The organism is Cellulomonas avistercoris, from assembly GCF_014836445.1.
Lineage (GTDB): Bacteria > Actinomycetota > Actinomycetes > Actinomycetales > Cellulomonadaceae > Cellulomonas > Cellulomonas avistercoris.
In genome coordinates this window covers 1-47,516 of the sequence record NZ_JACSQV010000009.1, presented here as the reverse complement: position 1 = coordinate 47,516, position 47,516 = coordinate 1, and the positions used below count along the sequence as shown (strand labels likewise).

The following is a 47,516-nucleotide window of genomic DNA, read 5'->3' as shown; positions in this document are numbered from 1 at the left end:
CCCGCCGCGGGGGGGGGGGGCGGGGGGGGGGGCGGGGGGGCCGCGGCCCCGCCCCCCGACGCCCCGTTCGACCCGGCGGAGCTGCCCGCGGGCCTGGGTGACCTCTTCAAGGGCCGCTGACCCGCGTGATCACGCACCTGCGCGGCACGGTCGTCCTCGGCGACGACCAGGAGGTCGGCGAGGCCTGGATCGTCGGGGACCGGCTCACGCTCGAGCAGCCCGTCTCGCCGGCTGAGGCCGTGCTCGAGGGCTGGGTGCTGCCGGGGCTCGTCGACGTGCACTGCCACATCGGGCTCGCCGCCGACGGTGCGGTGGACCCCGCGACGGCCGAGGCCCAGGCCCGGGCCGACCGGGACTCCGGCGTGCTGCTCGTGCGGGACGCCGGGTCGCCCGCCGACACCCGCTGGGTCGACGGCCGCGCCGACCTGCCGCGGCTGCTGCGCGCCGGTCACCACCTCGCGCTCACCAAGCGCTACCTGCGCCACTACGGCCGCGAGCTCACCGACCCGTCGCAGCTGCCGCAGGCCGTGCGCGAGGAGGCCGCGCGGGGCGACGGCTGGGTCAAGCTCGTCGCCGACTGGATCGACCGTGACCTCGGGGCGGACGGGGACCTGCGCCCGCTGTGGCCGGCCGACGTCCTGGCCGAGGCCGTCGCCGTCGCGCACGCCGCGGGTGCGCGCGTCACCGCGCACACCTTCAGCCACGAGGCGATCGACGACCTGCTCGACGCCGGCGTGGACGGCCTCGAGCACGCGACCGGTGCCACGCCCGAGCAGATCGCCCGCATCGCGGCCGCGGGCGTCCCGGTGACCGCGACGCTCCTGCAGGTCGGGCAGTTCGAGGCCATCGCGGCGCAGGGCGAGGCCCGCTACCCGCGCTTCGCCGCGCGCATGCGCGCGATGCACGCCCGCCGGTACGACCACGTGCGCGACCTGCACGACGCGGGCGTCCCCGTGCTCGTGGGGACCGACGCCGGCGGGACGATCGCACACGGCCACGTCGCGGACGAGGCGGCCGAGATGGTCCGCGCCGGGATCCCCGCGCACGACGTGGTGGCCGCCGCCTCGTGGCGTGCCCGCGCCTGGCTGGGCGTGCCCGGCATCGCCGAGGGCGAGAGCGCGGACGTCGTCGTGTACGGCACCGACCCGCGCGTCGACGTCGGCGCGCTGGCCGGTCCGAGGGCCGTCGTGCTGCGGGGCGTCCGGGTCCGCTGACGCACCTGCGCCCGGCCGTTTGGGCGAGCACGCCGCGTCTGGCAGAATGGTCGGCTGTACTCGGTCCGCGCAGCCCCTCTACCTGCTCGGTGCCCGTGTCCTCCGGCCGGACCGGCGCGCCCACCCCCACGGGTCGCACCGCCTGGCCACCCCAGCAGACATCAGGAGAACACCACCTCGTGGCAACGAAGATCCGTCTCAAGCGCCTGGGCAAGATCCGCGCGCCGTACTACCGCATCGTCGTCGCCGACTCGCGCACCAAGCGCGACGGTCGTGTGATCGAGGAGATCGGCAAGTACCACCCGACCGAGGAGCCGTCCCTCATCGAGATCACCTCGGAGCGGGCGCAGTACTGGCTGGGCGTCGGCGCCCAGCCGACCGAGCAGGTGCAGGTGCTGCTCAAGATCACCGGTGACTGGCAGAAGTTCAAGGGCCTCCCCGGCACCGAGGGCACCCTGCGTGTCAAGGAGCCCAAGGTCGACCCGAAGGCCGCCGTCGAGGCTGCCGCGCTGGACGCCGAGAAGGTCAAGGCGAAGGCGTCGGAGAAGAAGGCTGCCGCCGCGCAGGAGCCCGCCGAGCAGGCTGCTCCCGCCGAGGACGAGCAGGCCTGATGCTCGCCGACGCGCTCGAGCACCTGGTGCGCGGCATCGTCGACCACCCGGACGACGTGCACGTGCGCTCGTCGTCGCTGCGCCGGGGGGAGATGCTCGAGGTGCGTGTGCACCCCGAGGACCTCGGGCGCGTCATCGGGCGTGGCGGCCGGACCGCTCGCGCGCTGCGCACGGTGGTCGGGGCGCTGTCGCCCGACGGTGCCGTGCGCGTCGACGTGGTCGACGTCGACCGGCGCTGACCGCAGACACCGACGGCCCGGTCCCTCGACGCGGGCCCGGGCCGTCGTCGTCCCCGACACGTCGGGGGAGGGAGTGACATGCTGCTGACCGTCGCCCGGATCGGGCGTCCCCACGGTTTGCGCGGGGAGGTCGCGCTGGACGTGCGCACCGATGCGCCGCAGGAGCGTCTGGTCGTGGGCGCCCGCTTCGCCACCGAGCCCGCGGCCGCCGGGCCCCTCGTGGTCGCGCAGGTGCGCGACGCGCAGGGCCGGTGGTACGCCACGTTCGAGCAGGCGTCCGACCGCGAGGGCGCCGAGGCGCTGCGCGGCGTCGCGCTGGTGGTCGAGTCCGACGACGAGCCGCACGACGACGACGGCTGGTACCCGCACGAGCTGGTCGGCCTACGTGCCGAGCACGTCGCCGACGGGCGGCTCCTGGGGGAGGTCGTGGGCCTCGAGCACCTGCCGGCGCACGACGTGCTCGTCCTGCGCGAGCCCGACGGCGCGCGGACGCTCGTGCCGTTCGTCGAGGCCATCGTGCCCGTCGTCGACGTCGCGGGCTCGCGTGTCGTGCTGGACCCGCCCGGTGGGCTCCTCGCCGCCGACGCCGAGAACCTCGTGGTCAGCGACGAGACCCGCGGCACGACGCCCGACGAGGTCTGACGTGCGCATCGACGTCGTCACGATCTTCCCGGAGTACCTCGCACCGCTCGAGCTGTCGCTGGTCGGCAAGGCCCGCACGTCGGGTCTGCTGGACCTGCGGGTCCACGACCTGCGCACGTGGACCGACGACCGCCACCGCACGGTCGACGACACGCCCTTCGGGGGCGGCGCCGGCATGGTCATGCGACCGGACGTCTGGGGCCGGGCGCTCGACGACGTGCTGACGCCCGAGGCGCACCTGCTCGTCCCGTCGCCCGCCGGCGCGCCCTTCACGCAGCGCACCGCCGAGACGTGGGCCACCGAGCAGCACCTGGTCCTCGCGTGCGGACGGTACGAGGGGATCGACTCCCGCGTCGTGGAGCACTACGCCGCGCGCACCCGCGTCACCGAGGTGTCGCTCGGTGACTACGTCCTGAACGGCGGCGAGGTCGCGGCGCTGGTCGTCGTCGAGGCCGTCGCCCGTCTCCTGCCCGGCGTCGTGGGCAACCCCGCGTCGCTCGTGGAGGAGTCCCACGGCGCGGCCGGCCTCCTCGAGTACCCGGTCTACACGAAGCCTCCCTCGTGGCAGGGGCACGACGTCCCCGAGGTCCTGCTCTCCGGGCACCACGCCCGCATCGCCCGCTGGCGGCGCGACGAGGCGCTGCGCCGGACCGCCGCGCGCCGCCCCGACCTCCTCGAGGCGCTCGACGCGGGGGAGTGGGACCGGCACGACCTCGAGGTCCTCGCCGCGTGCGGGTGGCGGCTCGTGGACGGTCGGCTGCGCGCGGAGCCGGGCGCCGACGCGGGACCCGTCGAGGGCTGAGGTCCGCCGGTCGGATTGGGTCGGGTGAGGGCCGCTGTGGCAGACTGTCTCCTCGGTGTGCGTCCGCCGCCTCTCTGCCGCAGGGGAGAGCGCTCGTGACGCGTGGACCGGACCGGCATCCGCCGGGGCCCCGGTCCGGACCGACAGACCCGAACCACGGGCTCGTGCCCTGCCCCGGCAGCGCGTGCGCCCGTCGATCACGTACCTGACCTGCGGCAGGGCGGGGAAGCGACACGACATGCAGACGCTCGACGCTATCGACGCAGCATCGCTGCGGCAGGACCACCCGGACTTCCGCCCCGGTGACACCCTCAAGGTCAACGTGAAGGTCGTCGAGGGCAACCGCTCGCGCATCCAGGCCTTCCAGGGTGTCGTCATCGCCCGCCAGGGTGCCGGCGTGCGCGAGACCTTCACGATCCGCAAGATCAGCTTCGCCGTCGGCGTCGAGCGGACCTTCCCGCTGCACACGCCGTCGATCGACACGATCGAGGTCGTCACCCGCGGTGACGTGCGCCGCGCGAAGCTGTACTACCTGCGCTCGCTGCGCGGCAAGAAGGCGAAGATCAAGGAGAAGCGCGAGAACGCTCCGGCCAAGAAGCGCTGACCAGCGCTTCCCGGTCCTGGGCGCGCGCGCCCACGGCACGTCGCGACGGGCGGTCACCCTCGGGTGGCCGCCCGTCGTCGTCCCCGGGCGGCGGCACGGCGGGCGTCCAGGTGACGTCCTGGCAGGTCTCGCGACGTGGCCGAGGGACCCGTCCGGCGCGGGTCCGTGCCAGAGTGTGTCGGTGACCGAGTTCCGATCCGACGCCACGGGGCCGCTGTCGTCGTCGAGCCGTCCCGCCGACACGCCCCCGACCGCCGCGCGCCCCCTGTGGACGCCCACGGGCGCCCACGGTGGCGGTGCGGGTCAGGACTGGTCGTCCCGCTCGCGGGACGAGGCGGCCGGGGGGGACGACGCGGCCACGCCGCACCGCGACCGCGACGCCGTGCGCCGGCGTCCCGCCACGGCGTGGTCGTGGGTGCGCGAGACCGCGATCATCCTCGTCAGCGCGCTGGTCCTGTCGCTCGTCGTCAAGACGTTCCTCGTGCAGGCGTTCTTCATCCCGTCGCAGTCGATGGAGATGACGCTCGTGAAGAACGACCGGATCCTGGTCAGCAAGCTCACGCCCGGCCCGTTCGACCTCGAGCGCGGCGACGTCGTGGTGTTCAAGGACCCGGGCGGGTGGCTCCCGCCCGCGATCGAGGCTCCGCGAGGGCCCGTGGCCGAGGCCGTCAACGAGGGCCTGACGTTCATCGGCCTGCTGCCGCAGGACGCCGGGGAGCACCTCGTCAAGCGCGTCATCGGGCTGCCCGGCGACCACGTCGCGTGCGTCGGCCCGGGGGAGCCCATCACCGTCAACGGCGTCCCGATCGACGAGCCGTACCTGGCGCCCGGCTCGCAGCCGAGCGAGAAGGAGTTCGACATCGTCGTCCCGCCGAACTCGCTGTGGGTCATGGGCGACAACCGGCAGCAGTCGGCGGACTCGCGGTTCAACATGGGCAAGGCCGGCGGCGGGTCCGTGCCCGTCGACAACGTCGTCGGTGTCGCGTTCGTGACCGTGTGGCCGGTCGACCGGTTCACGCTGCTGCGCAACCCGTCCGCGACGTTCGCCGACGTGCCCGACGCGGGATGACGACGGCGGGTACCGAGACCGCCGCCCGGGCGTCCGGGCGGACGGTGCGTCGTGCCCCGCGGCCCGCTCCGCACCTGCGCCACGAGCGCGCGCTGCTGCGCACCGGGCTGCGCTACGTCGCCGGCATGGACGAGGTGGGGCGCGGGTCGCTGGCCGGTCCCGTCTCCGTGGGCGTCGTGGTCGTCGACGTCGCGACACGGTCGGCCCCGCGCGGCGTCGCGGACTCCAAGCTGCTGAGCCCCGCCGCGCGCCAGGCGCTGCTGCCCTCGCTCGGCCGCTGGGGCGTCGCGCGCGCCGTGGGGCACGCCTCGCCCGACGAGATCGACGAGCGCGGCATCATCGCGGCGCTGCGCCTGGCGGGGACACGTGCGCTGCGCGAGGTCCTCACGGTCGTCGAGCACGTCGACGCGGTCGTCCTCGACGGGTCGCACGACTGGCTCACCCCGCCGCAGCCCGACCTGTTCGGCACGCAGGACGAGCTGTTCGACCCGCCGCGCGACGTGCCCGTCCCGGTCGTGCACCTCAGGGTCAAGGCCGACCGGTCGTGCGCGAGCGTCGCGGCCGCCAGCGTGCTGGCCAAGTGCGAGCGCGACGCGCTCATGGTGCGACACGCCGCGCTGCACCCCGAGTACCGCTGGGAGGACAACAAGGGCTATGCGGCGCCCGAGCACGTCGCCGCCCTCCGGGAGCACGGCCCGAGCCCTCTGCACCGCCGGTCCTGGCGGCTCCCGACCCTGCAGGAGCCACCGGTCCCGAGCAGCGGGCACGGCTGGGCGACGGACCCCCTGCTGCCGGACCCGGGACCGCACGGACCGTCGTGACGGCGCGATGGGGGATGATGGTCGCGTGAGCGCCGAGGACCTGGAGAACTACGAGACCGACATGGAGCTCGCGCTCTACCGCGAGTACCGCGACGTGGTCGGGCTCTTCTCGTACGTCGTCGAGACCGAGCGACGGTTCTACCTCGCGAACCACGTGGACCTGCAGGTCCGGTCCGCCGCGGGCGAGGTCTACTTCGAGCTCTCGCTCGTCGACGCCTGGGTGTGGGACGTGTACCGCTCGGCGCGGTTCGTGAAGTCGGTCCGGGTCGTGACGTTCAAGGACGTCAACGTCGAGGAGCTCGCCAAGGCGGAGCTGGACCTCGGCTCGGGGACCGGCTTCACCGGCTGACGGCTGCGCGGACGCCACCGCGGACGCCCACCGCGGTCCGGTCCGCGGCGGTGCTCGAGCCGCCCCCAGCCCCCTCCCGCGCACCGCCCGTCCACCGGTCCGGCGCCGCACCGCCCGCTGCCCGACGCCTCCGGGCAGGGTCGGTGCCGGAGGTGGTCGACGTGCGGGCGAAGGACGCGGTCGGACGGTACGGGGAGGACGTGGCGACGGCATTCGTCACGCAGGCGGGATGGACGGTGCTCGCCCGCAACTGGCGGTGCCCGGAGGGCGAGCTCGACATCGTCGCGCTCGACGGGGACGAGGTCGTCGCGATCGAGGTGAAGACGCGGCGCTCGACCGCCTACGGACACCCGGCCGAGGCGGTCACGCACCGCAAGCTCGCGCGGGTGCGCCGGCTCACCGCGCGGTGGCTGAGCGAGCACGACGTCCGGGCCCGGTCGGTCCGGGTCGACGTCATCGCCGTGCTCGTGCAGCGGCAGGGTGCGGCGCGCGTCGAGCACCTCGTCGGGGTGGTCTGAGTGCTCGGGCGCACCCGCGCCGTCGCGCTCGTCGGGCTCGTCGGGCACCTCGTGGACGTCGAGTCGCACCTCGCGCCGTCGCTGCCGGCGTTCACGCTGGTCGGGCTGCCCGACGCGTCGCTGGCCGAGGCGCGTGACCGCGTTCGGGCTGCGGTGACGTCGTCCGGGCTGGCCTGGCCGACGCGCCGCATCACGGTCAACCTCTCACCGGCGACCCTGCCGAAGACCGGTTCCTCGTTCGACCTGGCGGTCGCCGTCGCCACGCTGGCGGGCGCGGGGCTCGTGGACGTGGCGTCCGTGGCGGGCTGGGTCCACCTGGGCGAGCTGGGGCTCGACGGGCGCCTGCGCCCGGTGCGGGGGGTGCTGCCGTCCGTCGCGGCGGCGGTCGCCGCCGGGCACCCGCGGGTCGTCGTGCCGCGTGGCAACGTCGCCGAGGCGCGGCTGGTGCCGGGCGCGCAGGTGCTGGCCGCCGACAGCCTCGCGCAGGTCGCGGTGCACCACGGGGCCGACATCGAGGTGCCGGACGTCGAGCCGGTGCGGGACGTCGTGTCCACGGTGGCGGTGCGCAGCGACCCCGACCTGTCCGACGTGCTGGGGCAGGACGAGGCGCGCTACGGGCTGGAGGTCGCCGCAGCGGGCGGCCACCACCTCCTGATGGTGGGGCCACCCGGTGCCGGCAAGACGATGCTCGCGGCGCGGCTGCCCGGGCTCCTGCCGGACCTCGACGAGGCCGATGCGGTCGAGGTGACCGCGGTGCACTCGGTGGCGGGCACGTTCGACCCGGGGGGCGGGCTGGTGCGTCGACCTCCGTTCGAGGACCCGCACCACACGGCGACGCCCGCGAGCATCGTCGGTGGCGGGTCCGGGCTGCCGCGGCCGGGGGCGGCGTCCCGCGCGCACCGGGGCGTGCTGTTCCTCGACGAGGCTCCCGAGTTCACCTCGGCCGTGCTGCAGACGCTGCGGCAGCCGCTCGAGCACGGTGAGCTGGTGCTGCACCGTGCCGCCGGCACGGCGCGCTACCCGGCGCGCTTCCAGCTCGTCCTCGCCGCCAACCCGTGCCCGTGCGGGCACGCGGTCGGCAAGGGGCTGGCGTGCACGTGCCGTCCGGAGCAGCGACGGCGGTACTTCGGCAAGCTGTCGGGTCCGCTGCTCGACCGCGTCGACCTGCAGCTCGAGGTGCCGGCGGCCCGCGCGGGGGACGTGCCCGGCGAGTGCACCGCGACGGTCGCCGGTCGTGTCGTCGCGGCGCGCGCGGCCCAGCGTGAGCGCTGGCACGGCACGGGGTGGCGCAGCAACGCCGAGGTGCCGGGCCGCGCCCTGCACGCGCGGCTCGGCGCCGACCGGCCGCTGGTGGCCGACCTGGAGCGCGCGGTGGACCGCGGCACCCTGAGCCTGCGGGGCGCCGACCGGGTGCTGCGGGTCGCGTGGACGGTCGCCGACCTCGCGGGCCGTGCCGCCCCGCACCGTCACGACGTCGCGCACGCCCTCGTGCTGCGGACCCGGGGGCACGGGGCATGAGCGCGACCCACCCTCCGGGGCAGCGCGGCGACAGCGACGGTCGCGAGGGCGACCGGCACGCCAGGGCGGTGTGGAGCGCCCTGGCGGAGCCCGGCGACGCCGTGGCCGGGGCGCTGGTCCAGGCGTGCGGCGCGTCCGCGTCGCTGGCCTGGACGGCCGACGCCGTGGCGACCGGGCGCGTCGACTGGTCACGGCTCGAGGAGACGGCCGGCGAGCTCGACGGGGCGCTGCGGCGGCGGGTCGAGACGGCGGTCCGGCGGTGGGCGCCCCGGTGGCGGTCGCTCGACCCCGAGCGGGACCGTGCCGCCGCGTCCCGCTGCGGGGCGCGGCTCGTCGTCCCCGGCGACCCCGCGTGGCCGCGCGGCCTCGACGACCTGGGCGCTCTGGCGCCCTTCGCGCTGTGGGTCCGCGGCGGACCGCCGACGGCCGCCAGGTCCGTGGCGCTCGTCGGTGCGCGAGCCAGCACGACCTACGGCGAGCGCGTGACGGTCGATCTCGCGGTCGAGCTCGCGCGCCGGGGCTGGGTCGTGGTCTCCGGGGGTGCCTACGGCATCGACGCGGCGGCGCACCGGGGTGCCCTGCTGGGCGGGGGAATGACCCACGTGGTGCTCGCCGGCGGCGTGGACCGCGCGTACCCGGTCGGCAACGCGTCGCTCCTCGAGGAGGTGGTGCGCACAGGCGGGAGCCTGGTCAGCGAGGTGCCGCCCGGGTCCACACCCAGCCGGGGACGCTTCCTGCAGCGCAACCGGCTGATCGCGGCTGTCTCGCACGCGACCGTCGTGGTCGAGGCGGCGTGGCGGTCGGGTGCGGCGAGCACGGCGCACCACGCGGCCCGCCTGCTGCGCCCGGTCGGTGCGGTGCCCGGCCCCGTCACGTCGGCCGCGTCGGCGGGGTGCCACCGGCTGCTGCGCGACGGGGTCGCCGTGTGCGTCACCGACGCCGACGAGGTGGCCGAGCTGGCCGGCACCGTGGGTGCGGACCTCGCACCACCACCCCGTCCGGAGGTCACCCGGGCGACCGACGGGCTCGAGCCGCCGGCGCGCCGCGTGCACGACGCCCTGTCACGGCGGACCGCACGCGACGTCGAGCAGGTCGCCGCGCGTGCCGGCGCGACCCTCGCCGAGGCGCGTGCGATGCTCGGTCTCCTCGAGCTCGAAGGCCTCGCGCGACGCGTTGCCGCCGGCTGGGTGGTCACCGACGGACATGAGTAGCGAAGGGGTGAAAAAAAGCGGCTTTCGTGGGAATCCACTCCGGAGGAACGGACATTGTCCACCAATCCGTGCAGTGCATTCGGGCCCGGTGCTGAACGAGCCTTGTCGATCCGGGTGGTGCACGTCACCTTAGGGAGATGCACATGGCGGAGATCACCACAGGGGCGCCCCACCGGGCCCTTCTGTGCAGCGATTTCGCCCTTCACCTGCGCGCCCAGCGCGGCGTCTCGGAGCACACCGTCCGCGCCTATCTCGGCGACGTGGACCACCTGCTGAACCACGCGGTGCGCCACGGCGTCACCCGCGTGGACGAGATCGACATCGCCGTTCTGCGAGGCTGGCTCGCCGCGATGGCGAACGCCGACCTGAGCCGCGCGACGCTCGCCCGCCGGGCGGCGGCCGCCCGGACGTTCTTCAAGTGGGCCACCCACACGAGCCGTGTCGCCACGGACCCGACCCTGCGTCTGGGCACCGCGCGCGCCGCGGGCTCGCTCCCGACGGTCCTGGCCGTCGAGCCCGTCACGCGGCTGCTCGACGCGGCGCGCGATCGCGCCGCCGACGGCGATCCCGTCCACGTGCGCGACTGGGCGGCCGTCGAGCTCCTGTATGCGACCGGTGTGCGCGTCGGTGAGCTCTGCAGCGCCGACGTCGACGACCTGGACCTGGACGAGCTGACCCTGCGGGTCGTCGGCAAGGGCGACAAGCAGCGTGTCGTGCCCTTCGGGCGGCCGGCGTCGCGCGCCGTGCGTACGTGGTTGCAGACCGGGCGTCCGCGCCTGGCGCGCGACGGTGCGCGCGGTGCCCTCCTGCTGGGTCGGCGCGGTGGCCGCATCGACCAGCGGCAGGTGCGCACGGTGGTCCACGAGCTGGCCACGCTCGTCGGTGTCGACGACGTCGCACCCCACGCGCTGCGGCACACGGCCGCGACGCACCTGCTCGAGGGAGGGTCGGACCTGCGCACGGTGCAGGAGATCCTCGGCCACGCGAGCCTGTCGACGACGCAGCGCTACACCCACGTCTCGGCCGAGCGTCTGCGCTCGGCCTTCGAGCTCGCCCACCCGCGGGCCTGACGACCATGACCACCACCCGGGGCGGGGCCCCTTCCCCTCGCCTGACCACCGGCAGCACCAGCACAGATACGGAGCCGACGATGACGGCACTGCACGAAGCCCTCGCCGGTCCTGGCGCTCCCAGCGCGCTGCGTGGCTACCGTCCCGGGACCGCCCCCGCCGGCGTCATCCCGCAGCAGCGGACGGCACCGGCCGACGAGCCGGCGCTCACGGCTGCCGCACCTGCCGACGAGGTCGTCGCGACGCGCTCACCGGTCGACGCCGCCTGGGACCGCTTCACGACGACGCACTGCGCCGAGGCGCGCGAGCTGCTGATCCTCAACTACGTGCCCCTCGTCATGGCGGTCGCGGGGCGGATCGGCATGCGCCTGCCGTCGACCGTCGAGCACGCCGACCTGGTCTCCTACGGGATGTTCGGCCTCATCGACGCGATCGAGAAGTACCGCACCGACCGTGCGGTGAAGTTCGAGTCGTACGCGTCGTCGCGGATCCGCGGCGCGATCATCGACGAGCTGCGGGCGATGGACTGGGTGCCGCGCTCCGTGCGCACCAAGGCCCGTGCGGTGGACCGCGCCTACGGCGAGCTGGAGTCGTCGTTGCACCGTGCGCCGACCGAGGCCGAGGTCGCGCAGCGGCTCGAGCTGCCCGTCGGCGAGCTCCGTGCCGTGTACTCCCAGCTCGCGTCCGTCAACATCGCGGCGCTCGACGAGCTGCTCGCCGGGAGCGACGACCGCCCGGGTGCGGCGACGCTCGCCGACACCCTGGGCGACCGCCGCGCCGACGACCCGGCCGGGTCGGTCGAGGCGCAGGAGACGAAGTACCTGCTCTCGCGCGCGATCGAGTGCCTGGGGGAGCGCGAGCGCCTCGTCGTCGTCCTCTACTACTACGAGAGCATGACGCTCGCGGAGATCGGTCGGGTCCTGGGCGTCACCGAGTCGCGCATCTCGCAGATCCACACGGCGGCCATGGGTCGCCTGCGCACGCGGCTGCGGGACGCCGAGCACGCCTGACCCGCTCTGCAGAGACCTGCGGAGGCTCACGGGAGCGGGAGCAGCACGACCGGTCCGCGGCCGGGGAGCAGCGCCCAGGGGTCGACGTAGGTGTCACCCTCACGCACGCCCCAGTGGAGCGCGGGGACCCCGAGCGCCCCGTCGTGCACCGGCCCGTCGACCGTGCCCAGCGGGTCCCCTGCGACCACACGGGTGCCGGCGCCGACCGGGTCTCCCACGGGTTCGAGGCTGCTGCGACGCCCGTCGTCGTGCAGGACCGACACGACGCCGCGTCCGGCGACCGCGCCCGCGAACGTCACCACGCCGGCCGCGGGCGCCCTCACCGTCGCCCCGGGGGTCGTGACGAGGTCGACGCCGCGGTGCCCGGCGAGCCACGGCCGCGGCGGCGGGTCGAACCCGCGCAGCAGCTGCACGGGCTCGTCCAGGGGTGGGCGGTAGGCGACGGCGGCCGCGACGTCCGGGAGCGCAGGGCTCGTTCCCGGCCACGTCAAGCCCGTCCCGAGCGCGAGCGCGGCACCCAGCACGAGGCCCCGGCGCAGGGCGCCCGGTACGGCGGCGGCAGAGCGGGTGGGGGAGCGCACCGGCCCATCGTGCGAGGCCGCGCCCAGCCGTGGGGCCGAGGGGCGGCCGACTGGGGAGGGACGGTCGGCGGCGGGCGCCTGGGGTCGGGTCGCCGCGCCGGGGTGGCGTGGTGGCGCCCCCGCGTGCCGCGTCCCCGTGCGTTCCGGGCCCTCGCACCGGTGGGCTAGACTGCTCACACGACCGGCCTCTGCCGATCGAATTCGCGTGCCACGACCCCGGTCGTCGTCGTCGATGCTGCGCGTCCCGCGCTCCGCCCTCGGGTGGGCAGGGACCGCGCGGACCGGACGGTGACGGCGGGACATCGTCCGCTGTGGTCCGGGCCCTGTGCCCGGTGCGGGCGCTGTGTGGCACCAGGGGCACGACCACCGGTCGTGCCGACAACCGAGATCGCGGCCCCTCGCGGGTCCGCAGGAGTGCGCGCGCCTCGCGGTGCGCGCCGGAAGGACGTGCCATGGCCGTCGTGACCATGCGCCAGCTGCTCGAGAGCGGTGTCCACTTCGGGCACCAGACCCGGCGCTGGAACCCCAAGATGAAGCGCTTCATCTTCACCGAGCGCAACGGCATCTACATCGTCGACCTGCAGCAGTCGCTGTCCTACATCGACCGCGCGTACGAGTTCGTCTCCCAGACCGTCGCGCACGGTGGGTCGATCCTGTTCGTCGGCACGAAGAAGCAGGCGCAGGAGCCGGTCGCGGAGCAGGCCGCCCGCGTCGGGATGCCCTACGTCAACCAGCGCTGGCTGGGTGGCATGCTCACCAACTTCTCGACCGTGCACAAGCGTCTGCAGCGCCTCAAGGAGCTGGAGCAGGTCGACTTCGACGACGTCGCGGGCTCCTCGCTGACGAAGAAGGAGCTGCTCGTCCTGCGTCGCGAGAAGGACAAGCTCACCAAGACGCTCGGCGGCATCCGTGACATGGCCAAGGTCCCCTCGGCCGTGTGGATCGTCGACACGAACAAGGAGCACCTCGCCGTCAACGAGGCGCGCAAGCTCGGCATCCCGGTCGTCGCGATCCTCGACACCAACTGCGACCCCGACGTCGTCGACTACCCGATCCCGGGCAACGACGACGCGATCCGCGCCGTCCAGCTGCTCACCCGCGTGATCGCCGACGCGGTCGCCGACGGCACGCTCAAGCGCCACTCGGGCGGCAACGCCGCAGCGCAGGGCGGCGAGGCCGCCGCCGAGCCGCTCGCCGAGTGGGAGCGCGAGCTCCTCGCCGGTGCCGAGGCCGGTCTGCAGGACCCGGCGCTCGCGCCGGCAGCCGTCGAGGCCGCCGCCGAGCAGGCCGGTGACGCCGAGGTCGCTCCCGGGACCGCCGGTCCCGACGAGACCGCCGTGGTCCCCGGCCAGGACGCCGCTCCGGCCGTCGAGGCCGCCGCCGCGGCCGAGGCACGCGAGGAGGCAGCCGTCGAGGCTGCCGAGCCCGCCGCCGAGGAGGCCCCGGTCGTCGAGGCCCCCGCCGAGGCCGAGGGCACCGAGCAGGCCTGACGCCCTGCGCCCGCGCGGGCGCCCGGCTCGACCCACGGGTGCGGCGCGGCGACGCGCCGCACCCGGCATGCCGAGGACGTCGGCATGACGAGAACTCGAGGACGGACACCACTGATGGCGAACTACTCGCTGGCAGACATCAAGGCGCTGCGCGAGCGGACCGGCGCGGGCATGATGGACGTGAAGAAGGCGCTCGAGGAGGCCGACGGCGACGCCGACAAGGCCCTCGAGATCATCCGCGTCAAGGGCCTCAAGGGCGTCGGCAAGCGCGAGGGTCGCGCGGCCTCCGACGGCCTGGTCGCGGCGCACGTCGGCCCCACCGCCGACGGTGAGGGTCAGACGGGCGTGCTCGTCGAGATCAACTCCGAGACGGACTTCGTCGCGAAGAACCAGACCTTCATCTCGCTCGCGGAGCGGGTCCTGGCCGCCGCCGTCGCCTCTGGCGCGGCCGACGCCGACGCGCTCCTCGCCGCCGAGTCGGACGGCACGCCCGTGCAGACGGTCGTCGACGAGACGGCCGCGACGCTGGGCGAGAAGGTCGTCGTGCGCCGCGTGGCCCGCCTCGCGGGTGAGCACGTCGAGGTCTACCTGCACAAGGTCAACAAGGACCTCCCGCCGCAGGTCGGCGTCCTGATCGCGACCGACCAGGCCGGTGCCGCGGTCGCCCGCGACATCGCGACGCACGTCGCCGCCTTCTCGCCGTCGTACCTGTCGCGCGACGAGGTCCCGGCGGACGTCGTGGAGAACGAGCGCCGCATCGCCGAGGAGACGGCCCGCAACGAGGGCAAGCCCGAGGGCGCGCTGCCGAAGATCGTCGAGGGTCGCCTCAACGGGTTCTTCAAGGACGCCGTCCTGCTGGACCAGGCCTTCGCGAAGGACAACAAGAAGTCGGTCGCCCAGGTGCTCGCCGAGGTCGGCGGCACCGTCACGGGCTTCGTGCGCTACCGCGTCGGAGCCTGACCGCGTGACGACGACGGTGGCCCCGGCCCGCGAGGGTCGGGGCCACCGCCGCACCGGGAGTCCGCGGTCCGCCGGACGACCCGCAGCCATCCAGCGGCCACGCGCCACGCGGCGCACGAGCGAGGTGGAGAACACGTGAGCCAGCAGCCGTCGCCGCAGGTGTCGCACAGGGGCACGCCGGACGGGGCACGACGCGTCCTGCTCAAGCTCTCCGGCGAGAGCTTCGGCGGAGGCGCCGTCGGCCTGGCGATCCCCGTGGTCCGTCGGATCGCGAAGGAGATCGGTGCGGCGGTCGACAGCGGCGTCCAGGTCGCGATCGTCGTCGGCGGTGGGAACTTCTTCCGTGGCGTCGAGCTCCAGGTCAGCGGCATGGACCGCGCCCGGGCCGACTACATGGGGATGCTCGGCACGGTGATGAACTGCCTCGCGCTGCAGGACTTCCTCGAGCAGGCCGGCGTCAGCACGCGCGTGCAGACCGCCATCGCGATGGGTCAGGTCGCCGAGCCGTACATCCCGCTGCGCGCGATCCGTCACCTCGAGAAGGGCCGCGTCGTCATCTTCGGCGCCGGCGCGGGCATGCCCTACTTCTCGACCGACACGGTCGCCGTCCAGCGTGCCCTCGAGACGCACTGCCACGAGGTGCTCATGGCGAAGAACGGCGTGGACGGCGTCTACACCGCGGACCCGCGTCTCGACCCCGACGCCCGCAAGCTCGACCACCTGACGTACACCGAGGCGATCGTCGGCGAGCTCGGCGTGATGGACACGTCGGCCCTGAGCCTGTGCCGCGACAACGACGTGCCGATGCGCGTCTTCGGCCTCGAGGAGACCGGCAACGTCACGCGGGCGCTCGAGGGTGAGAAGATCGGGACGCTCGTCACCGCGAGCTGAGCACCGCGCAGGCGGCCCCGCCGCCCGCACGCCCATGTCCACGACCCAGACGAAGGAGCACCGGTGATCGACGACACACTTCTCGAGGCCGAGGAGAAGATGGACAAGGCCGTGGGCGTCGCGAAGGAGGACTTCTCCGCGATCCGCACGGGACGTGCGAACGCCGCGATGTTCGCGAAGGTGTTCGTCGACTACTACGGTGCGCCGACGCCCCTGCAGCAGCTGGCCTCGTTCAACGTCGTCGAGGCCCGCACGATCCTCGTCTCGCCGTTCGACAAGTCGTCGACCACGGCGATCGAGAAGGCGCTGCGCGACTCCGACCTGGGGGTCAACCCCACGAACGACGGCAACGTCGTGCGCGTCGTGCTCCCGGCCCTGACGGCCGAGCGTCGCAAGGACTTCGTCAAGCTCGCCAAGACCAAGGCCGAGGACGCCCGCATCTCGGTGCGCTCCGTGCGCCGCCGGGCCAAGGAGGAGCTCGACCGCATCGCCAAGGACGGCGAGGCGGGCGAGGACGAGGTCGCACGCGCAGAGAAGGAGCTCGAGGCGCTGACGAAGAAGCACGTCGAGCTCGTCGACCAGCTGCTCGCCTCCAAGGAGAGCGAGCTCCTCGAGGTCTGATGACGCAGCTCGCCGCACCCCGCAAGACCGGCGCGGGCCGGGACCTCCCGGCCGCGGTGACGGTCGGCGTCGTGCTGCTCGGAGTCGTCGGCGCCTCGCTCTTCATCCGCAAGGAGGCGTTCGCCGCCTTCGCCGTGCTGGCCGTGGCGGCCGCGATGTGGGAGCTCGCGCAGGCATTCGGCCGGCGGGCGATCCACCTGCCCCTCGTGCCGCTGATCGTCGGCTCGGCGGGGATCCTGGTGTCCGCGTACGTCGCGGGGACCGAGGCGCTGTTCGTCGCGTTCCTGCTGACCGTGGGCGGTGCCGTCGTGTGGCGCGTCCTGGACGGCAGCGGCGAGGCGGCGCTGCGCGACGCGTCGGCGGCCACCTTCGCGGCCGCCTACCTGCCGTTCCTCGGCGGGTTCGTCATGCTGCTGCTGGCCGAGCCGGACGGGCCCGCGCGCGTCGCGCTCTTCGTGCTCCTGGCGGTCGCGTGCGACACCGGCGGCTACGTCGTCGGGACGCTGCTCGGGCGCCATCCGCTCGCGCCCTCCGTCAGCCCCAAGAAGTCCTGGGAAGGGCTGTTCGGCTCCCTCGTGCTCACGAGCGTCGTCGGTGTCGTCGGCGTCCAGACGGTGTTCCAGGGCGAACCCCTCGTGGGTGCGCTGCTCGGCGTGGGCGTCGTCGTGAGCGCCACGCTCGGCGACCTCGCCGAGTCCATGATCAAGCGGGACCTCGAGCTCAAGGACATGGGCCGCCTGCTGCCCGGCCACGGCGGCGTGCTCGACCGTCTCGACTCGCTCCTGCTGACGGCTCCGACCGTGTGGGTGCTGCTCACCGTCCTGCAGCCGCCCGCAGGCTGACCGCCCCTCACCACCAGAAGGAGGGCGCCGACCGTGAACGCCACCCCCGTACGTCTCCAGCTCACCGCGACCTCGCGCGGTGCGCGCGGCAAGCCGCCGCGCCACTTCGTCGACCTGACGCCCGACGAGCGCGTCGAGGCCGTCACGGCGCTCGGCGAGAAGCCGTTCCGCGCCAAGCAGCTCGCGACGCACTACTTCACGCACCTGACGGCCGACGCCGAGGCGATGACCGACCTGCCGAAGGCGAGCCGGGACGTGCTCGTCGCCGACCTGTTCCCCGAGCTGCTCACCACGAGCCGCACGCTGACGGCCGACCACGGCACGACGGTCAAGACGCTGTACCACCTGTTCGACGGCGCCAAGGTCGAGTCGGTGCTCATGCGCTACGCGAACCGCACCACGCTGTGCGTGTCGTCCCAGGCGGGCTGCGGCCTGGCCTGCTCGTTCTGCGCGACCGGGAAGATGGGTCTGCTGCGCAACCTCTCGACGGCGGAGATCGTCGAGCAGGTGCGCCAGGCTGCGCGGGCGCTGTCGGCCGGTGAGGTCCCCGGGGGCGCGACGCGGCTGAGCAACGTCGTCTTCATGGGCATGGGCGAGCCGCTCGCCAACTACAAGTCCGTCATGGCGACCGTGCGCCGCCTCGTCGCGCCGGCGCCGGACGGCCTGGGGCTGTCCGCGCGCAACGTCACGGTCTCGACCGTGGGGCTCGTCCCGGCGATGGACAAGCTCGCCGGCGAGGGGATCCCGGTGACGCTCGCGCTGTCGCTGCACGCACCCGACGACGAGCTGCGCAGCGAGCTCGTCCCGGTGAACACCCGCTGGAGCGTCGACGAGGCGCTCGACTCCGCCCGCCGGTACTTCGACGCCACCGGTCGTCGGGTGTCCATCGAGTACGCGCTGATCCGGGACGTCAACGACCACGCGTGGCGCGCGGACCTGCTGGGGGAGAAGCTCCTCGCGCGCGGCGGCGCCGGGTGGGTGCACTGCAACCCGATCCCGCTGAACCCGACACCGGGTTCGCGCTGGACGGCGAGCGATCCGCAGGTCGAGCGCGAGTTCGTGGCACGCTTGCGCGCGCACGGCATCCCGACCACGATCCGGGACACCCGGGGCAGCGACATCGACGGCGCCTGCGGCCAGCTCGCGGCGGAGGAGGACGAGTGAGCGACGGCATGTTCCGCACGGTGTCCGGGCTCCGGCGTGGGTACGACCCCGACGAGGTCGACGAGTTCTTCTCGCACGCACGCTCCGTCTACGAGCAGGGACCCGCGACCGCGATCTCCGGTGCGGACGTGCGCCAGGTGGCGTTCGACCTCGTGCGCGGGGGCTACGTGACGGCCGCGGTGGACGCCGCGCTCGACCGGCTCGAGGCCGCGTTCGTCGCGCGGCACCGCGCGCAGTTCGTCACCGAGCGCGGCCAGGAGGCGTGGATGGCGCACCTCGGCGCGCAGGCCCGCACGCTCTACGGGCGCCTCGGCCGCCCCGACGGCGACCGTTTCGCGCCGCCCGAGGGGCGCAAGCCCGGCTACGAGCCCGCCGACGTGGACGAGCTGTGCCACCGGCTCGTCGCCTACTTCGACACGGGCGCGCCGCTGACGGCGGGCGAGGTGCGTGCCACCACGTTCCGGCGCCGCAACGGCCGCAACGGCTACGCGGAGGGCCCGGTCGACGCGTTCGTCGCGCGCGCGGTCGAGGTCCTGCTCGGCGTCGAGTGAGCACGTGGGGCACGGACCACCGGAGCCGGCCGTGAGCCGGTCGGTCGTCGTGCTCGGGTCGACCGGCTCGATCGGCACGCAGGCGCTGGAGATCATGGCGACGCGGCCGGACAGCTTCACGGTCGCGGGCCTGTCGGCGGGCGGCGGGAACGTCGAGCTGCTCGTGGCACAGGCCCGGGCGCACGCGGTCCCCGTGGTGGCGGTCGCCGATCCCGCGGTCGCGGCGATCGTGCGCGACGCGCTGCCGGGCACCCGCGTGCTGGACGGACCGGACGCCTCCGCGGAGCTCGCGGCGTCGGGTGCCGACGTCGTGCTGAACGGGATCACCGGCTCGGTGGGCCTGCTCCCGACGCTCGCCGCGCTGCGCGCGGGCAGCACGCTGGCGCTCGCCAACAAGGAGTCGCTGGTGGTCGGCGGTGCGCTCGTGCACGCCGCGGCGGTCCGGCCCGGGCAGATCGTGCCCGTCGACTCCGAGCACTCGGCGATCGCGCAGGCGCTGCGATCGGGCCACGACCACGAGGTCCAGCGGCTGGTGCTGACCGCGTCGGGAGGTCCCTTCCGCGGCTGGTCGGCCGAGCAGGTGCGCGCGGCCACGCCGCAGCAGGCGCTGGCGCACCCGACGTGGTCGATGGGGCCGGTCGTCACGGTCAACTCCGCCAGCCTCATGAACAAGGGCCTCGAGCTCATCGAGGCCCATCTCCTGTTCGGCATCCCGGTCGAGCGGATCGCCGTCGTCGTGCACCCGCAGTCGGTCGTGCACTCGATGGTCGAGTTCGTCGACGGCTCGACGATCGCGCAGGCGTCGCCGCCGGACATGCGGCTGCCGATCGCGCTGGGCCTGGCCTGGCCGGACCGCGTGCCCGGTGCGGCGCGTGCGTGCGACTGGTCGACCGCGACGTCGTGGACCTTCGAGCCGCTCGACGAGGACGTGTTCCCCGCCGTGGCCCTGGCGCGCACGGCGGCCGCGGCCTCGGCGACGCACCCGGCCGTCTACAACGCGGCCAACGAGGAGTGCGTCGGGGCGTTCCTGGCGGGTCGGATCGGCTTCGGGCAGATCGTCGCGACGGTGGACCGCGTGCTGGCGGAGCACGTCGGCACGCCGCCCGACGCCCTCACGCTCGAGGCGGTCCTCGACGCCGAGACGTGGGCGCGCGCACGCGCGCACGAGGTGCTCGCAGCCGGCTGACCGCACGCTGCCGACGCCACCGGGTGCCTCGCCGTCCGCGCGGTCACCCGCCGAGCAGGGGCGCCAGCGCATCGGCCGCGCGGCTGCTGCGACCCGTGCGTCGCTCGGTGCGGTCCGACCACGCGGCGGCCCACCGGGCGGCGGTGATCCCGGCCCAGCGCAGGGGCTCGGGCTCCCACGCGGGTGAGCGGTGCCCGACCCACGGCAGCCGGGTCAGCGGGGTGTCCGCACCGGTCACGAGGTCCGCCAGGGTCCGACCGGCGAGGTTCGACGCGGCGACCCCGTCGCCCACGTAGCCGCCCGCCCAGCCGATCCCGGTGTCGGGGTCGAACCCGACCGACGGGTGCCAGTCGCGCGGGACGGCCAGCGGCCCACCCCATGTGTGGGTCACCTCGAACCCTGCCACCGCGGGGAAGAGGTCGACCAGCGCGCGGCGCAGGTGCTCGTGCACGTGCGGCACCCGGTCGTAGGCGGGCTCGATGCGCGACCCCGCGTGGTACGGCGCCCCGCGTCCCCCGAACGCGAGGCGGTCGTCGGCGGTGCGCTGCCCGTAGACGACGAGGTGACGCGCGTCGGCGAACGTCTGGCCGCGGTCGAGACCGATCCGGTCCCACACGTCCGCGGGCAGCGGCTCGGTGGCGATCATGAGGGAGTACACCGGCGCGACGGCGCGCCGGGTGGGCGCCTGCTGCGCCGTCCACGCCTCGGTGGCCCGCACGACCCACCGGCAGCGGGCGGTGCCGCGGTCGGTCACGACGGCGCGGGGCGAGATGCGCCGCACGGTCGTGCCCTCGGCGATGCGCGCGCCCCGCTGCTCGACGACGCCCGCCAGGCCCCGGACCAGCCGGGCCGGCTGGACGCTCGCGCAGTCGGGCGTCCACGAACCGGCGAGCACACCCGACGCGCGCACGTGGGCCGCCACCCCGTCGGCGTCGAGCAGGTGCTCCTCGTCGCCCCACCGGCCCGCCTCGGCCACGTGCGCGGCCACCCGGTCCACCTGCGGCGACGTGCGTGCGAGCGTCACCGTGCCGCCGAAGCGGAAGTCGCAGTCGATCTGCTCGGCCGCCGTGACGCCGCCGACCTCGACGACCGTGTCGCGCAGCGCGGCGCGCATGGCGTGCGCCGCGTCCGGCCCGTGGCGGCGCGCGAGCGCGTCGGGCCCGACAGGGAACAGCGCCGAGCACCAGCCGCCGTTGCGGCCGCTGGCGCCGAAGCCCACCACCTCGGCGTCGAGCACGAGCACGTCGAGGGACGGGTCGGCCTCGAGCAGGTAGTACGCGGTCCACAGTCCGCTGTAGCCGCCCCCCACCACCACGACGTCGGCGGTGGTGTCGCCGTCCAGCGGCGGACGGGCGCGGGCGGCGTCGGGGTCGTCCGCCACGACCTGCTCCCACCACAGGGACACGTCCGCGATCGTCACAGCCGCGCCCAGGCGTCGGTCAGCACCCCGCGCAGGATCTGCTCGATCTCGTCGAACTGCGCCGGCCCGCACGTGAGCGGCGGTGCGAGCTGCACCACCGGGTCGCCGCGGTCGTCGGCGCGGCAGTACAGGCCGGCCTCGTACAGCGCGGGCGTCAGGAAGCCCCGCAGGAGCCGCTCGGACTCCTCGTCGTCGAACGTCTCGCGCGTCGTGGCGTCCTTGACCAGCTCGATCCCGTAGAAGTAGCCCTCGCCGCGGACGTCGCCGACGATCGGCAGGTCGAGCAGGCGCTCGAGCGTCGAGCGCAGGACGGGCGCGTTCGTGCGCACGTGGTCGAGGACGCCTTCGGACTCGAACAGGTCGAGGTTCGCCATGGCGACCGCCGCGGACACGGGGTGCCCGCCGAAGGTGTAGCCGTGCGCGAAGCTCGTCGTGCCGGTCGCGAACGGCTCGAACACGCGGTCGGACACGAGGCACGCGCCGATGGGGGAGTAGCCCGAGGTCATGCCCTTGGCGCACGTGATCATGTCGGGCACGTAGCCGACGTCGTCGCACGCGAACATCGACCCGATGCGCCCGAAGGCGCAGATCACCTCGTCGGAGACGAGCAGCACGTCGTGCTCGTCGCAGATCTCGCGGACGCGCTCGAAGTACCCCGGCGGGGGAGGGAAGCACCCGCCCGCGTTCTGCACGGGCTCGAGGAACACGGCGGCGACCGTGTCCGGCCCCTCGAACTCGATGGCCTCGCCGATGCGGTCGGCCGCCCAGCGACCGAACGCCTTGGGGTCGTCGCGCAGGTGCTCGGGAGCGCGGTACGCGTTCGTGTTCGGCACCTTGTGCGCGCCGGGGACCAGCGGCTCGAACGGTGCCTTGAGCTCGGGCAGTCCCGTGATCGACAGCGCGCCCTGCGTCGTCCCGTGGTAAGCCACGGCGCGCGAGACCACCTTGTGCTTGCCGGGGCGGCCCCGGAGCCTCCAGTACTGCTTCGCGAGCTTCCAGGCCGTCTCGACGGCCTCGCCGCCGCCCGTCGTGAAGAAGACCCGGTTGAGGTCGCCCGGTGCGTAGGACGCCAGCCGCTCCGCCAGGTCGATCGCCTGCGGGTGGGCGTACGACCAGATCGGGAAGAACGCCAGCTCGCGGGCCTGCGCCGCGGCCGCCAGGGCGAGCTCCTCGCGCCCGTGCCCGAGCTGGACCACGAAGAGCCCCGACAGGCCGTCGATCAGCCGGTGGCCGTCGGCGTCCCAGAGGTGGTGGCCCTCGCCGCGCACGATCGTCGGGACGCCGTGCTCCCAGGCGCTCTGCCGCGTGAAGTGGCCCCACAGGTGGTCACGGGCGGCTGCCTGACGGTCGGTGCCGCGGGGCGTGGTGGTCATCGGGTTCCCCAGTTGTAGAGCTGCTTGTGCAGGCGCAGGTAGACGAACGTCTCGGTGCTGCGGACCCCCGGCAGGACGCGGATCGCGCGGTTGAGGACGCCGAGCAGGTGCTCGTCGTCCTCGCACACGACCTCCACCAGCAGGTCGAACGACCCGGCGGTGACGACGACGTAGTCGACCTCGGGGACCGTGGCGACCAGGTCGGCGAGCTCGCTCAGGTCGCCGTCCGCACGGATGCCGATCATCGCCTGGCGACGGAACCCCACCTGGAGCGGGTCGGTGACGGCGACGATCTGGATGACGCCCGACTCCTGCAGACGCTGCACGCGCTGACGCACCGCCGCCTCCGAGAGCCCCACGGCCTTGCCGATGGTCGCGTAGGGCCGTCGCCCGTCCTCCTGCAGCTGCTCGATGATGCCCTTGGCCGCCGCGTCGAGCGCGACGTTGCTGCGGTCCCGCTGGGTCATGGTGCCGATCGTGACGCGCCGTGGCGTGCCACGGCAAGCGATTCCGCCGGCGGATCCGCCCGCGGCGCACGGATCCGCGGCCACGTGCGCGCGCGGCGACGAATCCGACGATCCGCCCGTGCGCACGTCTTCCGGTCGCGGGGGTCGTCCCGCTAGCGTTCCGGCACCGCACCGGCGCAGGTCGGCGTCCCGCCGCCGGGACGCCAGGAGGGGGGACCGTGGCCGACACCTCGCTGATCGAGCTCGCCAACGTCGTCGACGGCCGGGACGCGCCGACGCGCGAGGGTGCCACGACGGCCGTGGTCGACCCGAGCACCGGGCAGGAGTACGCGCGCGCGCCCCGCAGCGGACCGCAGGACGTCGACGCCGCGTACGCCGCCGCCGACCGTGCCGCGCAGGGCTGGCGACGCACGACGCCCGCGGAGCGCCAGGCCGCGCTGCTGGGCCTGGCCGACCTCGTCGAGGCGCACGCCGACGAGCTCGTCGCGGCCGAGTCGCGCAACACCGGCAAGCCGCTGCACCTCACGGCGACCGACGAGATCCCGCCGTGCGTCGACCAGCTGCGGTTCTTCGCCGGGGCCGCGCGCGTGCTCACCGGGCTGTCGGCCGGCGAGTACCTCGAGGGGCACACGTCGTGGCTGCGCCGTGAGCCCGTCGGCGTCGTCGGGCAGGTCACGCCCTGGAACTACCCGCTGATGATGGCCGTCTGGAAGATCGCCCCCGCGCTCGCGGCAGGCAACACGATCGTGCTCAAGCCGTCCGAGACGACGCCGGTGACGACCGTGCGGCTCGCGCAGCTGGCGACGCAGGTCCTGCCGCCCGGCGTGCTCAACGTCGTGTGCGGCGACCGTGACACCGGCCGTGCGCTGGTCGCGCACCCCCGTCCGGCCATGGTCGCGATCACGGGGTCGGTGCGCGCGGGGACCGAGGTCGCCCGCGCGGCGGCGGACGGTCTCAAGCGCGTGCACCTCGAGCTCGGGGGCAAGGCGCCCGTCGTCGTGTTCGACGACGCCGACGTCGCGGCGGCGGCCGACGGCATCGCGGAGGCCGGGTACTACAACGCGGGGCAGGACTGCACGGCGGCGACGCGCGTCCTGGTGCACGAGCGCGTGCACCGCGACCTCGTCGACGCGCTCGCGGCGGCGGCGGCCGCCCGCCGCACGGGTCCGCCCGACGACCCGGGGGTCGCGTTCGGGCCCGTGAACAACGCTGCTCAGCTCGAGCGCGTCACGGGGTTCCTCGAGCGGCTGCCCGGTCACGCGCGGGTCGTCACCGGGGGGACGCGCCCGGCCGGGCCCGGGTACTTCCTGGAGGCGACGGTCGTCGACGGCCTGCGGCAGGCAGACGAGGCGGTCCAGGACGAGATCTTCGGGCCCGTGGTCACGGTCCAGACGTTCGCGGACGAGGACGAGGCCGTCCGGTTGGCCAACGACGTCAGGTACGGCCTGTCGTCGTCGGTGTGGACCACGGACCACGCGCGCGCGCTGCGGGTGTCGCGCGCCCTCGACGCCGGTGTCGTGTGGATCAACACGCACCTGCCGTTCGTCGCCGAGATGCCGCACGGCGGCTTCAAGCACTCGGGCCACGGCAAGGACCTGTCGCTGTACGGCCTCGAGGAGTACACGCGGATCAAGCACGTGATGTCCGCCTTCGGCACGCAGGCGTGATCCGGACGAAAGGGGGCGTTCCGTTCCGTGGTCGGCACTGTCATCTTGCTGGGTCACGCCCGTAACATGTGCGCGCCGTCACCCTGTCGACGACGTTCTTCGTCGCTGGTGTTCCGTCGCTGCAGACATTTCGTTGCGAGCGGCTGTGCCGGCAACGAATTCCTTGTGCGCGCACCGGCCGGTGCGCGCCGACCCACGCGGGCCGAGCAACGGCCCGCGCGAGAGGAGCCACATGAGCAGCGACCGACGTGCCGTACCGGGTGACCCGCGCGTGCGCGAGCTGGTCCGCCAGGCCCGCGGCATCTCCCGGCGCCGCTTCCTCGCGGGCGCGGCAGGTGCGGCCGGCACGGGTGCGCTGCTCGGCGCGTGCGGGACGGCGGGGCCGACGCAGGCGGGCGAGGGCGGCGGGTCGGGCGGTCCGCTGCGCTGGGCGAACTGGACCGTGTACCTCGACCAGGACGAGGAGGGCACGACCTTCCCGACGCTCGCCGCGTTCGAGGCGGAGTCGGGGATCGACGTCGACTACTCCGAGGACATCGAGGACAACGACTCGTTCTACGGCAAGGTCGCGCGCCAGCTCGAGAGCGGGCAGGACATCGGGTACGACGTGGTCACCCTGACCGACTGGATGACGGCGCGGTGGATCCGCCAGGAGTACGTCGCCGAGCTCGACCGCTCGCGCATCCCCAACGCCGCCAACATCCTGCCCAACCTCGACGGCGTCGACTTCGACGACGGGCGCAGGTTCTCGCTGACGTGGCAGTCCGGGTTCGCCGGCATCGCGTGGGACACGCAGGCGATCCCCGACGGGCTGCGCTCGGTCTCCGACCTGTGGGACCCCCGGTACAAGGGGCGCGTCGAGGTGCTCTCGGAGATGCGCGACACGATCGGGCTCATCATGCTCGAGAACGGCATGGACCCGGCGGCGGGCTGGACCACGGACGACTGGTTCGACGCGCTCGACGTCGTGCAGCGGCACCTCGACGACGGGCAGATCCGTCAGGTGCGCGGCAACTCCTACCTCCAGGACCTCGCCTCGGGTGACGCGGTGGCGTGCTTCGCCTGGTCCGGTGACATCACGTCGCTCAACTACGAGTACGACGGCCGGTTCGCGTTCGCGATCCCCGACGCCGGCGGCATGCTCTGGAGCGACAACCTCATGGTGCCGAAGGCGTCGCGCAACAAGGCCAAGGCGGAGGACCTCTTCGACTACTACTACCGGCCCGAGGTCGCCGCGGAGGTCGCCGCGTGGGTCAACTACATCACCCCCGTGCAGGGCGCCCAGGAGGTCATGGCGCAGACGGACCCGGAGATGGCCGAGAACCCCCTCATCTTCCCGACCGACGAGATCCTGTCCCAGGTCCACGTGTTCCGGACCCTGACCCCCGCCGAGGAGGAGCGCTACAACGGCCAGTTCCTCGCCGCGATCGGCGCGTGAGAGCGTGACCACCGTCGGGACGCGGGCAGCCGCCGTCGAGCCCGGCGCGGCGCCGGCCGACGGGGGTGGCACTGCGCTCGAGCTCAGGTCGGTCACCAAGCGCTTCGGCGACGTCGTGGCGGTCGACGAGCTGTCGCTGGCGGTGCCGTCCGGCACGTTCTTCGCGCTGCTGGGCCCGTCGGGCTGCGGCAAGACGACGACGCTGCGCATGGTCGCCGGGCTGGAGCGGCCGTCGGCGGGCACCGTGTGCCTCGCGGGACGTGACGTCACCGGCGCGCCGGCGCACCGGCGGCCCGTCAACACGGTGTTCCAGTCGTACGCGCTGTTCCCCCACCTCAGCGTGCTGGAGAACGTCGCGTTCGGCCTGCGCCGGCGCCGCGCGCGCGACGTGCGCGCGCGTGCGCTGGAGGCGCTCGAGCTCGTCGAGCTCGCGCACCTCGCGCAGCGGCGGCCCTCCCAGCTGTCGGGCGGCCAGCAGCAGCGGGTCGCGCTGGCACGTGCGGTGGTCAACCGCCCCGCGCTGCTGCTCCTGGACGAGCCGCTGGGAGCGCTCGACCTCCGGCTGCGCCGCCAGATGCAGGTGGAGCTCAAGGCGATCCAGGCCGAGGTCGGCATCACGTTCGTCCACGTCACCCACGACCAGGAGGAGGCCATGACGATGGCCGACACGGTCGCGGTCATGAACCACGGCCGGATCGAGCAGCTGGGCGGTCCGGCGGACCTGTACGAGCACCCGCGGACCGCGTTCGTGGCCAACTTCCTCGGGCAGTCCAACCTGGTGCGCGGCACGGTCGTCGAGACGCTCGACGGGGGCAGGACCCTCGGCGTGGACGTCGGCGGCGCGCGCGTGCGGGTCCCCGCGCACCGCAGCGTGCCGGGCGCCCGGCACGTGCTGGTGGGGGTGCGTCCGGAGAAGGTGCGGCTGGTCGCCGCGGGCGACGACGCCCGCGGCGGTGACAACGAGCTCGGTCCCGGCACGGTCGTGGACACGTCGTTCGCGGGGGTGAGCACGCAGTACCAGGTGCGGGTCGAGGGGCTCGGCACGTTCGGCGTCTTCGCGCAGAACCTCGGCGGCGGGTCCGTCCACGCGCCCGGCAGCGTCGTCCGGCTCGCCTGGGACGTGCCGCACACCTTCGCGCTCGACGGTCACCAGGAGGTCGGTGCGGGGACCCTCGGGCCGGGCGACGAGCCGTGAGCGTCGTCGCGGCGCTCGGGGGGCCGGAGCAGGCGGGCACCGAAGCGGCGTCGCCGCAGGCGGCCGGTGCGGGGCGCGGGGCGCGCCGGCTGCTCGCGCCCGGCGTGCTGTACCTCGTGGTCTTCTTCGTCCTGCCGGTGGGCGTGCTGCTCGCGACGTCGTTCTACGCGCGCGTGCCGGGCGGTGAGCTGGGCGAGTACACGCCCGCGCTGCGCTGGCAGAACTACCCCGAGGCCCTCGCGCAGTTCGCGCCGCAGCTCGCGCGCTCGTTCGGGTTCGCGGCCGTCGCGACGGTGGCGGCGCTGCTCGTGGGCTACCCCATGGCCTACGTCATCGCCGTGCGGGCCCGGGGGCGGCCCGGCCTGCAGGGTCTGCTGGTCGTGCTCGTCGTGGCACCGTTCTTCACGAGCTTCATCCTGCGGACCGTCGCGTGGAAGCAGATCCTGGCGGACCAGGGGGAGGTGGTGGGCGCGCTGCGCTGGCTGCACGTCCTGCCGCCCGACGGCCGACTGTCGGCGGCGCCCGCGGCCGTGGTCATCGGCCTGACGTACTCGTTCCTGCCGTTCATGGTGCTGCCGCTGTTCGCGTCCCTCGAGCGGCTCGACCCGCGGCTGCTGGAGGCGGGCACGGACCTGTACGCGACGCCCCTGACGACCTTCCGCACCGTGACGCTGCCGCTGTCGGCGCCCGGCGTCGTGGCCGGGACCCTGCTGACGTTCATCCCCGCGGTGGGGGACTACGTCAACTCCTCGCTGCTCGGCAACAACACCACGACGACGATGATCGGGCAGGTGATCGACCAGCGGTTCTTCCGCACCGTCGACTACCCGACCGCGGCCGTGCTCTCGGTCGTGCTCATGGTCGCCATCCTGACCCTGGTGTCGCTGTACGTGCGGCGCGCGGGCACCGAGGAGCTCGTGTGAGCCGGGTGCGTCCCGGCGCGGCCGTCGTGCCGGCGTTCGCGGCGCTCGGCTTCGTCTTCCTGCTCGTGCCGATCGCCTACACCGTCCTGTTCTCGTTCAACGACGGCGGCAAGACCAACCTCGTGTGGCGCGGCTTCACGCTCGACGCGTGGCGCAACCCCTGCGGCGCGCCGCGCGTGTGCTCGGCGCTCGTCGGGTCGCTCCAGGTCGGCCTCCTGGCGACCCTGGTCGCCACGGCGCTGGGCACGCTGCTCGCCGTCGCGCTCGTGCGCGCCCGGTTCCGCGGCCGCGGGGCCGTGAACCTGCTGGTCCTGCTGCCGATGACCACGCCCGAGGTCGTCCTCGGCGCGGCGCTGGTGTCGCAGTTCCTGTCCCTGCGGGTGCCGCTCGGCTTCGGCACCGTGGTGGTCGCGCACGTGATGTTCTGCCTCAGCTTCGTCGTCGTCGCCGTCAAGGCGCGCGTGGCGACGCTGGACCCCGCGCTCGAGCAGGCGGCGGCCGACCTGTACGCGAGCCCGTGGCAGACGTTCTGGCGCGTGACGTTCCCGCTGCTGCTGCCGGGCATCGGTGCCGCGGCGCTGCTGGCGTTCAGCCTGAGCTTCGACGACTTCATCGTCACGAACTTCACCTCCGGCGGATTCGAGACGTTCCCCAAGTTCGTCTACGTGTCCGCGACCCGCGGCATCCCGCCGCAGGCCAACGTGATCAGCTCGGCGATGTTCGTCCTCGCGCTGCTCGTCGTGGTGCTCGTCCGGGTCGCGTCGCGGGCCCGTCGGCGGCGCTGAGCACTGCGCCGGCCGGGGGACGCCGGTGCGGTCGCGGCGCCCGCCGGGGCGGATGATGGGAGGGCGCGGACGTACCCTGTCCGCGGATCAGGGGGCCGTCCGGCCCTGCGGGAGGTGGTGTCGTGGAGACGCTCGTCGGGGTGCTCGTCTTCGTCGTGGTCCTGCTCGGGTCGATCGCGCTGCACGAGGTCGGCCACATGGTGCCGGCCAAGCGGTTCGGCGTGCGCGTGAGCCAGTACATGGTCGGGTTCGGCCCGACCCTCTGGTCGCGCACCCGGGGGGAGACCGAGTACGGGATCAAGGCGCTGCCGCTCGGCGGGTACGTGCGCCTCATCGGCATGTACCCCACCGACGAGGCCGTCGGGGCGGGTCGACCGCGCGGGTGGTGGCAGCGACTGGCCGCCGACGCGCGCGCGGCCAGTGCCGAGGAGATCCGGCCGGGGGAGGACCACCGCGCGTTCTACCGGCTGTCCACGCCGAAGAAGCTCGTCGTCATGCTCGGCGGCCCCGTGATGAACCTGGTCATCGCCGTGGTGCTGCTGATCGTCGCGTACGTCGGGATCGGCGTGCCGGTCGCGGGCACGACCGTCGCGAGCGTCTCGGAGTGCATCGTGGCCGTCGACGCGCCGGCCGGCACCACGTGCGGCGCCGACGACCCGGCGGCACCCGCCGCGGCCGCCGGCCTGCGCCCCGGCGACCGTCTCGTCTCCTACGACGGCGTCGAGGTGACGTCGTGGCCGCAGGTCAGCGGCATGATCCGCGAGAGCGGCGACCGCACCGTGCCGCTCGTCGTCGAGCGCGACGGCCGGCAGGTCGAGCTCGCGGTGACACCCGTGGTGGCCGAGCGGCCCGTGACCGACGCCGACGGCATGGCCGTCACCGACGACGCGGGCGAGGTCCTCACGCGTGAGGTCGGCTTCCTCGGGGTCGGCCCGGCGATGGAGATCCAGCGGCAGTCCGTCGGCAAGGCGGTCTCGATCGCGGCGTCCGCGACGTGGCAGACCGCCAAGGTCGTCATCACCCTGCCGGCGCGGGTGGCCGACCTGGTGTCCACGACGGTCTCGGGTGGTGAGCGGGACCAGACCTCGATCGTCGGGCCCGTGGGCGTCGGGCGCTTCGCCGGCGAGATCGCGTCGATGGAGGGCGAGACCGTCGGCGTGCGTGCGGCCGGCCTGCTCTCGACGCTCGCGATGCTCAACCTCGCGCTCTTCGTCTTCAACCTGCTGCCGCTGCCGCCGCTGGACGGCGGCCACGTCGTGACGGCCCTGTGGGAGGGGGCACGTCGTCAGCTCGCGCGCGTGCGGGGGATGGCGCGGCCCCGACCTGCCGACTCGGCGCTGCTGGTGCCCCTCGCGTACACGGTGTTCGTCGTGCTCGGCGGGGTCGGGCTGCTGCTGGTGTACGTCGACATCGTCGACCCCGTCCGGATCGGCTGACGACGGCCGCGGACGCGCTCGCGCGTGGACGTCCGGTGACGGCTCGGTGCGCATGTGACCGGCGGGCGCCCGACCCGCCGTGCGCACGGCGCCGGGGTGGGATGATGGGACGGTGAGCACCCCGATCAGCCTCGGCATGCCGCAGGCGCCCGCCCCTGTGCTGGCCCCGCGGCGTGCGTCCCGCAAGATCCGTGTCGGCAAGGTCGAGGTGGGCGGCGACGCCCCCGTCTCGGTGCAGTCGATGACGACCACGCCGACGACCGACATCAACCGGACGCTCCAGCAGATCGCCGAGCTGACGGCCTCCGGGTGCGACATCGTGCGCGTCGCGGTGCCGAGCCAGGACGACGCCGAGGCGCTGCCCACGATCGCGCGCAAGTCGCAGATCCCCGTCATCGCCGACATCCACTTCCAGCCGAAGTACGTCTTCGCGGCCATCGACGCCGGCTGCGCCGCGGTCCGCGTGAACCCCGGCAACATCCGCAAGTTCGACGACCAGGTGCGGGAGATCGCACGCGCCGCCACCGACGCGGGCGTCTCCATCCGGATCGGCGTCAACGCCGGGTCGCTCGACCCGCGGCTCCTCGCCAAGTACGGCAAGGCCACGCCGGAGGCGCTCGTCGAGTCCGCCGTGTGGGAGGCGTCGCTGTTCGAGGAGCACGGCTTCCGTGACTTCAAGATCAGCGTCAAGCACAACGACCCCGTCGTCATGGTCCGGGCGTACGAGCTGCTCGCCGAGCGCGGCGACTGGCCCCTGCACCTCGGCGTGACCGAGGCGGGCCCGGCGTTCCAGGGCACGATCAAGTCCGCGACGGCGTTCGGCGCGCTGCTGAGCAAGGGCATCGGCGACACGATCCGGGTGTCCCTGTCCGCACCTCCCGTCGAGGAGGTGAAGGTCGGCATCCAGATCCTGCAGGCGCTCAACCTGCGGCCCCGCAAGCTCGAGATCGTGTCGTGCCCCTCCTGCGGACGCGCCCAGGTGGACGTGTACACGCTCGCGGAGAAGGTGACCGCCGGGCTCGAGGGCATGGAGGTGCCGCTGCGCGTCGCCGTCATGGGGTGCGTCGTCAACGGCCCCGGTGAGGCCCGCGAGGCCGACCTCGGCGTGGCGTCCGGCAACGGCAAGGGGCAGATCTTCGTCAAGGGCGAGGTCATCAAGACCGTGCCCGAGTCGATGATCGTCGAGACGCTCATCGAGGAGGCCATGCGGCTCGCCGAGACCATGGACCCCGTCGAGGCGGGTCAGGGCGCTCCCGTCGTCAGCGTCGGCTGAGCCGAGCGTGACGTGGACGGCAGGTGACCCCGTCCGTGCGACAGGGCGGTGTGACGTGGGGCACAATCAGCCCATGGTGATGCCGCCGGCGACGCTGTCCGGGCGCACCGGCGCGGTCGTGCTCGGCGACGCCGACGTCCCGGCGGCCCTCGCCGTCTGCGCGACCGACGCCGTCGGCTCGGTGCTCGCCGCGAGCCGGCTGGAGCAGGCGGCCTCGGGCGGCGTGCGTCGCGCGGGCGGCGAGCTGTGGGGGTACGCCGAGGACGACGTCCTGCTGGCCGTCTGCTGGGTCGGCGCCAACCTCGTGCCCGTGGTCGGCGGGCTCGACGCGGACGTGACGTCCCGCGCGCTGTCCGCCTTCGCGGAGCTGGGCCGCACCCGTGGCCGCAGGTGCTCGTCGATCGTGGGACCGGCCGACGCCGTGCTCGGGCTGTGGTCACGGCTGCGTGGCGCCTGGCCCGTCGAGCGCGAGGTGCGCTCGCACCAGCCGTCGATGGTGCTGGACACCGACCCGCTGGTGACGCCGGACCCGCGCGTGCGCAGGTCGCGGCCCGACGAGTACGACCTCGTCCTGCCGGCGTGCGTCCGGATGTTCACCGAGGAGGTCGGGTACTCCCCGGCGAGCGGTCCCGGCGGGCCCTACGAGCTGCGCGTGCGTCGGCTCGTCGAGGACGGACGCTCGTTCGTGCTCGTCGACCGCGTCGGCGGCCTGCGCCGGCCCCGCGTCGTGTTCAAGGCCGAGGTGCCCGCCGTCGCGGGCGGCGTGGCCCAGGTCCAGGGCGTGTGGGTGGACCCGGAACGGCGAGGCGAGCGGCTCTCGGAGAGCGGCATGGCGGCCGTGGCGCAGGCGACGCGCGCCGAGATCGCCCCGGTCGTCTCGCTCTACGTCAACGGGTACAACACGCGGGCCGTACGTGCCTACGAGGCCGTCGGGTTCCGGGAGGTCGGCGCGTACGCGACCGTCCTGTTCTGAGCCGGCTCGACCAGCACCTCCCGGCCGGCGGGCCGGCCGTGAACGCGTCGCTCAGCGCAGCAGGCGTGACATGCGCCGGTCGGCCAGCGGCTTGCCGCCCGTCTGGCACGTGGGGCAGTACTGCAGCGAGGAGTCGGCGAACGACACCTCGTGCACGGTGTCCCCGCAGGGGGTGCCGTCCCATCCCGGGCACGGCTCCCCGGTGCGCCCGTGCACCCGCATGCCGCGTCGCTTGGCGTCCTTGAGCTCGGCGGCGGGCCGGCCCCCGGCCGTGGCCACGGCCTCGGTGAGCACGTCCCTGATGGCGGCGTGCAGCGTGCGGGTGCGGGCCTCGTCGTACGACCGCGTCGGTGCGAACGGGCTGGTCCGGGCGACGAGCAGGATCTCGTCGGAGTACGCGTTGCCGATGCCCGCGATCGTCCCCTGGTCGCGCAGCAGGCCCTTGACCTGCTGGTTGCGCGCGGCGAGCAGCTCGCCCAGGCGCTCCGGGGTGAAGGCGTCCGAGAGCGGCTCGACGCCCAGCGAGGCGATGGGCGGGACGTCGGTGGGGTCGGCCACGACGTGGACCGCGAGCCGCTTGCGCGTCCCCGCCTCCGTGAGGTCGAGGCCCGCACCGTCGTCGAAGCCGACCCGCAGCGCGATGGGCGACTTCCCGGGCCGGGCCGGGCGCTCCGGGAGGGTGTCGTACCAGCGCACCCAGCCGGCGCGGGACAGGTGCCACACGAGGTGCAGCGTGCCGTCCGCGGGGGAGTCGACCACCATGTCGAGCCACTTGCCGTGCCGCGTCACGTCCGTCACGGTGCCGCCGCGCAGCGCGGCGGGCGGAGGTCGGAACGTCTTGAGCGCGCTGATCGCGGCGACCTCGACGCGGGTCACCGTGCGACCGACCGTCCGCCCGCGCAGGAACTGCGCGAGCGCCTCGACCTCGGGCAGCTCCGGCACGTCCGCATCCTCGCACCGAAGGCCCACGGGCGACAGGCGGGGAGGCGACGCGTGTCGGGGCGGGGCGCCGGGCGCACTAGGCTCGTCGCATGCTCCTGCGCATGTCCACGCTGTTCGTCCGCACCCTGCGCGAGGACCCCGCCGACGCCGAGGTCGCCAGCCACCGGCTGCTCGTGCGCGCGGGGTACATCCGTCGCGCCGCTCCCGGCATCTACACCTGGCTGCCGCTCGGCCTGCGCGTCCTGGCGAAGGTCGAGCAGGTCGTGCGCGAGGAGATGGCGTCGATCGGTGCGCAGGAGGTGCACTTCCCGGCGCTGCTCCCCAAGGAGCCGTACGAGGCCACCGGCCGCTGGGCCGAGTACGGCCCCAACATCTTCCGCCTCAAGGACCGCAAGGGCGGGGACTACCTCCTGGCGCCCACGCACGAGGAGATGTTCACGCTGCTGGTCAAGGACCTGTACTCGTCGTACAAGGACCTGCCCGTCGCGCTGTACCAGATCCAGACCAAGTACCGCGACGAGGCGCGGCCGCGCGCCGGTCTCATCCGTGGACGCGAGTTCGTCATGAAGGACGCCTACTCGTTCGACCTCGACGACGAGGGCCTGCAGGCGTCGTACGAGGCGCAGCGTGCCGCGTACCAGCGGATCTTCGACCGGCTCGGGCTCGAGCACGTGATCGTGGCCGCCACGTCCGGCGCCATGGGGGGCTCGCGGTCGGAGGAGTTCCTGGCCCCGACGCCGATCGGCGAGGACACCTTCGTGCGCTCGCCGGGCGGGTACGCCGCGAACGTCGAGGCGGTCACGACCGTCGTCCCGGACGCGCTGGACTGGACCGACGCTCCCGAGGCCCACGTCGAGGACACGCCCGACACGCCCACGATCGACTCCCTCGTCGCGCTGGCCAACGAGCGCGTGCCGCGCACGGACCGCGCGTGGACGGCCGCCGACACGCTCAAGAACGTCGTGCTCGCCCTCGTGCAGCCGACGGGCGAGCGCGAGCTCGTCGTGGTCGGCCTGCCCGGCGACCGCGAGGTGGACCTCAAGCGTCTCGAGGCGGCCGTCGCGCCGGCGGAGGTCGAGGCCGCGGGTGACGCCGACTTCGCGGCGCACCCCGAGCTCGTGCGCGGGTACATCGGGCCCGGGGTGCTCGGCCCCAACGTGCCCGTCGCCGACGGCGCCGAGCGCACCGCGGTGCGGTACCTGCTCGACCCGCGCGTGGTGCCCGGCACGCGCTGGATCACCGGTGCGAACGAGGCGGGGCGTCACGTGTTCGACCTCGTGGCGGGACGCGACTTCACGGCGGACGGGACGGTCGAGGCCGCGGAGGTGCGTGCGGGGGACCCCGCGCCCGACGGCTCCGGGCCGCTCGAGCTCGCGCGGGGCATCGAGATCGGCCACATCTTCCAGCTCGGCCGCAAGTACGCGCAGGCGCTCGGCCTGACGGTGCTCGACCGCAACGGCAAGGCGCAGGTCGTCACCATGGGCTCCTACGGCATCGGGGTCACCCGCGTGCTCGCGGTGCTCGCCGAGGCCAACCACGACGACCGCGGGCTGGCGTGGCCCGCCCAGGTCGCGCCGGCGCACGTCCAGGTCGTCGCGGCGGGCAAGGACGCGGCGGTCTTCGAGGCGGCCGAGGCGCTGGCCACCACGCTCTCGGCGCGCGGCGTCGAGGTGATCTACGACGACCGTCCCAAGGCGTCGCCGGGCGTGAAGTTCGCGGACGCCGAGCTGCTCGGGGTCCCGCTCGTCGTGGTCGTGGGTCGCGGGCTCGCCGACGGGCTCGTCGAGGTGCGTCCGCGCGTCGGCGGCCAGCCCGAGCAGGTGCCGGTGGCCACGGCGGCCGACCGCGTCGCCGAGCTCGTCGACGAGCTGGTCGCGGGCTGACCCGACCGTCCGGGTCGGCCCCGGTCGGCGCGAGCAGGCAGGCTCAGCGGACCGGGGCCGTCCCGAGCTCCGGCATCCCGGGGAACGGGACGGCGGCGGCACCCCACGCGACGGCGGCGGCCGTCGCGGCCCGCAGCGACGCCACCGCGTCGAGACGGTCGCCGGCTGCCGCCTGGGCGACGGCGGCCGCGCTGGCGTCGGCCACCGACTGCTCGAGCGTCCGGGGCAGCGCCTCCAGGACCGTCGGGTCGTCGAGGCCCGCCGGCAGGGCGTAGGCGGCGCGTCGCGGGTCGGCCGGCCGGCCGACGACGCCGGCGGCGTGTGCCCAGGCGTCCGACGCGGTGCGGTGCCGCGCTGCGGCCTCGAGCATCGTCGTGCGCGTCGCGTCGCTGCTGCGCGCCGCCAGGACCGTGAAGGTCCATGCGGCCTCGTCGTGCGCGAGCGCCAGCGCGGCCGCGGCGGGTGACCCCGCTGTCGGGTCGGCGTCGTCCGCCGGGCTCGCCTCGACCGTCGGTGTCGAGGCGCCCGCGCTCGGGACGGCGTCGCCCGACGCGTCGTCGGACGGCGCCGCGTCCGCCCCGGGCGCGGGCCGCGGGAGGTCCGCGACCGCCGCGAGACGGTCGGCGAGCGCGTCCCGCGCGACCGCGACCGAGGCGACGAGCCGGGCCAGGTCGGGGTCCGGCACGGCGTCGGCGTCCTGGGTCGCGCGCGCCGCGTCGTCCACGAGCTCGGCGAGCAGTCCGGTGACGTCGGTCACCACCGGAGCGCCCGTCGTGGGCGTCGGTGCGGGCGTCGGGTCGGGCAGACCGGAGTCGTACACCCCCCCGAGCTCCTCGGCGTGCCGCGCCGAGAACGCCGCCACGTCGTCGAGGACCACGCGCACCGGCTCGTCCACCCCGGACGCCACGACCGCCGTCGCGGCGTCGGCGAGCCCGAGCGCGTCGTCGACCGTACGGCCCCGGACCTGCTCGATCGCGTCCGGCGACGGCTCGACGGGGGGCGGCGTCTCGAGGCGCACGCCGCACCCCGCCAGCACGAGCGCGCCGCCGACGAGCACCGCGACGGCGCGTGGCAGCCGCGCAGCCGGTCGCGGGGGACGGGGGCGCCAGGACGAGGAGCGGTGACGGAGCATCGGGCGCGATCCTGCCACGACCGTCCCCGGGCGCCGCGCACGTCGGACGCAGGTGCCGGGAGTCGTTACGCTGGTGGGACAACGTCACAGGGTCGCCGCCTGCGCCCCATCGTGCAGGAGAGTCGACAGGAGGCCAGGTCATGGGCGCGCCAGCTACCGCACCACGGGTGCGGGAGGTCGTGGAAGCCGCCGTGACGGGTGCCGGTCTCCTGCTCGACGGTCTCGAGGTCGCCGGGAGCGGTCGCAGCACCGTCGTGCGCGTCACCGTCGACCTCGGTGAGGACGACCACGGGACGCTCGACCTGGACCGTGTCGGTGACGTCACACGAGCAGTGTCGGACGCGCTGGACGCGGCCGACGTGCTGCCGAGCGCCTACACGCTGGAGGTGGGCAGCCCCGGTGCGGAGCGCCCGCTGACCGCCGCGCGGCACTGGCGGCGGGCACGAGGACGCACGGTCGTGGTGCGGCGGGTCGACGGCGGTGCCCTGACGGGCCGCCTGGAGCGGGTGGGCGACGGCGACGCGCCGGACCTGGTCGTGGTGCCGGTCACCGCACCGGGCAAGGGCCGTCGACCGGTCGAGGGTGAGCCGGTGACGTTGGCGTGGGACGACGTGCGGGACGCACGTGTGCAGGTGGACCTCGCCGCGGTACGCGACGACGAGGCCGACGACGCCGGCCCCCGGGACGGGGCAGGGAGGGGCTGACGTGGACATCGACATGCAGGCGCTGCGACTCATCGAGCGCGAGCGGGAGATCAGCCTCGACGTGCTGGTCGAGGCCATCGAGCAGGCGCTGCTCTCCGCCTACCACCGGACGCCCGGTGCGCAGGCGCGCGCCCGGGTCGAGCTGGACCGCCGCACGGGTCACGTGACGGTGTGGGCGCGCGACCCCGCTCCCGAGCCGGTGGCCCCCGAGAGCGCCGGGCCGGACGAGGCGCAGGACGACGAGGCGTCGCAGGACGGGCCGACGGCCCCGGACGGGTCGGACGCCCCGGCGGTGGCGGCCGCGCCGCCGGCGCCCGCGCCCGAGATGCCGGAGTACGACGACACCCCGGACGGCTTCGGTCGTATCGCGACCGCGACCGCGCGGCAGGTCATCGTGCAGCGGCTGCGCGACGCCGAGGACGACCAGGTGCTCGGTGCGTTCCGCAGCAAGGCGGGGGAGGTGCTCGGCGGGGTCATCCAGCAGGGGCGCGACCCGCGCACGGTGCTGGTGGACGTCGGCGGGGTCGAGGCGGTGCTGCCCGCGCACGAGCAGGTGCCCGGCGAGCGCTACGTGCACGGCGAGCGGTTGCGGGCGTTCGTGCTCGACGTCGCGCGCGGTCAGCGCGGCCCCCAGATCACGCTGTCGCGCACGCACCCGAACCTCGTGCGCAAGCTGTTCGCGCTCGAGGTGCCCGAGATCGCCGACGGGACGGTGGACATCACCGCCATGGCCCGTGAGGCGGGGCACCGCACCAAGATGGCCGTGCGGGCCAACGTCGCGGGCGTCAACGCCAAGGGCGCGTGCATCGGCCCCATGGGCGGACGCGTGCGCGCCGTGATGGCCGAGCTGCACGGCGAGAAGATCGACATCGTCGACCACTCCGACGACCCGGCCGAGATGATCGCCCACGCACTGTCGCCCGCCCGGGTGCTCGACGTGACGATCGTGGACCCGGTCGCCCGGGCCGCCCGGGTCGTCGTGCCGGACTACCAGCTGTCGCTCGCCATCGGCAAGGAGGGGCAGAACGCCCGCCTCGCCGCCAAGCTCACGGGCTGGCGCATCGACATCCGCTCGGACGCCGAGACGGGCGCGGGCACGGCCTCCGCAGCCCCGACGCGCGGCGCCGCCGAGGCCGGTCCGGAGGCGTCCGGTCACGTCCGGTGACTCGGCACGGTAGACTCACCGAGGCTGGGCCGGCTGCCCGGCTCTCCTCGCCGAGCAGGCGGAACCCCGATCCCGCGCCTCCGGTGCTCGAACCGGGTCCCGTCCGCACGTGCGTGGGGTGCCGTGCGACCGGCCTCAGGTCGGCCTTGCTGAGGGTGGTGCTGTCGGACGTCGGTGCGGGTGAGACCGCACTCGTCGTGGACGAGCGCCGCCGGATGCCGGGCCGGGGTGCGTGGCTGCACCCCGACCAGCGTTGCCTCGAGCTCGCCGTACGACGGCGGGCGTTCGGACGGGCGCTGCGGCACACGGGCCCCCTGGGGACCGAGGTCGTGGAGCGCGCCGTGACGCGGCTCGCCGCGCAGGTCCAGCCACAGCACAGCACCACGGTGCCGGAGCCGACTCCGGTACCGACCGTCGACAGGGAAAGCGGGTTGGAAGCCGATGGCGACCCGATGAGCACGCACCGATGAGTACCCAGCGATGAGTACCCAGCACTAACGACGGTCCGACCCTGTCCAGGGCGGACCAGGACAGGAGAGATGTGGCCAAGGTCCGCGTCTACGAGCTCGCGAAGGAGCTCGGGGTCGACAGCAAGACCATCATGACCAAGCTCAACGAGCTCGGAGAGTTCGTCCGCTCGGCGTCATCGACGATCGAGCCCCCCGTCGTGCGCAAGCTGCGCGACACCTATCCCGTCGGCGGTTCCGGCAGCAGCCGGCCCGCCGCGCCTGCGCGCCCCGCCGCACCGAAGGCGCCGGCACCGTCCGGTGCCCCGGCAGCGACGCGGCCCGCCGCGCCCGCCCCGGGTGCTCCGGCTCGCGCTGCCGCGCCGCAGGCTCCGGCCCCGCAGGCTCCGGCCCCGCAGGTCGCCGCACCGCAGGCCCCGGCACCGCAGGCGCCCGCGCCCCAGGCACCGGCAGCCCCGGCGCCCCAGGCTCCGGCCGCGCAGGCCCCGGCACCGCAGGCTCCGGCTCCCGCCGGGCGTCCCGCGCCCGCTGCTCCGGCCGCCCGTCCCGGCGCCCCGCGTCCGCCCCAGGCCGGTGGCCAGGGTGGCGGCGGTGCCCGTCCGGGTGCGCCGCGTCCCGCGGCACGTCCGGGCAACAACCCGTTCGCGCCCGCACAGGGCATGCCCCGTCAGGGCGAGCGCCCCGGCGGGTCGCGTTCCGGTGGTCCGCGTCCGGGCAACAACCCGTTCGCGCCGTCCCAGGGCATGCCCCGCCCGGGTGACCGTCGCCCCGCCGAGAGCGCCCCCGCAGCAGCGGCCGGTGCCGCTGCCGGTGCAGGCGAGCGTCCCGGTGGGCCGCGTCCCGGTGGGCCGCGTCCCGGTGGGCCGCGCCCCAACCCGGGCATGATGCCCGGTCGTACGCAGAGCGGTGTCGGTCGTCCCGGCGAGCGTCCGGCTCCGGCCGGTCGTGGCGGCGGCGCAGGTCGTGGCGGCTACGCCGGCGGCGGTGCCGGTCGTCCCGGTGGCGGTACCGGTCCCGGTGCGGGTGGCGGCGGCTTCGCCGGTCGTCCCGGCGGTGGCGGTCGTCCCGGCGGCGCCGGTCGCGGCTCCACGCAGGGTGCGTTCGGTCGCGCCGGTGGTCGGCCCGTCCGCGGACGGAAGTCGAAGCGCGCCAAGCGCCAGGAGTTCGAGCAGATGCAGGCGCCGTCGCTGGGCGGCGTGTCCGTCCCGCGCGGCAACGGCAAGACGGTCGTCCGCCTGCGTCACGGCTCGTCGCTCAACGACTTCGCGGACAAGATCGACGCGAACCCCGCGTCGCTCGTGACGGTGCTGTTCCACCTCGGTGAGATGGCGACGGCGACGCAGTCGCTCGACGAGGACACGTTCGGCACGCTCGCGACCGAGCTCGGCTACATCATCGAGATGGTCTCGGCCGAGGAGGAGGACCGCGAGCTGCTCGGGGCCTTCGACATCGACCTCGACGCCGAGCTCGAGGCGGAGGGCGACGACGACCTCGTCGCGCGTCCGCCCGTCGTCACCGTCATGGGTCACGTCGACCACGGCAAGACCAAGCTCCTCGACGCCATCCGCTCCACGGACGTCGTCGCGGGCGAGGCCGGTGGCATCACCCAGCACATCGGTGCGTACCAGGTCCGCACCGAGCACGAGGGTGTCGACCGGGCGATCACGTTCATCGACACCCCGGGCCACGAGGCGTTCACCGCCATGCGTGCCCGTGGTGCCCAGGTCACCGACATCGCGATCCTCGTGGTCGCGGCGGACGACGGCGTGATGCCCCAGACGATCGAGGCGCTCAACCACGCGCAGTCGGCCAACGTGCCGATCGTCGTCGCGGTCAACAAGGTGGACAAGGAGGGGGCCAACCCCGACAAGATCCGCCAGCAGCTCACCGAGTACAACCTCGTGGCCGAGGAGTACGGCGGCGACACGATGTTCGTCGACGTCTCCGCCAAGCAGCGCATGGGGATCGACGAGCTGCTCGAGGCGGTCCTGCTCACCGCGGACGCCGCCCTCGACATGCGTGCCAACCCGGACAAGGACGCGCGCGGTGTCGCGATCGAGGCCAACCTCGACAAGGGCCGCGGTGCCGTCGCGACGGTGCTGGTCCAGTCCGGCACGCTGCACGTCGGTGACGCGATCGTCGCGGGCACGGCCCACGGCCGCGTGCGCGCCATGCTCGACGAGCACGGCGAGACCGTGACCGAGGCCGGCCCGGCACGTCCGGTGCAGGTCCTCGGGCTGTCCTCGGTGCCCCGCGCCGGCGACACGTTCCTGGTCGCGCCCGACGAGCGCACCGCTCGGCAGATCGCCGAGAAGCGCGAGGCGGCCGAGCGTGCCGCCCTCCTGGCCAAGCGTCGCAAGCGCATCAGCCTCGAGGACTTCACGCAGGCGCTGCAGCAGGGCAAGGTCGAGACGCTCAACCTCGTCCTCAAGGGCGACGTGTCGGGTGCCGTCGAGGCGCTCGAGGACGCGCTGCTCAAGATCGACGTCGGCGACGAGGTCGACCTGCGCGTCATCCACCGCGGTGTCGGTGCGATCACGCAGAACGACGTCAACCTGGCGACCGTGGACAACGCGATCATCATCGGCTTCAACGTGAAGCTGGCGCCGCGTGTCGAGGAGCTGGCCGACCGCGAGGGCGTCGACGTGCGCTTCTACTCGGTCATCTACCAGGCGATCGACGACGTCGAGGCGGCCCTCAAGGGCATGCTCAAGCCGGAGTACGAGGAGGTGCAGCTCGGTTCCGCCGAGGTGCGCGAGGTCTTCCGCTCCTCCAAGTTCGGCAACATCGCCGGGTCGATCGTGCGCTCGGGCGAGATCCGCAGGAACACCAAGGCGCGCGTGCTCCGCAAGGGCAAGCTCGTCGCGGACAACCTCACGATCGAGTCCCTCAAGCGGTTCAAGGACGACGCGACCGAGGTCCGCGAGGGCTTCGAGTGCGGCATCGGCCTCGGGTCGTACAACGACCTCCAGGTCGAGGACGTCATCGAGACGTTCGAGATGCGGGAGAAGCCGCGGAAGTGAGTTCCGTTGCCCGGGGGTGAGCCGATCGGCTCGCTCCCGGGCGGCCTCGGGGAGCGGTGCGACGGGCCCACGGCCCGACGCGCCGCTCCCTGCGGCCACCCCCGTCAGTCGTCAGACCCTCGCGCCCCCGGTGGGTGCAGGGCTGGAAGGAAGGCAGGACCATGGCCGACTCAGGGCGGGCCCGGAAGCTGGCGGAGCGGGTCCAGCAGGTCGTCGCGCAGATGATCGACACGAAGGTGAAGGACCCGCGGCTGGGGTTCGTCACCGTGACGGACGTGCGCGTCACCGGTGACCTGCAGCACGCGGACGTGTACTACACGGTGCTCGGCGACGCGGAGTCGCGGGAGGGGTCCGCCAAGGCGCTCGAGAGCGCCAAGGGGCTGATCCGGTCCGAGGTCGGCAAGCAGACGGGCATCCGCCTGACGCCGACGCTCGCGTTCCACCTCGACGCCGTGCCGGAGACCGCCGCGCACCTCGAGGACGCGCTCTCCGAGGCGGCGCGCCGCGACGCCGAGGTGGCGCGCCTGGCGTCGGGCGCCCGGTACGCCGGCGAGGCCGACCCGTACCGCCGGCCCGACGAGGACGACACCGAGGACTGAGCCCGGCGTCTGCACGTGCGGCACCGGACGTGACGGGGCCCCCGTACCGCGACGCAGCTCGCTGCACGGGGGCCTCGTCGTCCCCGGACACCGGGTGGCGCCGCGGTGCCCGCGCGTCCCGGCTGGCGCCGGTGACCTGCGGATCCGTTGATAGCCTGCCGACCATGTCGACCGCACGCCCGCACGCCCGCACGACGCCACGGCCCCACCCGTGACGGCGGCACGCGCCGAGCGTGGCCGTGCGCCGGCGGGACCGCGGCGTCCGACCGCCGACGACGGCGTCCTGGTCGTCGACAAGCCCGCCGGCTGGACGAGCCACGACGTCGTCGCACGCGTGCGACGCCTGGCGTCGACCCGCAAGGTCGGGCACGCGGGGACGCTCGACCCGATGGCGACGGGCGTCCTGGTGGTCGGCATCGGCCGTGCCACCCGCCTGCTGACGTACGTGACGGGCGCGGACAAGGACTACGCCGCCACCGTGCGGCTCGGCGTCACCACCACGACCGACGACGCCGAGGGCGAGGTCGTCGCACGTGCCGACGTGGCGCACGTGACGCGTGCGGACCTGGACGTGCAGGTGGCGGCGCTGACGGGCGACCTGCGGCAGGTCCCGAGCTCGGTCTCGGCGATCAAGGTCGACGGTCAGCGCGCCTACGCGCTCGTGCGCGCCGGCGAGGAGGTCGAGCTCGCCGCACGGCCGGTGCACGTCGCGCGGTTCGCCGTCCTGGACGTGCGCGCCGCGCAGGACGACGGCGCAGCGGTCCTCGACGTGGACGTCGAGGTGACCTGCTCGTCGGGGACGTACGTCCGCGCCCTCGCGCGCGACCTCGGGACCGCGCTGGGCGTCGGCGGGCACCTGACGGCCCTGCGACGCTCACGGGTCGGGGGGTTCGGGCTCGCGCAGGCGCGCACGCTCGACGAGCTCGCGGCGACCCCCGAGGACGAGGCCGTCGCGGTGCTCCCGCTGGCCGACGCCGCGCGGGCGGTGCTCCCGGCCCGCGAACTCACCGAGCCCGAGGCCCGCGCGCTGTCCTACGGCCAGGGCATCGACCCGGCCGACGAGCCCGCAGGGCCCGTCGCCGCGCTCGGTCCGGACGGCGCGCTCGTCGCGATCGTCGAGCGGCGCGGCCCGCGCATGCGCCCGGCGGTGGTGTTCGCTCCCGCGTGAGCCCTGGTCACGGCGATACGAAACGATTCGACGGACCACCGGCTCCCCGGCGGTCTTCCGGTTCGTCCGCTTCGCACCTACCCTGACGCTCGCACGACGAGCGTGCCCGGGACGCCGAGGTCCTGGGAGCGCTCCCTACACACGGGGAGACGACGTGGTTTCTCGAAGGACGCGTCGCGCACTGCGCGCGGCGACAGCGATCACCAGCGCGGGCGTGCTCGCGGCGGTCGGGCTGCTGCCTGCCGTCGCGGTCGGCGACGGCTTCGACGACGGACCCGGCGCGTGGATCGCGTACGGGACCGACGGCGACATCGACACGAGCAGCGGTGCGCTGTGCGTCGACGTCCCCGCCGGCTCCGCCCAGTACGGCGTCGGCGTCGTCCTCAACGGCGTGGCCGTCGAGGAGGGCGCGACCTACACGTTCGCGTACACGGCGAGCGCGACGACGGACGTGACGATCCGCGCGCTCGTGGGCCAGAACGGCGCCCCCTACGGGACCGTGCTGGACACGACGCCCGCGCTGACGTCGCAGGCCACGACGGTCGAGGAGACCTTCACCGCCACCGCGTCGTACCCCGCGACCGCGACGGACGAGTCGCCGGAGGGCCAGATCGCCTTCCAGCTCGGCGGGTTCACCGACGAGGCGTGGACGTTCTGCCTCGACGACGTCTCCCTGAGCAGCGAGAGCGAGCTCCTGCCGCACACGTCGTTCGCCGAAGGCCTGGGCCCGTGGGGCCTGTACGGCACCGGTGACCCGACCTTCGCCGACGGCGAGATGTGCGTCGAGGTGCCCGGCGGCAACGCCAACCCGTGGGACGCCGGTCTGTCCTTCACCGGTCTGCCGATCGAGGAGGGCCAGAACTACGTCCTGACCCTGACCGGCCGCACCGACCCGGCGACGCCCGTGCGCGTGATCGTCGGTGAGGGTGGCGGCGACTACCGCATGGTCCTCGAGCAGTCGGCGGCGCCGCTGGGCGTCGAGCAGACGACGCTGTCGTACCCGTTCACCGCGGGGCTCGCCTTCCCCGCGGACGGTGACGCGCCCGGCCAGGTCGCGATCCACCTCGGCAAGTCCGCCGCGTACACGTTCTGCCTCTCGGAGGTCTCGTTGACCACGTCCGCCACGCCGCCGCCGCCGTACGAGCCGGACACCGGCCCGCGGGTGCGCGTCAACCAGGTGGGCTACCTGCCGCTCGGCCCCAAGCGCGCGACGCTGGTGACCGACGCGACGGCGGCCGTGCCGTGGCAGCTGCTCGACGCCGACGGTGACGAGCTCGCGCAGGGCGAGACGGAGTTCGTCGGGGCCGACGCGTCGTCCGGCCAGGACGTGCACGTCATCGACTTCTCGGACGTCGAGGACACCGGCACGGGCCTCACGCTCGTCGCCGACGGCGAGACGAGCCACCCGTTCGCCATCGCCGAGGACCTGTACGGCCAGCTCCGCTACGACGCGCTCAACTACTTCTATCTCGCGCGCTCGGGCATCGACATCGAGGCCTCGATCGTCGGCGAGGAGTACGCACGCGAGGCGGGCCACGTGGGGGTCGCGCCCAACCAGGGCGACACCGACGTGCCGTGCATCGGGCCGCGCGACTACTACGACGGCTGGACCTGCGACTACACGCTGGACGTCAGCGGAGGCTGGTACGACGCGGGTGACCACGGCAAGTACGTCGTCAACGGCGGCATCGCCGTCGCGCAGCTGCTCTCGACGTACGAGCGCACGCTGACGACTGCCGGTGCCGACGCCGGGGCGCTCGACGACGGGACGCTGGACCTCCCCGAGCACGGCAACGGCGTGCCCGACGTCCTCGACGAGGCGCGCTGGGAGCTGGAGTGGATGCGCAAGATGGTGGCGCCGTCCGGCGAGTACGCCGGCATGGTCCACCACAAGATCCACGACGAGGGGTGGACGGGTCTGCCGCTCGCACCGGCCGACGACCCGCAGGTGCGCTCGCTGCACCGTCCGTCGACCGCGGCGACGCTCAACGTCGCGGCCGTCGCCGCGCAGGGGGCCCGCCTCTTCGCCGACTACGACGAGGAGTTCGCGGCGACCCTGCTGGCGACCGCGCGCAGCACGTACGAGGCCGCGCTCGCGCACCCCGACGTGTACGCACCGGCGGCCGCGGGCAGCGACGGCGGTGGTCCCTACGACGACGCCGACGTCACGGACGAGTTCTACTGGGCCGCGGCGGAGCTGTACGTCACGACCGGTGAGGACCGGTACGCGGCGGACGTCGCCGCCAGCCCGCACCACACGGGTGACGTGTTCGGTCCCGGCGGGTTCCACTGGGGCGGCACGGCAGCCCTCGGGCGCCTGACGCTCGCGACGGTGCCGAACGCGCTGCCGGACCGCGACGCCGTGCGTGCGTCCGTCGTCGCCGGTGCCGACGCGTACCTGGCGGCACAGGCGGAGCAGCCATGGGGGTCGGTCTACTCCCCGTCGGGCGGCTACGACTGGGGCTCCAACTCCTCGGTGACGAACATCCTCGTGGTGGTCGCCACGGCGTACGACCTCACGGGTGACGAGCGGTACCTGCGCGGCACCCTCGAGGGTCTGGACTACCTGTTCGGGCGCAACGCGCTCAACCAGTCCTACGTGACCGGGTGGGGCACGGTGTCGTCGCACAACCAGCACTCGCGCTGGTTCGCGGCACAGCTCGACCCGTCGCTGCCGCACCCCCCGCCGGGCTCGCTCGCGGGCGGGCCGAACTCGATGCGCGGCACGTGGGACCCGACCATGCAGGCCACGCTGGCGGACGGCTGCGCGCCGGCCATGTGCTACCTCGACGAGATCAGCTCGTGGGCGTCCAACGAGATCACCATCAACTGGAACTCGTCGCTGTCGTGGGTCGCGTCGTTCGCGGCCGACCAGAAGGACGGCGCGCCGGCGTCGGTCGCCCCCGTGGTGACCACCCAGCCCGTCGACGCGACGGTCGCGCTCGGCGCGACCGCCACGTTCACGGCCGCGGCGTCGGGTTCGCCGGCACCGCAGGTGCAGTGGCAGGTGCGGGACGGTGCGACGTGGCGCGACGTGCCCGGCGCGACGGCGACGACGCTCGAGGTCGTCGGCAGCGCGGCGAAGGCCGGTGCGCAGTACCGGGCGGTGTTCACCAACGCCTCCGGGTCGGTGACGACCGCCACGGCGCGGCTGCTCGTCGCCCAGCAGGCGCCGGTGGTCGTCAAGCACCCGGTCGACACGTCGGGGCGGATGGGCACGTTCGTGACCTTCTCCGCGGCGGCGTCGGGCTACCCGACGCCGACGGTGAGCTGGCAGGTGCGCTGGGGCTCGGGCAAGTGGATCACCGTGCCGTTCGCCCGCAGCACGACGCTGCGCGTCCTGGTGACGCCGCTCGCCCACGGCACGCAGTACCGCGCGGTCTTCGCGAACCCCGGCGGGAAGGTGGCGACCGACGGCGCGCGCCTGACCCCGCGCTCGGGGAGCTGACGCACCGCCCGCCCCCGGGGCGGGGGGGCCCGGGGGCGGGCGGGGGTCCTCAGAGGCCGAGGTCGTCGGCC

44 protein-coding genes are annotated in these 47,516 nt (G+C 74.3%); 38 read left to right on the top strand and 6 right to left on the bottom strand.

Features of this window, described 5'->3' with window-relative positions:
• Positions 1–125 precede the first annotated feature (125 nt).
• The 14 genes from H9657_RS11505 (at position 126) to H9657_RS11440 (ending at position 11,678) form a co-directional block, all read left to right on the top strand.
• On the top strand, positions 126–1,214 hold the full coding sequence (locus H9657_RS11505) for an amidohydrolase family protein (RefSeq protein WP_191783515.1): 1,089 nt from the start codon (positions 126–128) through the stop codon (positions 1,212–1,214).
• 179 nt (positions 1,215–1,393) lie between these two features.
• Positions 1,394–1,825: a 30S ribosomal protein S16 gene (gene rpsP, locus H9657_RS11500; protein WP_191783513.1), complete on the top strand. Its 432-nt coding sequence runs from the start codon at positions 1,394–1,396 to the stop codon at positions 1,823–1,825.
• On the top strand, positions 1,825–2,064 hold the full coding sequence (locus H9657_RS11495) for an RNA-binding protein (RefSeq protein ID WP_191783510.1): 240 nt from the start codon (positions 1,825–1,827) through the stop codon (positions 2,062–2,064). Before rpsP ends, H9657_RS11495 begins: the two co-directional genes overlap by 1 nt.
• A 78-nt stretch (positions 2,065–2,142) precedes the next feature.
• Entirely contained in the window at positions 2,143–2,706 is a 564-nt protein-coding gene (gene rimM, locus H9657_RS11490; protein WP_191783508.1) for a ribosome maturation factor RimM, read from the top strand.
• 1 nt (position 2,707) lies between these two features.
• Complete coding sequence (gene trmD / locus H9657_RS11485; protein ID WP_191783506.1) at positions 2,708–3,508, top strand: tRNA (guanosine(37)-N1)-methyltransferase TrmD; 801 nt, start codon at positions 2,708–2,710, stop codon at positions 3,506–3,508.
• Between the two features lie 238 nt (positions 3,509–3,746).
• A complete protein-coding gene (rplS, locus tag H9657_RS11480; protein ID WP_191783503.1) occupies positions 3,747–4,112 on the top strand; it encodes a 50S ribosomal protein L19 in 366 nt (121 codons plus the stop codon).
• Between the two features lie 181 nt (positions 4,113–4,293).
• Positions 4,294–5,181 carry a signal peptidase I gene (gene lepB, locus H9657_RS11475; protein ID WP_318241452.1) on the top strand — a complete coding sequence of 296 codons (888 nt, stop codon included), beginning with the start codon at positions 4,294–4,296 and terminating at the stop codon, positions 5,179–5,181.
• Entirely contained in the window at positions 5,178–6,002 is an 825-nt protein-coding gene (locus tag H9657_RS11470; RefSeq protein ID WP_191783501.1) for a ribonuclease HII, read from the top strand. The genes lepB and H9657_RS11470 overlap by 4 nt, the downstream gene beginning before the upstream one ends.
• Before the next feature lie 25 nt (positions 6,003–6,027).
• Positions 6,028–6,351, top strand: coding sequence for a DUF2469 domain-containing protein (locus tag H9657_RS11465; protein WP_191783499.1), 324 nt, complete (start codon positions 6,028–6,030; stop codon positions 6,349–6,351).
• A 161-nt stretch (positions 6,352–6,512) separates the two neighbouring features.
• Positions 6,513–6,869: a YraN family protein gene (locus H9657_RS11460; protein ID WP_191783497.1), complete on the top strand. Its 357-nt coding sequence runs from the start codon at positions 6,513–6,515 to the stop codon at positions 6,867–6,869.
• Positions 6,870–8,387 (top strand): YifB family Mg chelatase-like AAA ATPase, encoded by a 1,518-nt coding sequence (locus H9657_RS11455; RefSeq protein ID WP_191783495.1) that lies wholly within the window; start codon positions 6,870–6,872, stop codon positions 8,385–8,387. It abuts the gene before it with no gap.
• Positions 8,384–9,598, top strand: a complete 1,215-nt coding sequence (dprA, locus tag H9657_RS11450; RefSeq protein WP_191783493.1) for a DNA-processing protein DprA — start codon at positions 8,384–8,386, stop codon at positions 9,596–9,598. Before H9657_RS11455 ends, dprA begins: the two co-directional genes overlap by 4 nt.
• Before the next feature lie 137 nt (positions 9,599–9,735).
• The gene (locus H9657_RS11445; protein ID WP_318241451.1) at positions 9,736–10,668 is read left to right on the top strand and encodes a tyrosine-type recombinase/integrase; all 933 of its coding nucleotides are present in this window, start codon (positions 9,736–9,738) and stop codon (positions 10,666–10,668) included.
• 80 nt (positions 10,669–10,748) lie between these two features.
• Positions 10,749–11,678 (top strand): FliA/WhiG family RNA polymerase sigma factor, encoded by a 930-nt coding sequence (locus H9657_RS11440; RefSeq protein WP_263598905.1) that lies wholly within the window; start codon positions 10,749–10,751, stop codon positions 11,676–11,678.
• Positions 11,679–11,704: 26 nt separating this feature from the next.
• Here the strand turns inward: H9657_RS11440 and H9657_RS19705 are convergent, their stop codons facing one another.
• Positions 11,705–12,259 carry a murein hydrolase activator EnvC family protein gene (locus H9657_RS19705; RefSeq protein ID WP_191783487.1) on the bottom strand — a complete coding sequence of 185 codons (555 nt, stop codon included), beginning with the start codon at positions 12,257–12,259 and terminating at the stop codon, positions 11,705–11,707.
• Between the two features lie 452 nt (positions 12,260–12,711).
• On the opposite strand from H9657_RS19705, the gene rpsB reads away from it, so the two are divergent.
• The 8 genes from rpsB (at position 12,712) to dxr (ending at position 19,964) form a co-directional block, all read left to right on the top strand.
• Positions 12,712–13,749, top strand: a complete 1,038-nt coding sequence (gene rpsB / locus H9657_RS11430) for a 30S ribosomal protein S2 (RefSeq protein WP_191783485.1) — start codon at positions 12,712–12,714, stop codon at positions 13,747–13,749.
• A gap of 114 nt (positions 13,750–13,863) precedes the next feature.
• A complete protein-coding gene (gene tsf / locus H9657_RS11425) occupies positions 13,864–14,709 on the top strand; it encodes a translation elongation factor Ts (protein ID WP_191783483.1) in 846 nt (281 codons plus the stop codon).
• Between the two features lie 135 nt (positions 14,710–14,844).
• Positions 14,845–15,600, top strand: coding sequence for a UMP kinase (pyrH, locus tag H9657_RS11420; protein ID WP_191783481.1), 756 nt, complete (start codon positions 14,845–14,847; stop codon positions 15,598–15,600).
• Between the two features lie 63 nt (positions 15,601–15,663).
• Positions 15,664–16,221: a ribosome recycling factor gene (gene frr / locus H9657_RS11415; RefSeq protein WP_191783479.1), complete on the top strand. Its 558-nt coding sequence runs from the start codon at positions 15,664–15,666 to the stop codon at positions 16,219–16,221.
• Positions 16,221–17,063, top strand: a complete 843-nt coding sequence (locus H9657_RS11410; protein WP_191783477.1) for a phosphatidate cytidylyltransferase — start codon at positions 16,221–16,223, stop codon at positions 17,061–17,063. The genes frr and H9657_RS11410 overlap by 1 nt, the downstream gene beginning before the upstream one ends.
• A gap of 33 nt (positions 17,064–17,096) precedes the next feature.
• Positions 17,097–18,227, top strand: a complete 1,131-nt coding sequence (rlmN, locus tag H9657_RS11405; RefSeq protein ID WP_191783475.1) for a 23S rRNA (adenine(2503)-C(2))-methyltransferase RlmN — start codon at positions 17,097–17,099, stop codon at positions 18,225–18,227.
• A complete protein-coding gene (locus H9657_RS11400; protein ID WP_191783473.1) occupies positions 18,224–18,778 on the top strand; it encodes a DivIVA domain-containing protein in 555 nt (184 codons plus the stop codon). Before rlmN ends, H9657_RS11400 begins: the two co-directional genes overlap by 4 nt.
• 31 nt (positions 18,779–18,809) lie before the next feature.
• Positions 18,810–19,964 carry a 1-deoxy-D-xylulose-5-phosphate reductoisomerase gene (dxr, locus tag H9657_RS11395; RefSeq protein ID WP_191783471.1) on the top strand — a complete coding sequence of 385 codons (1,155 nt, stop codon included), beginning with the start codon at positions 18,810–18,812 and terminating at the stop codon, positions 19,962–19,964.
• A gap of 43 nt (positions 19,965–20,007) precedes the next feature.
• On the opposite strand, the gene H9657_RS11390 is transcribed toward dxr, so the two are convergent.
• From H9657_RS11390 to H9657_RS11380, 3 genes are read right to left on the bottom strand one after another with little or no spacing between them, the layout of a single operon-like run.
• Complete coding sequence (locus H9657_RS11390; RefSeq protein WP_318241450.1) at positions 20,008–21,369, bottom strand: NAD(P)/FAD-dependent oxidoreductase; 1,362 nt, start codon at positions 21,367–21,369, stop codon at positions 20,008–20,010.
• 11 nt (positions 21,370–21,380) lie between these two features.
• Positions 21,381–22,757, bottom strand: coding sequence for an aspartate aminotransferase family protein (locus H9657_RS11385; RefSeq protein ID WP_191783469.1), 1,377 nt, complete (start codon positions 22,755–22,757; stop codon positions 21,381–21,383).
• Positions 22,754–23,224: an Lrp/AsnC family transcriptional regulator gene (locus H9657_RS11380; RefSeq protein WP_191783467.1), complete on the bottom strand. Its 471-nt coding sequence runs from the start codon at positions 23,222–23,224 to the stop codon at positions 22,754–22,756. The genes H9657_RS11385 and H9657_RS11380 overlap by 4 nt, the downstream gene beginning before the upstream one ends.
• Before the next feature lie 218 nt (positions 23,225–23,442).
• Between H9657_RS11380 and H9657_RS11375 the strand changes: the two genes are divergently transcribed.
• The 8 genes from H9657_RS11375 (at position 23,443) to H9657_RS11340 (ending at position 32,914) form a co-directional block, all read left to right on the top strand.
• Positions 23,443–24,891 carry a gamma-aminobutyraldehyde dehydrogenase gene (locus tag H9657_RS11375; protein ID WP_318241449.1) on the top strand — a complete coding sequence of 483 codons (1,449 nt, stop codon included), beginning with the start codon at positions 23,443–23,445 and terminating at the stop codon, positions 24,889–24,891.
• 232 nt (positions 24,892–25,123) lie between these two features.
• Complete coding sequence (locus H9657_RS11370) at positions 25,124–26,329, top strand: polyamine ABC transporter substrate-binding protein (protein ID WP_191783465.1); 1,206 nt, start codon at positions 25,124–25,126, stop codon at positions 26,327–26,329.
• A 4-nt stretch (positions 26,330–26,333) separates the two neighbouring features.
• Positions 26,334–27,524: an ABC transporter ATP-binding protein gene (locus H9657_RS11365; RefSeq protein WP_191783463.1), complete on the top strand. Its 1,191-nt coding sequence runs from the start codon at positions 26,334–26,336 to the stop codon at positions 27,522–27,524.
• Positions 27,521–28,447 (top strand): ABC transporter permease, encoded by a 927-nt coding sequence (locus H9657_RS11360; RefSeq protein ID WP_191783461.1) that lies wholly within the window; start codon positions 27,521–27,523, stop codon positions 28,445–28,447. Before H9657_RS11365 ends, H9657_RS11360 begins: the two co-directional genes overlap by 4 nt.
• A complete protein-coding gene (locus H9657_RS11355; RefSeq protein ID WP_318241448.1) occupies positions 28,444–29,232 on the top strand; it encodes an ABC transporter permease in 789 nt (262 codons plus the stop codon). Before H9657_RS11360 ends, H9657_RS11355 begins: the two co-directional genes overlap by 4 nt.
• A 122-nt stretch (positions 29,233–29,354) precedes the next feature.
• Positions 29,355–30,668, top strand: a complete 1,314-nt coding sequence (locus H9657_RS11350) for a M50 family metallopeptidase (RefSeq protein ID WP_191783459.1) — start codon at positions 29,355–29,357, stop codon at positions 30,666–30,668.
• A gap of 136 nt (positions 30,669–30,804) precedes the next feature.
• Positions 30,805–31,941 (top strand): flavodoxin-dependent (E)-4-hydroxy-3-methylbut-2-enyl-diphosphate synthase, encoded by a 1,137-nt coding sequence (gene ispG / locus H9657_RS11345; RefSeq protein ID WP_191783673.1) that lies wholly within the window; start codon positions 30,805–30,807, stop codon positions 31,939–31,941.
• A 73-nt stretch (positions 31,942–32,014) separates the two neighbouring features.
• On the top strand, positions 32,015–32,914 hold the full coding sequence (locus tag H9657_RS11340) for a GNAT family N-acetyltransferase (protein ID WP_191783457.1): 900 nt from the start codon (positions 32,015–32,017) through the stop codon (positions 32,912–32,914).
• 51 nt (positions 32,915–32,965) lie between these two features.
• Here the strand turns inward: H9657_RS11340 and H9657_RS11335 are convergent, their stop codons facing one another.
• Positions 32,966–33,856 carry an Fpg/Nei family DNA glycosylase gene (locus H9657_RS11335; RefSeq protein ID WP_191783455.1) on the bottom strand — a complete coding sequence of 297 codons (891 nt, stop codon included), beginning with the start codon at positions 33,854–33,856 and terminating at the stop codon, positions 32,966–32,968.
• Between the two features lie 89 nt (positions 33,857–33,945).
• Between H9657_RS11335 and H9657_RS11330 the strand changes: the two genes are divergently transcribed.
• Positions 33,946–35,739, top strand: coding sequence for a proline--tRNA ligase (locus H9657_RS11330; RefSeq protein WP_191783453.1), 1,794 nt, complete (start codon positions 33,946–33,948; stop codon positions 35,737–35,739).
• Between the two features lie 43 nt (positions 35,740–35,782).
• On the opposite strand, the gene H9657_RS11325 is transcribed toward H9657_RS11330, so the two are convergent.
• Positions 35,783–36,871, bottom strand: a complete 1,089-nt coding sequence (locus H9657_RS11325) for a DUF4439 domain-containing protein (RefSeq protein WP_191783451.1) — start codon at positions 36,869–36,871, stop codon at positions 35,783–35,785.
• A 191-nt stretch (positions 36,872–37,062) separates the two neighbouring features.
• On the opposite strand from H9657_RS11325, the gene H9657_RS11320 reads away from it, so the two are divergent.
• From H9657_RS11320 to H9657_RS11290, 7 genes are all read left to right on the top strand, one after another.
• On the top strand, positions 37,063–37,575 hold the full coding sequence (locus tag H9657_RS11320; RefSeq protein WP_318241447.1) for a ribosome maturation factor RimP: 513 nt from the start codon (positions 37,063–37,065) through the stop codon (positions 37,573–37,575).
• 1 nt (position 37,576) lies between these two features.
• Complete coding sequence (gene nusA, locus H9657_RS11315) at positions 37,577–38,740, top strand: transcription termination factor NusA (protein ID WP_191783447.1); 1,164 nt, start codon at positions 37,577–37,579, stop codon at positions 38,738–38,740.
• Positions 38,737–39,210, top strand: coding sequence for a YlxR family protein (locus H9657_RS11310; protein WP_318241446.1), 474 nt, complete (start codon positions 38,737–38,739; stop codon positions 39,208–39,210). Before nusA ends, H9657_RS11310 begins: the two co-directional genes overlap by 4 nt.
• A gap of 71 nt (positions 39,211–39,281) precedes the next feature.
• Positions 39,282–42,230, top strand: a complete 2,949-nt coding sequence (gene infB / locus H9657_RS11305) for a translation initiation factor IF-2 (protein ID WP_191783443.1) — start codon at positions 39,282–39,284, stop codon at positions 42,228–42,230.
• A gap of 161 nt (positions 42,231–42,391) precedes the next feature.
• Positions 42,392–42,829: a 30S ribosome-binding factor RbfA gene (gene rbfA, locus H9657_RS11300; protein ID WP_191783441.1), complete on the top strand. Its 438-nt coding sequence runs from the start codon at positions 42,392–42,394 to the stop codon at positions 42,827–42,829.
• A gap of 211 nt (positions 42,830–43,040) precedes the next feature.
• A complete protein-coding gene (gene truB / locus H9657_RS11295; RefSeq protein ID WP_191783439.1) occupies positions 43,041–43,997 on the top strand; it encodes a tRNA pseudouridine(55) synthase TruB in 957 nt (318 codons plus the stop codon).
• Between the two features lie 154 nt (positions 43,998–44,151).
• A complete protein-coding gene (locus tag H9657_RS11290) occupies positions 44,152–47,445 on the top strand; it encodes a glycoside hydrolase family 9 protein (protein WP_191783437.1) in 3,294 nt (1,097 codons plus the stop codon).
• Positions 47,446–47,516: the final 71 nt, after the last annotated feature.

Bases quoted from the DNA above. Each gene is read 5' to 3' on its own strand.
- tsf (WP_191783483.1), top strand. From the start codon at position 13,864: ATGGCGAACTACTCGCTGGCAGACATCAAGGCGCTGCGCGAGCGGACC.
- H9657_RS11440 (WP_263598905.1), top strand. From the start codon at position 10,749: ATGACGGCACTGCACGAAGCCCTCGCCGGTCCTGGCGCTCCCAGCGCG.
- H9657_RS11445 (WP_318241451.1), top strand. From the start codon at position 9,736: ATGCACATGGCGGAGATCACCACAGGGGCGCCCCACCGGGCCCTTCTG.
- H9657_RS11330 (WP_191783453.1), top strand. From the start codon at position 33,946: ATGCTCCTGCGCATGTCCACGCTGTTCGTCCGCACCCTGCGCGAGGAC.
- H9657_RS11340 (WP_191783457.1), top strand. From the start codon at position 32,015: ATGGTGATGCCGCCGGCGACGCTGTCCGGGCGCACCGGCGCGGTCGTG.
- H9657_RS11495 (WP_191783510.1), top strand. From the start codon at position 1,825: ATGCTCGCCGACGCGCTCGAGCACCTGGTGCGCGGCATCGTCGACCAC.
- H9657_RS11380 (WP_191783467.1), bottom strand. From the start codon at position 23,224: ATGACCCAGCGGGACCGCAGCAACGTCGCGCTCGACGCGGCGGCCAAG.
- H9657_RS11385 (WP_191783469.1), bottom strand. From the start codon at position 22,757: ATGACCACCACGCCCCGCGGCACCGACCGTCAGGCAGCCGCCCGTGAC.
- rpsB (WP_191783485.1), top strand. From the start codon at position 12,712: ATGGCCGTCGTGACCATGCGCCAGCTGCTCGAGAGCGGTGTCCACTTC.
- H9657_RS11410 (WP_191783477.1), top strand. From the start codon at position 16,221: ATGACGCAGCTCGCCGCACCCCGCAAGACCGGCGCGGGCCGGGACCTC.
- H9657_RS11470 (WP_191783501.1), top strand. From the start codon at position 5,178: ATGACGACGGCGGGTACCGAGACCGCCGCCCGGGCGTCCGGGCGGACG.
- H9657_RS11370 (WP_191783465.1), top strand. From the start codon at position 25,124: ATGAGCAGCGACCGACGTGCCGTACCGGGTGACCCGCGCGTGCGCGAG.
- rimM (WP_191783508.1), top strand. From the start codon at position 2,143: ATGCTGCTGACCGTCGCCCGGATCGGGCGTCCCCACGGTTTGCGCGGG.
- H9657_RS11325 (WP_191783451.1), bottom strand. From the start codon at position 36,871: ATGCTCCGTCACCGCTCCTCGTCCTGGCGCCCCCGTCCCCCGCGACCG.
- dprA (WP_191783493.1), top strand. From the start codon at position 8,384: ATGAGCGCGACCCACCCTCCGGGGCAGCGCGGCGACAGCGACGGTCGC.
- rplS (WP_191783503.1), top strand. From the start codon at position 3,747: ATGCAGACGCTCGACGCTATCGACGCAGCATCGCTGCGGCAGGACCAC.
- ispG (WP_191783673.1), top strand. From the start codon at position 30,805: ATGCCGCAGGCGCCCGCCCCTGTGCTGGCCCCGCGGCGTGCGTCCCGC.
- rbfA (WP_191783441.1), top strand. From the start codon at position 42,392: ATGGCCGACTCAGGGCGGGCCCGGAAGCTGGCGGAGCGGGTCCAGCAG.